The organism is Shimia sp. NS0008-38b (assembly GCF_040370365.1).
Classification (GTDB): domain Bacteria; phylum Pseudomonadota; class Alphaproteobacteria; order Rhodobacterales; family Rhodobacteraceae; genus Shimia.
Window position 1 is genome coordinate 1 of sequence record NZ_BAABWQ010000001.1, and the last position, 56,525, is coordinate 56,525.

Annotated in this window: 53 protein-coding genes and 1 tRNA gene (1 of these 54 running past the window's edge); 29 read left to right on the forward strand and 25 right to left on the reverse strand. The window is 55.2% G+C overall.

Going from position 1 to position 56,525, the window contains the following annotated elements:
• Positions 1–153: 153 nt before the first annotated feature.
• The 5 genes from ABWV47_RS00005 to ABWV47_RS00025 form a co-directional block, all read right to left on the reverse strand.
• The gene (locus ABWV47_RS00005) at positions 154–909 is read right to left on the reverse strand and encodes an ABC transporter ATP-binding protein (protein WP_353307770.1); all 756 of its coding nucleotides are present in this window, start codon (positions 907–909) and stop codon (positions 154–156) included.
• Between the two features lie 12 nt (positions 910–921).
• On the reverse strand, positions 922–1,683 hold the full coding sequence (locus ABWV47_RS00010; RefSeq protein WP_353307771.1) for an ABC transporter ATP-binding protein: 762 nt from the start codon (positions 1,681–1,683) through the stop codon (positions 922–924).
• 12 nt (positions 1,684–1,695) lie between these two features.
• Positions 1,696–2,898 (reverse strand): branched-chain amino acid ABC transporter permease, encoded by a 1,203-nt coding sequence (locus tag ABWV47_RS00015; RefSeq protein WP_353307772.1) that lies wholly within the window; start codon positions 2,896–2,898, stop codon positions 1,696–1,698.
• Between the two features lie 3 nt (positions 2,899–2,901).
• On the reverse strand, positions 2,902–3,933 hold the full coding sequence (locus ABWV47_RS00020) for a branched-chain amino acid ABC transporter permease (protein WP_353307773.1): 1,032 nt from the start codon (positions 3,931–3,933) through the stop codon (positions 2,902–2,904).
• A gap of 91 nt (positions 3,934–4,024) precedes the next feature.
• A complete protein-coding gene (locus tag ABWV47_RS00025) occupies positions 4,025–5,377 on the reverse strand; it encodes a substrate-binding protein (protein ID WP_353307774.1) in 1,353 nt (450 codons plus the stop codon).
• A gap of 213 nt (positions 5,378–5,590) precedes the next feature.
• Here ABWV47_RS00025 and ABWV47_RS00030 point away from each other — a divergent pair, with 213 nt between their 5' ends.
• From ABWV47_RS00030 to ABWV47_RS00050, 5 genes are all read left to right on the forward strand, one after another.
• Positions 5,591–6,892, forward strand: coding sequence for a short-chain fatty acyl-CoA regulator family protein (locus ABWV47_RS00030; protein WP_353307775.1), 1,302 nt, complete (start codon positions 5,591–5,593; stop codon positions 6,890–6,892).
• 80 nt (positions 6,893–6,972) lie between these two features.
• Positions 6,973–7,341 (forward strand): response regulator transcription factor, encoded by a 369-nt coding sequence (locus ABWV47_RS00035; RefSeq protein WP_353307776.1) that lies wholly within the window; start codon positions 6,973–6,975, stop codon positions 7,339–7,341.
• Positions 7,342–7,412: 71 nt separating this feature from the next.
• Entirely contained in the window at positions 7,413–7,622 is a 210-nt protein-coding gene (locus tag ABWV47_RS00040) for a hypothetical protein (RefSeq protein ID WP_353307777.1), read from the forward strand.
• Positions 7,622–10,312: an ATP-binding protein gene (locus ABWV47_RS00045; protein WP_353307779.1), complete on the forward strand. Its 2,691-nt coding sequence runs from the start codon at positions 7,622–7,624 to the stop codon at positions 10,310–10,312. The genes ABWV47_RS00040 and ABWV47_RS00045 overlap by 1 nt, the downstream gene beginning before the upstream one ends.
• Before the next feature lie 99 nt (positions 10,313–10,411).
• Positions 10,412–11,728, forward strand: coding sequence for a FliM/FliN family flagellar motor switch protein (locus ABWV47_RS00050; protein WP_353307780.1), 1,317 nt, complete (start codon positions 10,412–10,414; stop codon positions 11,726–11,728).
• A gap of 68 nt (positions 11,729–11,796) precedes the next feature.
• Here ABWV47_RS00050 and ABWV47_RS00055 read toward each other — a convergent pair whose 3' ends face one another.
• From ABWV47_RS00055 to ABWV47_RS00070, 4 genes are read right to left on the reverse strand one after another with little or no spacing between them, the layout of a single operon-like run.
• Positions 11,797–12,225 (reverse strand): protein tyrosine phosphatase family protein, encoded by a 429-nt coding sequence (locus ABWV47_RS00055; RefSeq protein WP_353307781.1) that lies wholly within the window; start codon positions 12,223–12,225, stop codon positions 11,797–11,799.
• A gap of 9 nt (positions 12,226–12,234) precedes the next feature.
• On the reverse strand, positions 12,235–12,669 hold the full coding sequence (locus tag ABWV47_RS00060; RefSeq protein WP_353307782.1) for a DUF6691 family protein: 435 nt from the start codon (positions 12,667–12,669) through the stop codon (positions 12,235–12,237).
• A complete protein-coding gene (locus ABWV47_RS00065; protein WP_502959669.1) occupies positions 12,669–13,106 on the reverse strand; it encodes a YeeE/YedE family protein in 438 nt (145 codons plus the stop codon). Before ABWV47_RS00065 ends, ABWV47_RS00060 begins: the two co-directional genes overlap by 1 nt.
• 28 nt (positions 13,107–13,134) lie before the next feature.
• Positions 13,135–13,998 (reverse strand): MBL fold metallo-hydrolase, encoded by an 864-nt coding sequence (locus ABWV47_RS00070; RefSeq protein ID WP_353307783.1) that lies wholly within the window; start codon positions 13,996–13,998, stop codon positions 13,135–13,137.
• Between the two features lie 208 nt (positions 13,999–14,206).
• Between ABWV47_RS00070 and ABWV47_RS00075 the strand changes: the two genes are divergently transcribed.
• From ABWV47_RS00075 to ABWV47_RS00085, 3 genes are all read left to right on the forward strand, one after another.
• Positions 14,207–14,536, forward strand: a complete 330-nt coding sequence (locus ABWV47_RS00075; RefSeq protein ID WP_353307784.1) for a TraR/DksA family transcriptional regulator — start codon at positions 14,207–14,209, stop codon at positions 14,534–14,536.
• A gap of 39 nt (positions 14,537–14,575) precedes the next feature.
• Positions 14,576–14,791, forward strand: coding sequence for a hypothetical protein (locus ABWV47_RS00080; RefSeq protein WP_353307785.1), 216 nt, complete (start codon positions 14,576–14,578; stop codon positions 14,789–14,791).
• 124 nt (positions 14,792–14,915) lie between these two features.
• Positions 14,916–16,985, forward strand: a complete 2,070-nt coding sequence (locus ABWV47_RS00085) for an enoyl-CoA hydratase-related protein (protein ID WP_353307786.1) — start codon at positions 14,916–14,918, stop codon at positions 16,983–16,985.
• Positions 16,986–17,009: 24 nt separating this feature from the next.
• Here ABWV47_RS00085 and ABWV47_RS00090 read toward each other — a convergent pair whose 3' ends face one another.
• Complete coding sequence (locus ABWV47_RS00090) at positions 17,010–17,225, reverse strand: hypothetical protein (protein WP_353307787.1); 216 nt, start codon at positions 17,223–17,225, stop codon at positions 17,010–17,012.
• Between the two features lie 208 nt (positions 17,226–17,433).
• On the opposite strand from ABWV47_RS00090, the gene ABWV47_RS00095 reads away from it, so the two are divergent.
• Positions 17,434–17,697: a DUF2312 domain-containing protein gene (locus ABWV47_RS00095; protein ID WP_353307788.1), complete on the forward strand. Its 264-nt coding sequence runs from the start codon at positions 17,434–17,436 to the stop codon at positions 17,695–17,697.
• A 105-nt stretch (positions 17,698–17,802) separates the two neighbouring features.
• Here ABWV47_RS00095 and ABWV47_RS00100 read toward each other — a convergent pair whose 3' ends face one another.
• Complete coding sequence (locus tag ABWV47_RS00100) at positions 17,803–18,678, reverse strand: hypothetical protein (RefSeq protein WP_353307789.1); 876 nt, start codon at positions 18,676–18,678, stop codon at positions 17,803–17,805.
• An 84-nt stretch (positions 18,679–18,762) separates the two neighbouring features.
• Between ABWV47_RS00100 and ABWV47_RS00105 the strand changes: the two genes are divergently transcribed.
• The 3 genes from ABWV47_RS00105 to ABWV47_RS00115 all read left to right on the forward strand — a co-directional run bounded on the left by ABWV47_RS00105 (position 18,763) and on the right by ABWV47_RS00115 (position 21,266).
• On the forward strand, positions 18,763–20,445 hold the full coding sequence (locus ABWV47_RS00105; protein ID WP_353307790.1) for an ABC transporter permease: 1,683 nt from the start codon (positions 18,763–18,765) through the stop codon (positions 20,443–20,445).
• Between the two features lie 49 nt (positions 20,446–20,494).
• Positions 20,495–20,570, forward strand: a tRNA-Thr gene (locus ABWV47_RS00110).
• Between the two features lie 279 nt (positions 20,571–20,849).
• Positions 20,850–21,266 (forward strand): hypothetical protein, encoded by a 417-nt coding sequence (locus ABWV47_RS00115; protein WP_353307791.1) that lies wholly within the window; start codon positions 20,850–20,852, stop codon positions 21,264–21,266.
• 188 nt (positions 21,267–21,454) lie between these two features.
• Here ABWV47_RS00115 and ABWV47_RS00120 read toward each other — a convergent pair whose 3' ends face one another.
• The 8 genes from ABWV47_RS00120 to ABWV47_RS00155 all read right to left on the reverse strand — a co-directional run bounded on the left by ABWV47_RS00120 (position 21,455) and on the right by ABWV47_RS00155 (position 29,526).
• A complete protein-coding gene (locus tag ABWV47_RS00120; protein ID WP_353307792.1) occupies positions 21,455–23,230 on the reverse strand; it encodes an ATP-dependent nuclease in 1,776 nt (591 codons plus the stop codon).
• A gap of 313 nt (positions 23,231–23,543) precedes the next feature.
• Positions 23,544–24,446, reverse strand: coding sequence for a hypothetical protein (locus tag ABWV47_RS00125; protein WP_353307793.1), 903 nt, complete (start codon positions 24,444–24,446; stop codon positions 23,544–23,546).
• Between the two features lie 165 nt (positions 24,447–24,611).
• Positions 24,612–24,866, reverse strand: a complete 255-nt coding sequence (locus ABWV47_RS00130; protein ID WP_353307794.1) for a hypothetical protein — start codon at positions 24,864–24,866, stop codon at positions 24,612–24,614.
• Between the two features lie 356 nt (positions 24,867–25,222).
• Positions 25,223–26,371: a hypothetical protein gene (locus ABWV47_RS00135; protein ID WP_353307795.1), complete on the reverse strand. Its 1,149-nt coding sequence runs from the start codon at positions 26,369–26,371 to the stop codon at positions 25,223–25,225.
• 176 nt (positions 26,372–26,547) lie between these two features.
• On the reverse strand, positions 26,548–26,766 hold the full coding sequence (locus tag ABWV47_RS00140) for a hypothetical protein (protein ID WP_353307796.1): 219 nt from the start codon (positions 26,764–26,766) through the stop codon (positions 26,548–26,550).
• A gap of 135 nt (positions 26,767–26,901) precedes the next feature.
• On the reverse strand, positions 26,902–27,132 hold the full coding sequence (locus ABWV47_RS00145) for a helix-turn-helix transcriptional regulator (protein ID WP_353307797.1): 231 nt from the start codon (positions 27,130–27,132) through the stop codon (positions 26,902–26,904).
• 197 nt (positions 27,133–27,329) lie between these two features.
• Complete coding sequence (locus ABWV47_RS00150; RefSeq protein ID WP_353307798.1) at positions 27,330–28,142, reverse strand: hypothetical protein; 813 nt, start codon at positions 28,140–28,142, stop codon at positions 27,330–27,332.
• 190 nt (positions 28,143–28,332) lie between these two features.
• A complete protein-coding gene (locus ABWV47_RS00155) occupies positions 28,333–29,526 on the reverse strand; it encodes a tyrosine-type recombinase/integrase (RefSeq protein ID WP_353307799.1) in 1,194 nt (397 codons plus the stop codon).
• A gap of 417 nt (positions 29,527–29,943) precedes the next feature.
• Here ABWV47_RS00155 and ABWV47_RS00160 point away from each other — a divergent pair, with 417 nt between their 5' ends.
• The 5 genes from ABWV47_RS00160 to ABWV47_RS00180 all read left to right on the forward strand — a co-directional run bounded on the left by ABWV47_RS00160 (position 29,944) and on the right by ABWV47_RS00180 (position 34,313).
• Positions 29,944–30,099, forward strand: a complete 156-nt coding sequence (locus ABWV47_RS00160) for an Arm DNA-binding domain-containing protein (RefSeq protein ID WP_353307800.1) — start codon at positions 29,944–29,946, stop codon at positions 30,097–30,099.
• Between the two features lie 103 nt (positions 30,100–30,202).
• Entirely contained in the window at positions 30,203–31,219 is a 1,017-nt protein-coding gene (gene dusA / locus ABWV47_RS00165) for a tRNA dihydrouridine(20/20a) synthase DusA (RefSeq protein WP_353307801.1), read from the forward strand.
• Positions 31,220–31,307: 88 nt separating this feature from the next.
• Positions 31,308–32,135 (forward strand): sulfite exporter TauE/SafE family protein, encoded by an 828-nt coding sequence (locus tag ABWV47_RS00170; protein WP_353307802.1) that lies wholly within the window; start codon positions 31,308–31,310, stop codon positions 32,133–32,135.
• Entirely contained in the window at positions 32,129–32,917 is a 789-nt protein-coding gene (locus ABWV47_RS00175) for a phytanoyl-CoA dioxygenase family protein (RefSeq protein WP_353307803.1), read from the forward strand. Before ABWV47_RS00170 ends, ABWV47_RS00175 begins: the two co-directional genes overlap by 7 nt.
• A 154-nt stretch (positions 32,918–33,071) precedes the next feature.
• Entirely contained in the window at positions 33,072–34,313 is a 1,242-nt protein-coding gene (locus tag ABWV47_RS00180; RefSeq protein ID WP_353307805.1) for a calcium-binding protein, read from the forward strand.
• 22 nt (positions 34,314–34,335) lie between these two features.
• Here ABWV47_RS00180 and ABWV47_RS00185 read toward each other — a convergent pair whose 3' ends face one another.
• The 3 genes from ABWV47_RS00185 to ccmI are packed head-to-tail and all read right to left on the reverse strand — an operon-like array spanning position 34,336 to position 36,286.
• On the reverse strand, positions 34,336–34,569 hold the full coding sequence (locus tag ABWV47_RS00185; RefSeq protein ID WP_353307806.1) for a DUF1289 domain-containing protein: 234 nt from the start codon (positions 34,567–34,569) through the stop codon (positions 34,336–34,338).
• The gene (gene ruvX / locus ABWV47_RS00190; RefSeq protein WP_353307807.1) at positions 34,566–35,051 is read right to left on the reverse strand and encodes a Holliday junction resolvase RuvX; all 486 of its coding nucleotides are present in this window, start codon (positions 35,049–35,051) and stop codon (positions 34,566–34,568) included. The genes ABWV47_RS00185 and ruvX overlap by 4 nt, the downstream gene beginning before the upstream one ends.
• Positions 35,048–36,286, reverse strand: coding sequence for a c-type cytochrome biogenesis protein CcmI (gene ccmI, locus ABWV47_RS00195; RefSeq protein WP_353307808.1), 1,239 nt, complete (start codon positions 36,284–36,286; stop codon positions 35,048–35,050). Before ccmI ends, ruvX begins: the two co-directional genes overlap by 4 nt.
• A gap of 179 nt (positions 36,287–36,465) precedes the next feature.
• Between ccmI and ABWV47_RS00200 the strand changes: the two genes are divergently transcribed.
• The 8 genes from ABWV47_RS00200 to ABWV47_RS00235 all read left to right on the forward strand — a co-directional run bounded on the left by ABWV47_RS00200 (position 36,466) and on the right by ABWV47_RS00235 (position 44,797).
• Entirely contained in the window at positions 36,466–37,713 is a 1,248-nt protein-coding gene (locus tag ABWV47_RS00200) for a sarcosine oxidase subunit beta family protein (RefSeq protein ID WP_353307809.1), read from the forward strand.
• Complete coding sequence (locus tag ABWV47_RS00205) at positions 37,713–37,988, forward strand: hypothetical protein (RefSeq protein WP_353307810.1); 276 nt, start codon at positions 37,713–37,715, stop codon at positions 37,986–37,988. Before ABWV47_RS00200 ends, ABWV47_RS00205 begins: the two co-directional genes overlap by 1 nt.
• Before the next feature lie 134 nt (positions 37,989–38,122).
• On the forward strand, positions 38,123–38,452 hold the full coding sequence (locus ABWV47_RS00210) for a sarcosine oxidase subunit delta (RefSeq protein WP_353307811.1): 330 nt from the start codon (positions 38,123–38,125) through the stop codon (positions 38,450–38,452).
• Entirely contained in the window at positions 38,449–41,463 is a 3,015-nt protein-coding gene (locus ABWV47_RS00215) for a sarcosine oxidase subunit alpha family protein (RefSeq protein WP_353307812.1), read from the forward strand. The genes ABWV47_RS00210 and ABWV47_RS00215 overlap by 4 nt, the downstream gene beginning before the upstream one ends.
• On the forward strand, positions 41,456–42,031 hold the full coding sequence (locus tag ABWV47_RS00220; protein WP_353307813.1) for a sarcosine oxidase subunit gamma: 576 nt from the start codon (positions 41,456–41,458) through the stop codon (positions 42,029–42,031). Before ABWV47_RS00215 ends, ABWV47_RS00220 begins: the two co-directional genes overlap by 8 nt.
• Before the next feature lie 275 nt (positions 42,032–42,306).
• Entirely contained in the window at positions 42,307–42,906 is a 600-nt protein-coding gene (locus ABWV47_RS00225) for a superoxide dismutase (RefSeq protein WP_353307814.1), read from the forward strand.
• Between the two features lie 4 nt (positions 42,907–42,910).
• Positions 42,911–43,804, forward strand: coding sequence for a metallophosphoesterase (locus ABWV47_RS00230; RefSeq protein WP_353307815.1), 894 nt, complete (start codon positions 42,911–42,913; stop codon positions 43,802–43,804).
• 228 nt (positions 43,805–44,032) lie between these two features.
• Positions 44,033–44,797, forward strand: coding sequence for a siderophore-interacting protein (locus ABWV47_RS00235; protein ID WP_353307816.1), 765 nt, complete (start codon positions 44,033–44,035; stop codon positions 44,795–44,797).
• Positions 44,798–44,801: 4 nt separating this feature from the next.
• Here the strand turns inward: ABWV47_RS00235 and ABWV47_RS00240 are convergent, their stop codons facing one another.
• Positions 44,802–45,353 carry an LOG family protein gene (locus tag ABWV47_RS00240; protein ID WP_353307818.1) on the reverse strand — a complete coding sequence of 184 codons (552 nt, stop codon included), beginning with the start codon at positions 45,351–45,353 and terminating at the stop codon, positions 44,802–44,804.
• Positions 45,354–45,452: 99 nt separating this feature from the next.
• On the opposite strand from ABWV47_RS00240, the gene ABWV47_RS00245 reads away from it, so the two are divergent.
• Both ABWV47_RS00245 and ABWV47_RS00250 read left to right on the forward strand, forming a co-directional pair.
• On the forward strand, positions 45,453–47,315 hold the full coding sequence (locus ABWV47_RS00245; RefSeq protein WP_353307819.1) for a LysM peptidoglycan-binding domain-containing protein: 1,863 nt from the start codon (positions 45,453–45,455) through the stop codon (positions 47,313–47,315).
• A 74-nt stretch (positions 47,316–47,389) separates the two neighbouring features.
• On the forward strand, positions 47,390–49,210 hold the full coding sequence (locus tag ABWV47_RS00250) for an ABCB family ABC transporter ATP-binding protein/permease (protein WP_353307820.1): 1,821 nt from the start codon (positions 47,390–47,392) through the stop codon (positions 49,208–49,210).
• Positions 49,211–49,312: 102 nt separating this feature from the next.
• Here ABWV47_RS00250 and ABWV47_RS00255 read toward each other — a convergent pair whose 3' ends face one another.
• Entirely contained in the window at positions 49,313–53,200 is a 3,888-nt protein-coding gene (locus ABWV47_RS00255) for an efflux RND transporter permease subunit (protein WP_353307821.1), read from the reverse strand.
• A complete protein-coding gene (locus ABWV47_RS00260) occupies positions 53,197–54,471 on the reverse strand; it encodes an efflux RND transporter periplasmic adaptor subunit (RefSeq protein ID WP_353307822.1) in 1,275 nt (424 codons plus the stop codon). Before ABWV47_RS00260 ends, ABWV47_RS00255 begins: the two co-directional genes overlap by 4 nt.
• Positions 54,472–54,698: 227 nt before the next feature.
• Here ABWV47_RS00260 and ABWV47_RS00265 point away from each other — a divergent pair, with 227 nt between their 5' ends.
• Both ABWV47_RS00265 and ABWV47_RS00270 read left to right on the forward strand, forming a co-directional pair.
• Positions 54,699–55,379, forward strand: a complete 681-nt coding sequence (locus ABWV47_RS00265; protein ID WP_353307823.1) for a tetratricopeptide repeat protein — start codon at positions 54,699–54,701, stop codon at positions 55,377–55,379.
• Between the two features lie 26 nt (positions 55,380–55,405).
• Positions 55,406–56,525 carry the 5' portion of a PQQ-like beta-propeller repeat protein gene (locus tag ABWV47_RS00270; protein WP_353307824.1) on the forward strand. The gene runs 179 nt beyond the window's last position, so 1,120 of the gene's 1,299 nt are visible here — the first part of the coding sequence; its start codon is at positions 55,406–55,408; its stop codon lies beyond the right edge, outside the window.

Consider the following 56,525-nt stretch of genomic DNA (forward strand, 5'->3'; position numbering starts at 1 on the left):
ATGCTGTGATGTGAGCGTTCTCCGCCAATTCCGCAGACGGAGCATAAGTTTTGTCAGACATGTTGGACCTCGGATGGTTCTGATTGTTGGCGAGGTTAGGGGGCTGCGCCGTAAGGTCAACTCGACTTTTGGTGCAGCCCGCAGGAAACGGCGTCAGATTGCCAGATACTCAGCGCGGAGCTCTTCGTTCTCCAGCACTTCGTTGGCGGAACCGTCAAAGACCACGGAGCCGGTATCCAGGATCACCGCACGGTCCGCGAGTTCCAAAGCGCGCACAGCGTTTTGTTCCACGATGATCGTTGTGATGCCCTGTTCTTTGATGATGCGCAGCGTTTTCTCAATCTCATCCACGATCACCGGCGCCAGACCTTCGTAAGGCTCATCTAGCAACAGCACTTTCAGATCACGCGACAAGGCGCGGGCGATGGCGAGCATCTGTTGCTCCCCACCGGACAGCGTGACGCCTTCTTGTTTGCGGCGTTCACCAAGGCGTGGGAAAAGCTCATACAGGCGTTCAATCGACCAACCGATGGGCGGTGCGATTTGGGCGAGCTGAATGTTCTCTTCCACCGTCAGGCCGGGAATGATTGAGCGGTCTTCGGGCACAAGGCCAATGCCTGCGCCCGCCGCCTCATAGCTTTTCATCAGATGTAGAGGTTGGTGATCCAGCCAGATCTCCCCATGGGTGACCTGTGGATTGTTCATCCGCGCGATGGAGCGCAACGTCGAGGTTTTGCCCGCGCCGTTTCGGCCCAGAAGGGCGAGAATTTCGCCTTCGTGCACATTGAAGCTGATGTTTTGAACGATGTAGCTTTCGCCGTAGTAGCTTTCCATATTCCAGATGGACAGGTAGGCGGGGGCGGTTTCGGCCATGTTATGGCCTTTGGAGAAGTCGGGTTTGACGTTCATGTGTCCAGTCCCTTATGCGGCAGTGGTCTCGCCGAGGTACGCTTCGCGCACTTTCGGGTGACCTTTGATGTTTTCAGGATTGTCTTCGACCAGCGGCGTGCCCTGTGCCAGCACGGTGATGCGCTCAGCCAATGAGAAAACCACATGCATGTCGTGCTCGATGATGGCGATGGTGATGTCGCGCTCATCAGAGATTTGCTTAAGCAGGTCGATCGTGTTGTTGGTATCCGCGCGGGCCATACCGGCCGTAGGTTCATCCAACAGCAACAGGCGCGGCTCTTGTGCCAGACACATGCCGATTTCCAGACGCCGTTTGTCCCCACGTGACATGGAGGCCGCGTGCATGTGGCGTTTGTCCGCCATGTTCATGTCCACCAGCATGGCTTCGGCTTTTTCCACCACATCGTTTTCGCTAAACATGTTGGCGATGGCGTGCATTCGGAAAGCACCGTCGCGTTTGGCGAAACAGGGGATCATCATGTTTTCCATAACGGTCAGGTCACCGAAGATCTCCGGTGTTTGGAACACGCGGGAAATACCCATCTGGTTGATCTCATGTGGCGAGCGGCCCAGCACAGATTGACCGTCAAACATGACAGATCCCGTGTCTGGAATGAGCTTGCCCACGAGGCAATTGAGAAGGGTGGATTTCCCGGCCCCATTGGGGCCGATGATTGCGTGTACACTGTTTTCTTTGACGGAGAGGTTCACATCACCGAGGGCCTGAAGGCCACCGAACCGCTTGCCTACGTCTTTGACTTCGAGAATTCCCATCTTTCAGTCTCCTTATTCTGCGGGTTCGGTTGAGGCTTTGGGTGTGTCGTCATCTGCGGCTTTTTTCTTGCCACCAATCAGGCGCCACAAACGTTGGCCACCTTCGACCAGACCACCGGGCAGGAAGATCACAACAAGCATGAAGAGAATGCCGAGTGTCAGGTGCCAGCCCTTGCCGATGAAGGGGTAGATCAGCGTGATCACAAACTCTTCGAGCCCATCCGGAAGGAAAGCGAACCACTCATGCAAAACATCTTTGTTGATCTTGGAGAGGATGTTTTCCATGTATTTGATTGCGCCTGCGCCCAGAACCGGACCGATCAATGTGCCAACACCGCCAAGGATGGTCATCAAAACCACCTCGCCCGAAGCTGTCCAGAACATCCGCTCTGGCCCCACTTGGGTGTCCATTGCCACCAGCAGACCGCCAGCGAGGCCAGCATACATGCCAGAGATCACAAAGGCTGCAAGTGTGTGTGGACGTGGATTCAGACCAGTGTAGGACATGCGGGTCTGGTTGGATTTGATGGCGCGCAGCATCATGCCAAAAGGCGAGCGGAAGATGCGGATCGCGAGATAGAAGCTCAGGATCATGGCAATCGCGGCGATGTAGTAACCCGCGTTAAACGTGAAGAGCCAATCCCCAACGCTTAACTCTAAGCTGGCGCGCATATCCATACCAAACAGATTGGCGCGGCCAATTTCACCTTCTGCCACAGTTGAGAAGAGTGGATTGTCGGTGGATTTGATCTGCAGCCCTGTTTCACCACCCGTAATTGGTGTCAAAACTGAGTAGGCCAGCGAATAAGACATCATCGCAAAGGCCAGTGTCAGGATCGAGAAATAGATGCCTGAGCGCCGCAGTGAGATGAAACCCACCGCCACTGCGAAGATACCAGAGACGATCACACCCATGATGATAGCGGGGATCACGTTAAGCGAGACCAGTTTCATCATCCAGATGGCGCCGTATGAACCCACACCCAGAAAGGCGGCGTGCCCAAAGCTGAGGTAGCCGGTGAGGCCAAACAGGATGTTAAAGCCGATGGCAAAGATGCCAAAGATCACAAACCGCTGCATGAGATCTGGGTAGCCCGCATTGAACTGGGCCATCCCGGAGCTTTCGGGGAATGGGTTGAGGATGAAGGGGGCCAGAAGGGTTAATCCGGCTACGACCAGCAGGAGCTGGAAATCTTTCTTTTCGAGACCGAGCATAACTTAGTCCTCCATGACGCCCTTGCGGCCCATAAGGCCCCGAGGACGAGTCAGTAGAATGATGATTGCGACAAGGTAGATGATGATCTGGTTCAGACCCGGAAGGATCTCCAGTACCTGACGCATGGATGCGACGCTCTCAAGAATGCCGAGCATGAAGCCTGCGAGGACAGCGCCGGGCAAGGAGCCCATACCGCCCACAACAACCACCACAAAGCTCAGCACAAGGAAGTCCATGCCCATATGGTAGTTCGGCGAATTGATTGGCGTATACATGACACCGGCAAGGCCTGCGACGGCTGCGGCGAGGCCAAACATGATGGTAAAGCGGCGGTCGATGTTGATGCCCAAGAGACCCACGGTTTCGCGGTCTGCCATACCGGCACGTACAACCATGCCAAAGGTGGTGAATTGCAAGAAGGCGAAAACCGCACCGATGATCACAGCGGCAAACATGAAGTAGATGATGCGCCAGTAAGGGTAGATGATCAGGTTTGGATCAAAACCAAGTGCTGCGCCAAAGTCAAAGGAGCCTGTGAAGGCCTCTGGAGCAGGGGTTGGGATCGGGTTGGCACCATAGAAGTACTTGATGACTTCCTGAAGCACGATGGCCAAGCCAAAGGTCACAAGGATTTGGTCCGCATGTGGCCGCGCGTAGAAGTGTTTGATCAGGCCACGTTCCATGATGAAGCCAACGGCCATCATAATCGGAATAGCGAACAGAATCGACAGCGGGACGGCCCAGTCGATGATAACGTCACCTGTTGTTTGTCCAAATATATCATAGATATACGGCACATCGACCTTCAGCGGGTTGCCGAGAAAGTCTGTTTTTGTGTCATCAATAACAGTGTGTGACAGTGTGAGAATGCGGCTGAGTGTGACAGCGCAGAAGGCCCCGATCATGAACAGCGCCCCATGCGCGAAATTCACGACACCCAAGGTGCCAAAGATCAAGGTCAGACCCAGAGCGATCAACGCATAGGCGGATCCCTTGTCTAGGCCATTCAGAATTTGAAGGATAATTGCTTCCATCGGTCCGTCCCTATGGTTGTCCGAAGACGCCGGTTCGGCGTAAGGGGGCGGGCATCACTGCCCGCCCGAATAAGCGTTTAAGCGTCGTAGCTTATGCGCCGTTGTTGCAGGTACCCAGAGTGGCAGCAGCGCCGCCCATCTGTGGGTGATCAGGTGCGTAAGTCACCTGCTCAGCCGGGGTCACTTCAACGATTTCCAGAAGGTCGAACTCAGAAGCTGGGTTCTCTTTACCCTTCACAACCAGAACGTCTTTGAAGCACTGGTGATCGGCGCCACGGTACAGTGTTTTACCGTTGCCAAGACCATCAAACGAATAGTCCTCAAGCGCTTCAGCAACCGCGCAAGGCGCAAAGGAGCCCGCACGCTGACATGCGTCCGCATACAGCAGGGTTTGCACGTATGTGGTGTGCGCCGCCTGGGATGGTGGGAAGCCGTATTTGGTGCCGAAGGATTTAACGAAAGCTTTGGAGCCTTCATCCTGCAGGGACCAGTGCCAGTTGGTGGAACCAAAGATGCCCTTCACGTTGGCGCCTGCACCTTTCGCCATCAGGCGAGAGTAGAGCGGAACAATGATTTGGAAGTCTTTGCCGTTTACTTGCTTGTCACGCAGGCCAAACTGAACAGCGTTGGTCAACGAGTTCACCATGTTGCCGCCGTAGTGGTTCAGAACCAGTGTGTCGGCGCCGGACTGCAGAACAGGCGCGATGTAGGAGGAGAAGTCAGTCTGTGTCAGCGGTGTTTTCACAGCTGCAACAGTTTCCCAACCCATGGCTTCGGTAGAGGCTTTCACTGCTTCTTCTGTGGTGTAACCCCAGTTGTAGTCAGCGGTCAGGTGGTACGCCTTACGGTCGGTGCCGTAGTTCGCTGCCAGAACCGGCGCCAGTGCGGCACCAGACATGTAGGAGTTGAAGAAGTGACGGAAACCATTGGCTTTGCGATCTTTACCAGTGGTGTCGTTGGAGTGTGTCAGGCCAGCCATGAAGATCACGCCTGCTTCTTGACACAGAGCCTGAACAGCCACAGCCACACCAGAGGACGAGCCGCCGGTGATCATGATGGCGCCGTCTTTTTCGATCATCGACTTCGCAGAGGCGCGAGCCGCGTCAGATTTGGTCTGCGTGTCGCCAGTAACGAACTCAACCTTTTTGCCAAGGATGCCGTTGCCTTGCAGCTCTTTGGAGCTGAAAGTGTTCATCATGCCGCCGTCGCCGCCACCGTTCAGGTGCTCGACTGCCAGAGTGTAGGCGCGCAGTTCGTCGGCGCCCTCATCTGCGTAAGGACCGGTTTGTGGTACGTTGAAACCCAACGTTACCGAGCTGCCGGTTGGCTCGTTTGTGTATGCGTGTGCGGACTGAGCCGTAAAGATGGTCGGCAAAGCCAGACCAGCACCCGTGACGGCACTGGTCTTGAGTAAGCCACGACGTGTGAAGTTGCTTTTGGACATGTAATCCTCCCGTTATGTCATTTGTGGCTCGGGCTCCTCTTCCCGCCCCACAGGCACATTTGTGCAAGGTCATTATCGCGGGTTGTACGAAAATTTCGCAACAACTGCTTTCAAAGACACAATTTTTTTGTAAAGTAATTCGCACCGCTCTGCAGCATCTTGTAAAGAAATTATTCTGCGATGCAGAAAGTGGTTGAATTGGAGGGAAAGATCATGCCGCAGCAGACCTTGGTGGGCACGCGAATTCGAGAGCGACGGATCATGTCTGAAATGCGTCAGGCTGAACTCGCACGGCAGGTAGGCATTTCTGGAAGTTACCTCAACCTGATTGAACACAACCGCCGCAGAATCGGCGGTAAGCTTTTGGTGGACATCGCGCAGGCCCTTGATGTGGAGCCATCTTTGCTTAGCGAAGGCGCAGAGGCGGCCCTCTTGTCCACTTTGCGGGAAGCGTCGGCTGAAGCCAATAAGGCTGAGCCGGAAATGAAGCGCGCGGATGAGTTCGCCGGACGTTTTCCGGGCTGGGCCAGTTTGATTGCGGAGCAACATCAACGCCTCAGAAGCTTGGAACATACCGCGGCAACATTGACAGACCGATTGACCCATGACCCGCATCTGGCGACGTCAGTCCATGAGATGCTCACCACGGTGACGGCCATTCGCTCGACCGCAGGCATTCTGGTCGACACCAAGGAGATAGAACCGGAATGGCGCAACCGTTTTCATCGCAACCTAAACGAAGACAGCCAGCGGTTGGCTGAGGGGGCGGAGCAGCTGGTGTCTTATTTGGACGACGCCGGAGATGCAGGTGCAGGGATGACGCTGCCCTTGGAAGAAGTGGAGGCCATGCTGAATGCACATGGGTTCCGATTTGATGCATTGGGTCAGGCGGATGCCGCAGAACTGCGTGCCTTTGTGGATTGCCAAGAGTTTCTGACAACCTCCGATGCGCGGGACATGGCGCTCACCGTATTGCGGCAGCTGCGTGCTGATGCGCGTATGTTGCCCATTGAACAGATACGTCCGCATTTAGAAGATAGAACGGTCGACCCCGCCGCGATTGGGACGGCCTGTGGCGTGCCATTGAGCGTGGTGCTGAGGCGGTTGGCTGCGGTTTCAGATGAGCTGTTGCCGATGCCGCTGGGATTGGTGATGTGCGATGGCGCCGGGACGCTTATGTTGCGCAAGCCAGTGGAAGGATTCGCGATTCCGAGATTTTCTGGGGCCTGTCCGAAGTGGCCTCTGTTCCAAGCATTGTCGCGGCCCATGCAGCCTCTGCGACAGACAGTCACGGTCACCGGACGAGACGCGCGTCGATTTGATTGCTATGCCATCACGGAACCTGTGGGTGCCATACAAGTCAACGTAGCTCCGCTGTATCATAGTTATATGTTAATTGTTCCTCGGGATGAGAGCGGAGTGTCTGAAGCGGAAGTCGGGTCGACATGTCGTGTCTGCTCTATGGAAGTTTGTGACGGTCGTAGAGAACCTTCTTTGCTTGCCGTAGGGGTATAAGGCTGGAAAATGTCTTGGCTTTTGAATGGCGCCCGCTAAGAATGTAACACCGCTTATGGACTTTCGGGGAGGGAAGCCACATGGGCAAGACTGTTCTTGTGATCGAAGACGAGCCGAACATCATCGAAGCCATCAGTTTTATTCTATCGAGAGATGGGTGGTCTGTTGCCACTCATTCCAACGGTCATGATGCGGTTGGAGTGGTGCTTGCGGCCATGCCAGACCTTGTGATCTTGGACGTGATGCTGCCGGGCAAAACGGGATATGACATCCTGCGCGAGCTGCGCGGCGTTGACTCTACCGCCCGCTTGCCAGTGCTGATGCTGACCGCCAAAGGTCAAGTCAAGGATCGGGAAATGGCAGAACGGGCGGGGGCAAGTCGGTTTATGACCAAGCCATTTTCAAATGCAGAGGTGCTTGACGCGGTGCGCGAGCTGGTCACTGGGTGAGCGCCCGGCACACAATGCCATTTCTGCAGCGGCAAAGTTACCGCCGCAGGCGTCTTATTGATACGGTTCGCATGTTGCCGGTGGTCGGTGCGATTTTGTGGGCGGTGCCCTTATTGTGGCCCACCAAAGAAGACGTTGCCGGCAGCGCAGACAAGGCGATCTCCACGTCGGATGCCATAATCTACATATTCTTGGTTTGGCTGGCGCTCGTCGTTCTGGGGGCCTGGCTTGCACGATTGGTGAAGCACAGCGATGCACTTGAGGAAGAAGGGGATCGCTGATGGGCACGCTGAACATTCTTGTTGGCGTGTGCCTTATGTACGTCGTGTTTTTGTTCTTTGTGGCCTTTGTCGCTGAACGTGCGGCGATCCGAGGGCAAAGCGGTTGGTTGCGTAGCCCGTTGATTTACACGCTGTCGCTGTCGATTTATTGCACGGCTTGGACATTTTATGGCGCGGTTGGCTATGCCGCGCGGTCCGGGCTTGAGTACTTGACGATCTATATCGGTCCCACGTTGGTGGTTGTGGGCTGGTGGTGGGTTTTGCGCAAACTGGTGCGTATTGGGCGAACACAGCGTATCACTTCGATCGCCGACTTGATCTCGTCTCGCTATGGTAAATCCAATCTTTTGGCCGTTGGCGTCACCATACTGGCTGTGATTGGCACAACGCCCTACATTGCCCTTCAGCTGCAATCTGTAACGATAAGTTTTGACGTATTTTCAAATGCCTACGGGGAGAGTCTCACCCAGACAAGCCAAGACAGCAACGCGCTTTGGGTGGCGTCTGGGCTGGCGTTGTTCACCATTGTATTTGGCACACGCAACCTCGATGTGAACGAGCGCCATCACGGCGTTGTCATGGCCATCGCGGTTGAGGCTATTGTCAAACTCTTCGCACTGCTCGCTGTTGGTGTGTTTGTGGTTTGGGGTGTCGCGGGGGGAGTCGGCGATATTTTTGCGCGCATCGATTCCAGTGCATTGGGGCAATGGCAAATGCGCGGAGATAGGTGGGCCGCGTTGATTTTTCTGTCAGCGGCCGCGTTCTTGTGTCTGCCGCGCATGTTTCAGGTGATGGTCATTGAGAACGAAGAAGAGGACCATCTTCGTACGGCCAGTTGGGCGTTTCCATTGTACCTGATGGTGATGAGCCTTTTTGTGGTGCCAATTGCGGTGGTTGGACTCGATCTGATGCCAGCAGGGAGCAACCCCGACTTCTTTGTGCTGACAGTGCCGCTTGCGACCGGCAATGACGGATTGGCGATGTTGTCCTTTCTCGGGGGATTTTCGAGCGCTACATCCATGGTGATTGTTGCAGCATTGGCCCTGTCCACAATGGTGTCAAACCACATCGTCATGCCCATTTGGCTGAGCACACAGAGTAGTGGCGCTTCGGTGTCCGGGGACGTGCGTCATGTGGTATTGTTGTCGCGCCGGATCTCCATCGCCGCCGTGGTTTTTCTTGGCTACCTATACTTCCGCCTGTCCGGTGGCGGCGCAGCCCTCGCGTCCATTGGTTTGATCTCCTTTGCTGGCGTGGCGCAGTTCTTACCGGTGTTGCTCGGAGGTATTTTCTGGCGGGGCGCGACCCGCACTGGGGCTCTGGTGGGTTTGACCGTTGGGTTTGTCATCTGGGCCTATGCGCTTTTGCTGCCGAGTTTTGGCACTGGGACGCTTATCAGCGAAACAGTCTTGGCCGAAGGGCCATATGGGATCGGTTGGTTGCGGCCACAGGCGTTCTTTGGCATCACCGGAATGGACCCTCTGATACATGCAATACTGTGGTCTATATTGTTGAATACAGTTAGTTTTTTTGTCGCGTCTTTGGTTGGATTTCCCTCGCCTCTCGAGCGGTTGCAGGGGGCCCAATTTGTCAACGTGTTTGAGCACAGCTCCACACCGCAAGGTTGGAGCGGCAGTCTGGCACAAAGCGAAGATTTGATGGTGATGGCGCAGCGTATCATTGGCGCACGTGAGGCACAGAGCCTGTTTGAAAAGGAGGCCAAACGTCAAGGAGTGAGTGGTCTGCTGCCAGAACCGTCACCGGATTTCCTGCAATCTCTGGAGCGAGAGTTGGCGGGTTCAGTGGGGGCGGCGACGGCGCATGCAATGATTGGTCAAATCGTTGGTGGGGCCTCGGTTTCGGTCGAGGATTTGATGGCTGTTGCGGATGAGACCGCTCAGATGATGGAGTATTCCTCACGTTTGGAAGCGAAGTCCGAAGAGCAGGCGCGTACGGCGCGGCAACTGCGTCAAGCCAATGACAAATTGACCCAACTTTCAGAGCAGAAAGACAACTTTCTTAGTCAGGTCAGCCATGAGTTGCGCACGCCCATGACGTCGATCCGGGCATTTTCGGAAATTTTGCGGGACAGTGAGCGCCTGACAGATGACGAGAAAATCAAATACAGCTCCATTATTCATGATGAGGCGATCCGGTTAACACGGCTGTTGGATGATCTTTTGGATCTCAGTGTCTTGGAGAACGGTCAGGTCAATTTGAACCAACAAACCGGTGTGTTGTCTGATGTGCTGGACCACGCTTTGTCGAGCGCCTTGACGGGCAACGCGTTCGCAGAGCTCAAAATCATTCGGCAGCTTTCACGTGAAAAGCTTTCATTGACCACAGATTTGGACCGGCTCAGCCAGGTTTTCATCAACTTGATTGCGAATGCGCAAAAATACTGTGATGCCGAGAAACCCGTTTTGAGGGTTGAGGTTGGCCGAGGGGATGCGCAGCTTGTGGTGGATTTCATTGACAACGGAAGCGGAATTTCCAAAGAAGATCAGACCGTAATTTTTGAGAAATTTGCCCGAACAGGTGAGCAAAGAGTGAGCGGCGCAGGGCTGGGATTGGCCATCTGTCGCGAGATTATGACGCGTTTGGGGGGCACCGTAGACTATCTGCCGGGACAAGGCGGGGCGGCGTTTCGTGTGACCTTGCCTGAACAAGTGGCATTGGCCGCCCAATAGTCAGAAATTATGCGTCTTTTAGAGGTTCTGTAGAGAGCCTGTTAACCTTCTTCGGGCACATCTGTCTCTAAACGACTTCCAAATCGAGCTGTGACGGATATGGGTGAGACAAAAGGCAATTCCATTCTACGACGCAAGGCCGTGGACGGCAGCACCGAGCATCAGGCTCGCGCAATGTCGCCCAACAAGGCCATGCGGCTTGGGTTTGCGCTTGCGGCTGAAAAGGGCATGGATCTGGCGCTGGACGTGACCAAAGTGTCTCACGCACGATTGCCGCACAGGGCACTACAAGCGACTTTGGACGAGCAGTCTTTGTTGGCCATTTTGGAGGGCCAAAACGGTGAACCTGGGGCTCTTGCCGTGGACATGCAGGTTTTGGCTGGGCTCGTTGAGCATCAAACACTTGGACAAGTGATCCCGAAGCCGGTTTCAGATCGCGCGCCAACGCGTGTGGACGCGGCGCTGATTACACCGTTTATGGAAGATGCCCTGATGCGATTTGTCCGCATGTTGGCGGAGGAGGGCGAGGCACCCTATTGGTTGCAGCACTACAAATTCGGCGCGATGGCAATGGACACACGCACCCTGTCCTTGGCGATGACGGCGCAGGACTACCATATGTTTGTGTTGGATATCTCGCTGGCGCGCGGCAAGAAGACCGGCACGATGGCGTTGATTTTTCCTGATATTCAAGTGCTTGTTGAAGAGACGCCAGAAGACGACATTTCGGATGCGGAAAAATTCCAGAGCACCATAAAACAGGCTTCTACCACCTTGAATGCGGTGATTGGCAAACTGTCGATGCCCATTTCCAGTGTTCAGGCGTTCCAGGTGGGCGAGGTTTTGACATTGCCAGAGGATCCTATGCGTACAGCAAAGTTGGTCTCTCTCACTGGCGAAGAGGTTGCAGACGTGCGCATTGGCCAACTTGATGGCATGCGCGCGGTCTGTGTGCCGGGATTGGTGGCGTCCTCAGCGTTTGCGAGCGGCGACACCGCTGGTGAGGCTCTTCCCACGATGGGTGGGCTGGACGATGAGATGCCCTCAATCGGTGGCATGCCAGACATGGGTGGAATGCCCGATATTGGCGGAATGCCTGACTTGGATGCTGGTGGGTTGCCTGATCTAGATGGCGGTGGGCTCCCGGATATGGGCGGGGATTTGCCCGACATGGGAGGCGAATTGCCTGACTTTGGTGGAGACCTGCCAGAGCTTGGTGGTGACTTGCCTGATTTGGGTGGCGGCGGTTTGCCGGACTTGGAACCCATGGGTGATTTGGGCATCGGGTTGGACACAGAGGGCGGCGATGACTTCTCCGGTCTTGATGACCTCGATGATCTGATACAGTTGGGCGATGATGATATTGGCGAGCCAGCGGCCCTGATAGACTTGGATTTGGACCTTACGGGCACCTGATATCACATGCGTCAGCCCCAAAAACAAAAGCCCCAGGCATTGCCGGGGCTTTTGTGTTGTTTGAAGCGTTAGCTGTTTGACTTCATGCTGTCCAAATGCGGCGTTAGACCTGAGATGTCATAGCCGCCCTGAGCGGCGGCTGCGATGATATCGGCCGTGTCCATCTCTGTGGCATGGGCAAGCGCCCAGCATATGGTTGAGCGTGTGCCTGAGCGGCAATATGCCAAGACTTTTCCATCGCAGGCCCCTAGGCTGTCGCGCTGAAGGGCTTGGCGTTCTGGTGTCATAGACTCCATGGTGAGTGGATTGACCACATATTTCAGCCCTGCGGCCTCAGCGGCCGCTTGCATGGCCGCGCTGTGCTGGTCGGGGCCAACCTCGCCGTCGGGGCGGTTGTTGATGACAAGCCCAAAGCCAGCTTCGGCAAGGGTTGCGAAATCCGCAGCATCAATCTGAGGCGCGGCATAAAAACGGTCTGTGATCTGACGAATATCCATAGCGATTTCTTACTCGGCGGGAACTGCTCTGTCTAGTTGTGCGCGGGCCTTAGGTGCAATGGCCATGCCAGCGATCATAGCGGCGAAGAATACCCAGTGGGGCCAGCCGCCGTAGCTCAGTGATGCGATTGCCGGTCCGGGGCACAATCCGGCCAATCCCCAGCCAACCCCAAAGAGGACAGAGCCTAGGACCAGGTTGCGGCCAAGTTTTGGGGAAGAGGGGGCAGGGAAGCTGCCGCCGACAACCGGGGTGCGCCCTTGCGTCATCCGCCATGCTAAGGCCATCGGGACAATCGCGCCGCCCATAACAAACGCCAGTGTAGGATCCCAGTTTCCAAACACATCCAGCCAGCCCTGAACTTTGGCGGTATCGGTCATGCCCGACACATAGAGTCCCGTGCCAAACAGGCCTCCGGCGACAAATGCCAATATCAAACGTTGCATCAGACCACCCCCAGAACGTGGCGGAACAGACCCACCGTCAGCCCGCCTGCCAAAATGTAAAATGCCGTCGCCACAATACCGCGCAGTGAAAACCGGGATATGCCGCACACGCCATGACCAGACGTGCATCCGTTGGCCAGTCGTGTCCCGACGCCGACACAGAGGCCCGCGGCAATCAAGATGGCCAGATTAGAGCTCACATGCGTATCGACGCCGCCGGACATTGGCTGTAGCAAGATCGGCAGCAGAAAGACGCCCGCGAGGAATACCAATCGCTCTGTGATGTTGGCTTTGCCGGATCCGTCGATCACGCCGCCAAGGATTCCGCTTGCCCCCATGATGCGACCGTTTCCAAGAAGGAAAACAGCGCCCGCCAAACCGATCAACAAACCTCCCGCCAACCCAAAGAGCCAGTCAGCTGGTATGGAATTCAACATGTCATTTCCTTCTGTTTTTGCGCAAAGCTCAAAGTTTATTGATAGGTAACTTCAGAACAATATCGCCTTCGTCGTCCGGCTCTGGCATGTGGCCAGCGCGCATGTTGACTTGCAGGGACGGTATGATCAGTTTTGGCATCGAAAGCTGTGCGTCACGGGTGTCCCGCATTTGGACAAAGCTGTCTTTGTCTGCTCCGTCGCCAATGTGGACGTTCTTGGCTTTCTGTTCGCCCACTGTGGTTTCCCAAGCGTAGGCGTCTCGGCCGGGAGCTTTGTAGTCATGACCGACAAAAATCCGCGTTTCGTCTGGCAACGACAAGATCTTTTGAATGGAGTTGTACAATTCCTCGGAAGAGCCTCCTGGGAAGTCGCATCTTGCGGTGCCGAAATCGGGCATGAAGAGCGTGTCACCCACAAAAGCCGCATCTCCAATCACATAAGTCATGCACGCTGGCGTATGACCCGGCGTGTGCAACACGTCCCCGCGTAGCTGGCCGATCATGAAGCTATCACCTTCTTCAAACAGTTGATCAAACTGCGATCCGTCGCGCTGGAACTCGGTGCCTTCGTTGAACACCTTGCCAAACGTGTCCTGCACAACGGTGATGTTTTTGCCAATGCCTATTTTGCCGCCCAACTGCTCCTGAAGGTAAGGCGCTGCGGACAAGTGGTCAGCATGCACATGGCTTTCCAAAATCCATTCAACATTAAGAGCATTCTCTCGCACATGTGCGATGATGTTGTCGGCGGATTTGGTGTCGGTGCGCGCGGCACTGAAATCAAAGTCCAAGACGCTGTCAATGATTGCACAGGACGACCCCATTGGATCTTTGACAACGAAAGAAATGGTGTTTGTCGCATCATCAAAAAAGGCTGTGACGTCTGGCTTCATGGCGATTCCTCCGTTGAGAATACATATGCGCATAAAAGAATATGTTTCAAGTCTAGGTGCGCATCTTGCCCTAAATCTTGTCCAATCAGCCCGAAGTGCGTGGGCTGTTGATGTGAATCAAGGCACTTGTGAGCGTGTTCTGTCAAGCTTACCGCACTTCATGACACAGGCGCATCGCCTCGTTCAAAAGCCATCTCAGGAGTCAACCATGACAGACCTTGTTCGTAGAAAGTCCGCATTATTGAAGCGCCTGTCAGAACTGGATCACCGTATACACGCGATTGAGGCAGAACTGGATGCGCCGCATTCCAAAGATTGGGAAGACGCCGCTGTTGAGCACGAGGGAGACGAAGTTCTCGAGGGGCTTGGTCAGACAAGTCAGGATGAAATTCACCGGATTCAGGCCGCGCTGAAGCGTGTGCGGGATGGGGAATATGGATTTTGTGTTTCCTGCGGAGAAAACATCACTGACGCGCGATTGGATGTGGTGCCGGAGACGCCATTCTGCAGCGCTTGTGCTGCCAAAATGACGAGCTGAACCAACTAAGGGGGCAGGCCGTTTCAGAAGGAGGAAAAGATGACGGTTGATAAGCTAATAAAACGTGCGCAGGTGCTGGAGGAGCGGATTCAAAACGCAGCGGAAGTTGAGCGCTATGAATTGCATCAACAACTGCACCGCACCCTTGTGAACATCCAGCAGAATGGTGGGCAAGTGCCCGCGCGTTTGAAACGTTTGGATCTTGAGATGTTGGAAGACGAAATTGAAGACGGCTTTGACAATATGCCCGTCTGAAGCGTGTTGGGTGCCACAGACACAGAAAACGGTCGTTTTCATCTGAGGCTTGCACGATGCAGGATCGCCGCTAAACTCTGATTTCACAAAGGCTTGCGCCAAATTGGAATACTGGGGTTGAGGCATGTCGCAGTTGTTAAAATACGGGGTCGAAGGTGGGGTGGCCATCTTGTCGTTGGATCATCCACCTTCAAACGCTCTGACCGCTCCGCTGCGAAAGGACATCCTGACAGCCCTGACCCGCGCACTTGCAGACAAAACGGTGGGTGCAGTTGTCATTCAGGGGGCAGGTGAGACGTTTTCTGGTGGGCGAGATTACTCCGAACTGGGCAAACCTATAGCGAGTCCCAATCTTGCTGAGTTGTGCTATGCGATTGAGTCTGCACACAAACCTGTGGTCGCTGCTTTGTCTGGGATTGTGCTGGGGGGCGGGTTGGAGTTGGCTTTGTCTTGCCATTACCGGGTTGCGGCGACCACTGCCAAAGTGGCTATGCCTGAGGTGGCGCTTGGGGTTATTCCCGGCGCGGGTGGGACGCAACGTGCGCCGCGCTTGATTGGTGCGGACACCACCTTGAAGCTGTTTTTAACCGGGGCGTTGATGTCTATCTCTGCGCCGGAGTTGAGCCCATTGGTTGATGAGATTGCGGAGGATGATGTGAATGAGGCAGCCATCCTTTTTGCGCTGACCTGTATTACAAAGTATCGACCACCTCGTCCAAGTCGAGATGCCACCATCGGAGTGTCTGACTTTGAGGCGTACAACATGGCGCTGCAAATTTGGGAAGAGCGCATCCTCAAACAAGGTCAAGACGCAGCGCACGCGATTTTGGAGTGCGTCCGTGCAGCGCCGCTTTTGCCATTTGATGTGGGGCTGGAATTTGAGCGTGAGCGCTTTGACGATTTGGTGGCAGGCGCAGAATTCCGCGCGCTGCAGCATGTGGCCTTGGCTGAACGGCGGGCCAGCCGTGTGCCTGAGATGCGACATGCCACGCCCAAACAGGTCAGACGTTTGGGCCTTGTGGTTGGTAAAGATCGGCTTGGCGCAGATTTGGCATTGGCCGCACTTAAGACTGGCTTGAGCGTGGTGATGTCTGCTCAGACCTCTGCGGCGCTGGAGTTGACCAAACAACGGGTGAAAAGCTTGCTGGACCGTCACGTCACAGGCGGTCTGGTGCCGCAGGAGCAAGCCCAGCGTTTTGGGGAAGCGTTTTTACCGGCAACGGATTTGGTCGCCATGAGCGATGCCGACATGGTGATTGAGGTTGGAGGGCTTGGCAAAGATGTTTCGCGCCAAGTGCTGGCGCAGTTGGATGCCATTGTGGAGGACGGAACCCCGCTCGTGGTGCATGACCCCGCCGCGCCATTGACGGCGCTTGCAGAGGCCACAGGCAGGCCACAAGACGTGATTGGGCTCTACCTGCCAAATTTGCAGCTGCGCACATCGGGTTGCGAAATTGCTGCTGGAAAATCGACAAGTGCTGAAGCTGTTGCCACCTGTTTTGCGACACTGAGTGCTTTGGGGTATATGCCGGTGCGGGCCAATGCTTTTGACGGTGGCATTGGTCAGACCGTTGTCGGTGCCTGTGTGCGCGCTGCTGAGGATCTGTTGCGGTTGGGCGCTGACCCTTATGAGGTTGATCGGGTGATGGTCCGATGGGGGATGGTGCGTGGGCCGTTTCAATTGGCAGATGCCATTGGGCTAAATGCACCGGGTCTGCGCGCGGCTCAGGCGGGCTTTAGCAATGTGCTTCATAAATTGGACCGGGAAGGGCGCGATGTGCGCCGTGGTTGGTATCGATATTCGTCCGATCATCCCTTTGGCGCAGAAGATCCGGAAGTGCTGCATGTCGTCAGGGCCGTCACAGAAGACTATCCACAGCAGGTGGCACAAACCGGTGTACGCGATGGTGACATCGAAAAGACCTGCCTTGCAGCCATGGTCAATGCAGGGGCACGTTTGGTGCGGCTTGGCGTGGCAGCAAAGCCTTCTGATGTGGATGTGGCGCTGATCCATGAATTTGGGTTTCCCCGATGGCGCGGGGGACCCATGCAGGCGGGGGATGCCTTTGGCCTTGTGATGCTGCGTTCCCATTTGCGTCTCATGGCATCAAGCGGCAACGCCCTTTGGCAGCCGGAGCCATTGTTTGAAACTTTGATCAAGAACGGCCGTGGATTTGGCGCGCTTAATGGATGATCACGCCTTGTGAGGCCTTGGTTGTTATGAGAACGATATCCCGACAATGACGACCATCAATCCAATCACCGAAAGAAACAGCGCGCCCATATTCAGGGGAACAACCTTTTGAACTGCAGCGCGAAGGTCTTCGTCAGATAGATCAGATTTGCGGGCTTTTGCGACTTTCACGATAGAGACCAGCAATCCGATCAAACCAATCACCGAGATCAGCGCACCAACCCAAATCATCCATTGCATGTCGTTTATCCTTCTCGTGGTGGCCTTGGCCCGCTACTTGACGTTTGCCAGCTAACGGATTGGGGCTCACCGCGCAAGGTGGTGCGCGCGGCATTTGGCTCAATCGCACTACGAGCCCTTGCAAGGCGCGGCGCTTTGCGGTCTATACCTGCCCTAACTTTCGCGTCATTTGCGGCGCATATATTGCAGAAAATCTAAGAGGTCACACATGAGCGAAGGCACATCTTCGGACTCCCAATACAGCGTCACCGGTCAAGAACTCAGACAGTTCATCGAACGCGTTGAGCGTTTGGAACTCGAAAAGAGTGAAGTGGCTGAGCAAATCAAGGAAGTCTTTGCGGAGATGAAAGGGCGTGGTTTTGATGTGAAAGCGATCCGCACAATTTTGCGCGAGCGCAAGCAGGACCCCAATGACATTGCCGAGCAGGAAGCCGTGATTGATATGTATAAGTCAGCTCTTGGCATGGCATAATGCCCGTGCTGTGAAGGCATTTACGCGGCCCTTTTCAGGGCCGCTTTTTTTTGCCAGAATTTATGCGGTCGCTAGAGCTCTTGCGGGGATAAACCACGCGATTTCTCAGGGAGCGATAACTGTGACACCGGGAATGCGTTCTATTCTGAATACGTCTTCGTCGTAGGCGTCGGTCATGGCGTCCACCATCGGTGTGGTCCAGCCGGGAAGATCAAGCTCTTCTTCAACGGCGTCTTCCAAGGCAAATTTATCCAAGAACGCGGCAACCACACGGCGTTTCTGAATTTCCGTCACCCCCTGATGCTCGGAAAGGAATGTTTCCAATCGTGCCAGACCTTCTGTGCTCATGATGTCACGCAGAAGATCGGTGCCACCTTGGACGGGTATGTTTGGGTCTAAGCCGGCCATCTCGCGCATGACTTCTTCCCAAATCAACGGCGTGTCTTCGTTGCACCACACCGTCACAGGCACCTGCGGCACAGCCTCGCGAATGCGCAAAATTAGTTCGGACCAGCGGAGCATCATTGGATCACAGTTATCGGTGACTTCTTCGATGGAGTGATTGGGGGATGCCCCAACCAATGCTGGTACAAATGTGGCTGGATTTCGGATGCCAATGAAGACCTCGACATCCTCTCCGTAAAACAGAGATGTCACACCGCGCAGACGCTCGTTGGCAGAGGGAAACAGACAGTTGTTCTTGATCGCGCGCCGCGGCACACCAAAGAAGTTGTCATTGGACAATATCATGCGATCAGGCTGCGCTTCGCCGATCATGCCGGACATGATGTGCCCTTTAAAATCCGTTGGCATTGGCGCGCTGGCCATTTGGCCAAGCGTGTCCCGAATTTGACGGCGATAGGTGCTGGGAGGCGGCAAGGCAATACCTTGCTGCGCCATCAATACTTCGTTTTGTGCCAGACTGCCCAGCAATTTGCCTTCGTCCGTAAAATGCGCACCTGCGTGTAGTACAATCTGCATGTTCTTTTCGTTTTGGATTGTGCCCGAGTGAGTATAGCTTCGTTTCTGGACAGTGAAACCAGATTCAGGCAACACGGGGGCGCTATGAAGGAATCCGCCGTGCAATCTGCCCCAACACACGATCAAAATGCGCCACAAACCCTGAAAAAGGTTGCAAGGATAGATCCATGGTCGTTGGGATCATTGGCTGTTGCGCTGATCGTTCTGGCCCCGATTGTGGCTGTGATCTGGATCGCGTTCCATCCTGTCGAGAACATATGGCCTCATTTGCTGTCGACCACCTTGCCACGGTACATGCGCAACACGCTTGTGTTGATGGTCTCTGTTGGTCTGTTGGCTGCGACAATGGGGGCCACCACGGCGTGGTTGGTGACACGGTATCAATTTGTCGGCGCGCGTTGGATAGAATGGGCGCTGCTCTTGCCTTTGGCGATCCCGGCTTATGTGGGCGCCTATGCCTTGGTGGATTTCCTAGAGTATGCGGGGCCCGTTCAGACCGGCTTAAGAAGCCTATTTGGCTGGCAGACAAGCCGCGACTACTGGTTCCCGGAAATACGATCGATGGGCGCCGCGATTGTGGTGCTTTCCGCAGCGCTATTTCCCTATGTCTACATTCTGGCCCGCGCGGCATTCAGAGAGCAATCCAGCGCTGGCGAAGAAGTCGCGCAATCCTTAGGGGCAGGGGCTTGGGGCCGTTTTTGGCGCATCGGCTTGCCTCTGGCGCGCCCTGCAATTGCGGCCGGCACCGCGATTGTGATGATGGAAACGGTCAATGATTTTGGCACGGTGGATTACTTTGCCGTACAAACGCTCACCACCGGCATCTTTAGTGTCTGGCTTGAAAGCAACAACGCTGGGGGGGCGGCACAGATTTCCAGCGTGGTGCTGATGTTGGTTATTGTGTTGGTGACAATGGAAAAAGTGAGCCGTCGCAAAGTTCAGTTCTTCAGTCTCAGCACCCGAAACCGCCCCCCCGTGCGCGTGCATTTGCGTGGATGTGTCGGCGTGTTGGCGTTTGCAGTGTGTTTGTTGCCATTTTTGATCGGCTTTGTGCTGCCATTTTCAGTGATTCTCAGCCATGCGTTTGGAAACCTTGAGCGCTGGCACGACGCAGCGTTGTTGACCGCGCTTGCGAACACCGTTCGCGTCGGCGGCATTGCGGCGGTTGTGACGGTGATTGCTGGGGTGTTTATGGTCTATGGTGTGCGGCTCTCTGGGCGCAGCTTGCCTCGGCTCCTGTTGCCTATCACCACAATTGGATATGCCGCGCCGGGCGCGGTTCTGGGCGTCGGGATTTTGATTCCTTTGGCCGAACTGGATCATGGGCTGGCCGATTTGATCGAACAGGTCACCGGATCCCCCACCGGGTTGCTTTTGACCGGAACGTCGTTTGCTCTGATTTTGGCCTATTGCGTGCGATTCTTTGCAATTGCACAAGGCGCGGCGGATGGCGCGATGGGGCGGGTGCCACCAAGTCTGCCCATGGCTGCCAGATCGCTTGGCCGATCGCGTCTACACGTTTTGTGGGAGGTCTATCTGCCGCTTGTGCGCGCTTCAATCGGCTCCGCTCTGCTTTTGGTGTTTGTTGATTGCGTGAAAGAACTCCCTGCCACGATGTTATTGCGTCCTTTTAACTTTGATACATTGGCAACGCAGGTGCACGAACAAGCCAGTTTGGAAAATCTTGGTGACGCAAGTCCAGGCGCCGTTCTTATCGTTTTCGTTGGCCTGATTGCGGTCGGTTTGTTGGCACGTGCAAATCGATGAAAAAACCCTCTTGCAGGTTTTTCTCTGAACCCTTAAACGATCCCCCAGTGCCCCTATAGCTCAGCTGGTAGAGCAACTGATTTGTAATCAGTAGGTCCGCGGTTCGAGTCCGTGTGGGGGCACCACTTTTCTTAATTAAATCAAGTGATTGCGCGCCGCTTTGCATCGCGCATTTTTTATTCTGCGTTTGCCGGAAGCATACCGGAAGCAATAGGATGAGCATTAGCACTGTTGCATCGCTGCACTACGCTGTTCGGCCAAATCGACATTTTCAAACGTCCGCAACTGTTGACCGCGATTCTCGGCTGACTCATGTCTTGCCATGGATGAACCGTTGTCCAACCGTTCAAAGGTTCACTTTCAACGGTTGGACAACGGTCAGGGCAACAGTGAAGGAATTCGACATGACCATTCAAAAAACAGGCGCTGCGGCGGCACTTCCGTTTCTAATTAATCCGGCAACGGTTGGGCTGGTGGCAATCGGCGCAGTTGGCTGGGGGCTATTCAAGCTACTTGGAGATGATGAAGAGACCAACGGTGATGAAGGGCTTACCCTCGATGAACAGCAGAGGTCTAAGAAGCATTTAGAAGCAGATGAGGCCGTTGCCGTTTATGAAGAGGCTTGCGTCGAAGAAAGTGGTGAGCCGCCCATAGACCTAAGCTCCGACGATAGTGGCGCAAGGCCAACCGACGACAGTGCGAACGAAGCAAGGCAGGCGGAGATCGTTCGTCAGGCGATGTCTGAGCTTGGCAAACGCAGTGCAGCAGCGCGTGCTCGGCGCAAGGCAGCTTTGTCAGAGATGGCTAAAGCTGAGCGATAGGAAGCTGGGAGTTTCGAACAATTAACTCTCCTTCGTCGGATACTCTTGCCTAACGAGAGGGAAGAAGTGTGAGGAAACGTAGTTGGTCCGTATGATGTAAAGCAATAGCAGGTATGCGCAGACAGCGGGCTTTGCAAAGATATCGGTTCAGGCCGTCGTACAAAGAGATAGGAAGTAAGGCCTTTAGTTTACTCCCTCAACCAATTCAGCATCAATTGGACATTCGCGTAATTGGGAAGATCATTTCGGAAATTCTCGCTTGAGAACGACGACAAAAAGTTGCTGTGCACCGATGCCGTTTTACCCTGCAAGCCCAGATGAGTTTCAATCGTACCATCTTTCCAGACCCAGATACCTTGCTCCTTAAAGTGCTCATGAATGGCATCTATGAATACGTCAACGTCTGGCTCTTTTGCCATGATCTCATACGCGTTAGCGGCAGTGACCGCGCCGAATTTCCTAGGGAAGCCATCCTCGGCCAATCCGATTTTTCCTTCGTGTTGGAGGCGTCCAAGTATAGCCTTGCAACCAAGAACGGCTTCGTTGTCTCCGGCTATCAATTCGTGGTGGATTGCAGGTCGGAATGCGAAATCAAGATCGACTATCGCTTTCGTTGGGATACCCATTGCCGCAAGTACCGGCAGCGCTTTTGGAACGTCGCTGGAACTGCCCAGTGAAACGAGCCCTAGCTTGTCCTCCTCCATCGAGCACTCTACTTCGTGTTGAAATAGATCGGGCAAAAGAGTCTGTTCAGTCTTGCCTTCGGCTAACACAACTTTTTCCGAGAACAGAATACGGGTTGAATTTGAAAGAGCGAACAGTGTTGCCGCTTGATGGTCGGCTTCCTCTAAAACATCTCTCACTGCATCGACGATCCTTGGGTAGCTTGTCGTTCCTTCTTCCGGTGTGCGGCGGATTAACAATGCATTCGGAGCGTCGGACCTTGTGATCATGTTGGCGGAATGCGTTGAAAAGGCCACTTGATAGCCCTCTGTGGAAAGGCGGCTCAGCGATGCGCGCACCACTTCAATCGCTTGGGGATGTAGGTATAATTCGGGCTCATCAATAAGCAGCAAAGTTGTCCGCGCAGCGTTGCCCACTGCGTTCCTGCGAATTTCGGAAAGGCATTTTATCAGAGCTATTTGGACAGACCTTTGCGCTCCGTGCCCAAAAGAGGAGGCGTCCCTACCGGTATCCTGTTCGAACTGCTGGTCAAAAATTTTGATAGTCGCGCTCTTTAAAAAGTCAGAAAAATCAGGCGTTTGAATATGTGTCTTTGCAACGACCCCTGGGAAGAAGCGAGAAAGTTCCGTTTCGATTTGGGCGTCGAGTTCAACCAGCGCTTCGTCCTTCTCCTCACCGTCGGCGGATAGGCGGTTGGCAACCTGCTCGAGTGCTTCCGTGACTGGCCCAGCGTTGCGTTCGGCTACAGGTTCAATGATTTCCTTGATTAGTTTTCCTATTGTTGTTCCCGAAGCAAATTTACCTACATCCTCGGTTGCGTTTTCCATGGCGCCAATGAAGATCGGTTCAGGAAACATTCGGGCAATGGCTTGGTCAATTCCGGCGGGGTTCACGACCCACTGTTCTTCTCCGTCCTGTTCTTGATGGATTTCCAGACGAATCTGACTCGCTGGTATTCCCGGCGACACTTGCGTCCGCCGCAAAGAAATTTTTCCGTTCACGACAAGTGGCTCAATGCGGTTCCGATGATTGTCTTCTAGCGCGTCTAAAACGCCTGCATCGATTCCTGAAATCTCTGCAGTTACAACAACGGGAGCTTCTGAATTGAAGAAGTCGGATACCTGTAAAGACGACCTTTTTATCACCCAAGACAAGGCCTTGAGTATGTTCGTTTTCCCAGCGTTGTTATAGCCAACCAGAGGTGTAAATGGCTCAAGTGAAAAATTTGCGCTCCGGATAGACTTGAAGTTTTCAATGGTAACTTTTGAAACACGATGCATGCTGCCCTCGCTGGAAGCTGTCGAGGAAACAATCGCTAACTGATTGCCAAATTGCAACTATTGGTTGCGGCGACAGCGCGGAAAGTTGGCTGTAGCTACCTCTAGCCTCGTAAGAACAAATGGCCGCTCAGGGCTGGTGGCCGACGTTAGACGAGTTTTGCAACAACGACATCTATGCGGAGGAAGGAGACTTTGCAAAGTCTGAGTAACGGTCAAACGTCGAGATTGGATTGGGGCGGGGTGCCGTATCAGTGCGACTTAACCAATCACGAAATCGATTGTTTGCGATGCCTTTCGTGGCCCCTTGCTTTGGCTAGAACTCAATTAGGTAACCATGAACCTGTTCTTCCGTATGCTCCACAAATCGCTTCACGACTTCAATTGTTTCCGAAACATAGTCTTTAGTTAGAACGGTCAGCTTTTTGCCCTCTTTGTCTACACCATTTCTATGGACACAGTCGTGCCGATAACCAATGTCGGTCTTGAGACGTTCCAAATCTGCCTTACTTGGTTTGATGGAAACCTCGAGGGCGTTGTCGTAGAGACGCGCCACTTCATCGATCTTGTGATAAAGTCGGTTACGAAGACTCTTTTGAATTTCCTCTCTAACAATTTCTGGGTTTGCTAGTACATCAGTCAGCAAAAACTTAGCTTGCGATAGCGCCCCATCTTTTTTGAGCAGTAACTGCATAGCTTTCTTCGACGCTGTAACGTTTTTTATTAGGGTGTCACAAAAGTATGCTTCGAAGGCTGTAATTGCCTGTGAAAAGACCATCCGAATAAGAAGCCCTTTAGCATGATCGTTCACATGGTCTTCCAAAATGCTCCCGAGTGGCCCAATCGTGGACCTAAAGATCTCATAGGGATTTTCCGGAATGACATAACTTTCCCAGTCATCCATATCAGATGGCGGTGAATATGATGGCATGTCTGCGTGGACAGCAGTTTCGGGATAACTAGGAATTTCAATGTCGCAATGGCTCGGGCCAGCATATGCGTAACCGTCAAAAACCGTGTTACATGCTTCACAGGGCAACTCCACTTCCCCGTCTGAAACCATATCCGATGCTTTATCGCCGGAATAGTCCGGTTCCGGAACACTGACCGTGATATGCACGTCCGCTTCGCACTTTGGGCACTGAAACCAAACTTGTGATTCAAACGATTGCGTTACGAAAAAACCGTCATCTATTGCCTGATCCTTCATTTTGCTCAATGCATTGCTCCTGTTGTTTGCTGCCCACGCTACATGACCCGTCAGCTCGGCAAAAGTCCGCTTTGCCTCCGCAGAACCGCCAAACGCTCTACAATTCAATTGTCGGCTGCGGGCTGGTAGCGGCCCTTGCCGAATGCCAAATCGGACGAACCCTACTCAGAAGCTTCAAACATGCCCGGAAAGTTCAAGAACTTCGATTGCGTACCCAAGAGCTTCTGCTGTCGTCGCATTTGCCTCAACAAATCCTTCCCATGCACTGCTTGGAATGAGAAACTGGGTTTCCGAGCTTTGCTCTGCCAAGTTTTCGAGATAGTGCGTCAACCCGTCCAAACTAATTAGAGCGTTCACGACAATATCGACTTCGTGCAAATCGAGAAGTCCGAGGTCAGCCAACATCGGCTCAGACAAAAGACGTGGCATCCGCCCAACGGAAAATGTTTCCCAGTCTGGAGAGCCCACCGTAGCGTTTTTCTTCAATGCGTCAGCGTAGTTTCTGAACTCGGCCGCGAGAATGCGCCTTAGAGATTCTTTCCTAGCAGTTAGCTGTCTCTTATGCTCATTTCTTGAGTGCCGCGCGTTGGCGTGGAGTGTCCATATCACGCCAACAAAACCTACAATGCCAACCAAAGTTGTTTGGAAGCGTTCCGCAAAGTCTATGATTTCGGGGTATGGCAAGTTGTTGTCTCAAATGGCCAAATGTCTATGTTCTTCGATGTCTTATACTATAAGTTGAGTTTGGAGCTAGCTTGTTTATGGATCGAAACCGCGAAGCTAGCCTATGCGGTAAATCGATATCGGCTCTTTGCTTCATCCAGCTTTTTTGCCGCCCGCTCAGGATCATCTTCCACTACGGTTGCCAGACGCGCGCCGACTTGTTCCATGTAGTCGACCAACTCAATCTCGCTGACGCCTTCCAGCGCGGCGAGAGTGGTGGCGTTGCCGACCACCTGCGCGAGTATCAGGCGGATGTGTTCGTTGCGGTGAACCTCTTTAATGCCTGTCGGATCAACAAAGCTGCGCATCTCCATGAGATCGTCGTCTGTTGTGACGGCTACCAAGTCCCAAATTTCGTGATTGGGCCAGCGGGCGCGGTTACAATCGGCTGAAGGTTCGCAGTAACGGACCTTTTCAAAGGCTTCCGCTGCGATGTCGCCAAACATGGCGTCAAGTTGCGCCCATGTGCGGACCTGCCAGCGGTCTTTTAGGACGTTTTTGCCCACACGTACCTCGATGCGCCAGACACGGCTTGTCGTGGCGTCTGAGGCGTCCAGAGAGGGCAGGTTGTCACGCTTAAGGTTGGCGTTCCAAATGTCCCACCAGATCGGCTTTTTCTTGTCGATGACCTCCCGCCGCTTGTCATAGATGATTACCTGTCGGCCCGGCATTTTGCCAACTGTTACAGACGTGAAGCGGCCAGACTTGCCGTTGCTGCGGCGGTCGTCTTCTTGGGTGAGGTAATCCCCACGATTGCTGTGGCTGTGGATCACGAAGTTTTCTGGGTTCAGTTCGAAATCAGGGGCTAGCACATCCACGCAGAAATCGACACGGGCAATGCTAACTTGATGATTGCCATAGCGAACTCCCAGCCGCTCAAGCGTCTTGTCGATGTAGGCGCGGGCATAGCCTAGGCCTTGGGTTGCCAGCAGGGTTGAGCCTACCGATATGCGAATGCCCCACGGGTCGCGGGCATTGGGCTTTTTAAAGAACCACGTGACGTCCAGCGGTCCTCCTTTGAGAATGAAGCGATACCCGTTGCCGCCGTGAGGCAGGAGGTCAAATTCTGCGCCGCCATAGCTAAACGGGGTAGGGGCACGGTTTTCTTCGGCGGTCTCACGCTCCGCGTCCAGCGCGTCAAACAGGTCTTGTGAAATATTGGCTTGTACAGAAAGGGCGATTGTGTCGAAGCCTTGATGAACGATGTGCATTTTAGGTTGTCCTTTGTGTTTTCTGTATTTCCAGAGGGGGGTGCTACAATCACCCCCCTTTTTCGGCGGGTGCCGCGTTGTAGTGTTGATGTTGAAAAGCTGCGGGGCCTTGCCCCTTGCTGCCTCCGGCGGGGCAGCATGTGTTTTGGGGCCGGAGCGGGCGCTCCGGCTGCTGGTCATCTTGCTGTCAATTGGCGACCGATCCAGATTTCGGCGCGTTCCGCACATTTTGAGAGATTAAGCAGGTCGGAATGATGGAAGCTGTTGGTGTTCTTCCAGTCGCCTGTGTCCGTCTTGTAGGCGCGGGATAGGTCGATTGAGTAGAACCCGTCGTTGTCCCAGATGGTGGCCGTCACGAGGCCAATTTTGAATTTTTGTGCTGGCGTGTTTGCCATGGTGGTCTCCTTTAGATTTACAAATTGGCAAATAGAGAGGGGCGGGGGACCGTTTTGCCCACGCCCCTCAAGGACCGTCCGGCCCCAAAATCCCGCGCGGCGCTGCCAACCCCAGCGCGGGCAAAACTGTTTAGACTAGCTCGGTGTTTGCGAAGTGTTGGCCACGCGGCGTTGGTCGATCCACTCCATCACGTCACCGTAGGTGTAGCGAATGGATCGGGCCGAAACGCGAATGAACTTTGGGCCGCCACCACGGTGCCGCCAATTCTGCAAAGCCCGAACAGAGTAGCAGATCAGGCTTGCGGCCTCGCGTTCGTCCATCAGGCGGTTAGGGTCTGCGCTGAATGCGCTTTGTGTCGTGGTCATGGTATCGTCCTCTAAGCATTGTCAGTGTGCAGTGTAACTGCGTGTGACAATAGGTTAGTGGAGCGTGGCAACCCGAAATAGACGTCACGATTTTCTTTAATCGGAACACCTGCAAAATTATTTTTTATGATTTTAAATCAATTGTTTGATGGATGTTTTGAATGTGTAATTTCTAATTGGAACGGGTGGTGTGCCGATTAATTTTGGCGTTCGCGTTTGCGTCCAGATGACTTGCGACTGTCGGGGGCCTCGTTGCCCCAAACGCGATCAAACAGGCGTACACCAGTGATCCCCAGTTCACGTGAAGCCATCGTTCTGAAATTATCTTTTCCAAGCCGGTGCTGCCCATCCTTGGCGAATTGATCTTTGAGCCAATGTGCCAGTCGGGCCTCGTCAGTCAAACGTTCTGGGTCTGACAAAGTGTCCTTATACCGTCCGCGCAACCACGCTTTAAAAGCGGTGCGGTCTACGAATGCGGGTTGTACTGGCGTATTTGTGTACTGTTCGGGCACGGTTACTTGCGAAAGGTCAAAGCGGATTTCGAATTGTCCGGTTTCGCAATAGGTGTTCCATTGCGCGATGGCGTTGTAGCCGTGGTAGAGCAACAAGTCGCTTCGGGCGAACGCCTCGCGCAATTCCTGTTCTACTGTTGAGCGACGGTCGAATTCCTCAGCGTCTTCAATCTGGCTGTCGGTTATGTCAGGCAATTCTTGAATGCGTTTGTTGAGGTCCGACCGTTCGCTGTAGAGGTCGGACAATTGAGCGCTATAGCCGTCTCTTTCCTCTTGCGTTTCCGCTTCGTCGAACAGATCGCAGCGCGTTGCTATCTTGCGGATAACCTTTTGCAGTTCCGTTTTCAGCGCTTCGTTGGTTGCCCTTGTCTCTACCGCTGAACTTGGAGCTGGCCGCGCCCACGCCTCGGTGCCTTTCCAAACGTCCAGATACCGCGCCCGTCCAATTTGATCGAAAGCTGCCAACAGGTGCAACCGCTGCTCTAGATCAAACTGCATTCCTGATTACCCCATTTCATTGCTGCGACTGCTCTACTTTCCCGAGGGGAATACCACTTTGTGCCTGTCTAGGTAAGCGGGTAAAGGTTGTGAAGCCACATCGGAGTTCACCTAATGGTACATTGACTAACCGTTGTCCTACCGGTCCGGTCCGCGGTATCTCTTGGAAGGAGTGAGCTGTTGCCAGCCGCTACGAGACGACGCGCAAATACTGGGTTTCTGTGTCTGGTCTCCGGCGGTTGATTGCACCTGCTAACCGTGACGCCACCGAACCCGCAGCGCGTTGCACGGCATCATCAGCCAAATGCGAGTAGCGCAAGGTCGTGCTCAGGTTTTTATGCCCCATGATCTCCTTGAGCATGAACGGGTCGATACCACTCATAACCGCGACTGAGGCGTAGGTATGCCGCAGGTCATGCAATCGGACATCTTCGAGGCCAGCGCGCTTGCGGATGCGTCGCCACGGCTTTTCGAGGTCGGTCAGGTGTCCATCTTCGGTGTTTCCCAAAATCACGTAGGGGTTTCCTTGAATGCGCGGCAGCCCCATTAAGATGTCGTAGGCTTCGCGCGGCAGGGGGATGCGCCGCCGTCCGGTTTTGCTGTCTGGCAGTTCGAGGTGGGTGTACGTGACATAGTCCCATTTGAGCGTTGTGATTTCGCTCATACGACAGCCAGTCAACATCAGGAGCATGATTGCAGACACGATGTGAACCGTTTCGGAACCGTCCTCTAGTGACCGCATAAGAACACCACCTAACCGTGACTGCTCTTCCTCTCTCAGATAGCGTTTCTTTTCTTCTTCACGGTTCTTTTTGACCCGTCTTGCGGGGTTGGTGCCTTCGGTCCGCAAGCCCCAATCTTCTGCCGTGTTGAACATCTTAGAAATCAAACCCAGAACTCGATTGGCTTGGTAGGGTGTTTTCTCGCTGATCTTGAGATGCAAGGCCGCGACGTCGGCGCGGGTGACATCATTGATAAGCATCGGACCGAATGCCGGTACCACGAAGCGCCGTGCGTTGCTGGCGTAGTCTCGAACGGTTGAAGGCTTGCAATGACGCTCTGCGTAATCCGTTAGGAACCGTTCACAGAGCATAGCAACGGTAGGGGCCTGCCTGCGGGCTTGGCGATTGCCTGAGGGGTCTTCGCCTTTGGCAACGTCCCCAAGAAGCCGCTTGGCCTCTTGGCGGGCTTCGTCAGCTGTTAGCACACCGTGGGAACCAATGGTGTAGCGTCGTGTCCTTTTTCCGTTCCGATATTGGATCAGGTAGTTCTTTTTGCCTGAAGGGTAGACACGCAATCCAAATCCACCGACGTCACTGTCCCAGACTAAATAATCCTTGTCTTTGAGTTCCAGCGCTTCAACGGCTCGTTTGGTCAGTTTCATTTTGCGCCCCTTGTCGATGCAAAGTTTGGTTTCCGGTGTCTCTGCCGGAAGCAATACGGAAGCAACAGACAGCAAAACTTGGCGTCATTGATGAAACTGAGGCGTAGATGAAATCAATCTAAATCATTGATTGCATGTTGTTTTTGTTTGATGAGCGTAATTCGGAGAAATATAGAGAAATGGCCCAAACGCGGTTTGTAATCAGTAGGTCCGCGGTTCGAGTCCGTGTGGGGGCACCACTTTCCAATTCACTGAAGTCCAGAGACATCCATAAGTCCCTGTGATGTATGGGTTTTGGTTATGTTCGTTGTCCAATGCGGTCCTATGGCGTTTGGTGGGATTCCCCCAGATTGGGGGGGCTTTTTGGGGGCTTCGCGACTCTGATGAACAGGCGAGGCCCCCAGATGCCGTTGAGCGATGTTCAGATTCGAAATCTCAAATACCAGAGACGAGCCATATAAGGTTTCGGACTTTGAGGGGCTTTATCTTCTCGTAACGCCTGCCGGTTCTAAGCTTTGGAATGTTAAATATCGGCTGCATGGAAAAGAGAAGAAGCTGTCTTTGGGTGCCTGAAGCGTCACGTTTGTGAACCATTGTTTGCCCAGTTGGTTTTTGCTATCAGCATGGCCTCCTTTGCGCGGTTTGACGAGCTGCGCAGCGATTGAAAGTTTTAACAATGCAAAGCTCTCCGTGCCCTGCCAAGGTTGACCAAGTGGCTCATGCCGCACGACTAAGTGTGGCGCCCATGATGGATTGGACGGATCGGCATTGTCGCTACCTGCACCGTTTGTTGTCCGCACAGTCGCTGCTGTACACGGAGATGGTGACAGCGCCGGCGTTGGTGCGTGGGGGAGCGGTGCATCTGCTGGATTTCAGCGCTCAAGAGCATCCCGTTGCCCTGCAATTGGGCGGATCTGACCCTGCGGAGTTGTCACAGGCCGCCAAGCTGGCGGAAGAGCGCGGTTATGACGAGATCAACCTCAACTGCGGTTGCCCAAGTGATCGTGTGCAGTCCGGCACATTTGGGGCCGTATTGATGCGCACGCCGGGTGTGGTCGCGGAGTGCGTAAAGTCCATGCAGGATAAAGTGTCTGTCCCCGTCACTGTCAAATGTCGCATTGGCGTGGATGATCAGGAGCCGAAAGAGGTCTTGCCCCATTTCTTGGAAACGATGGCGCAGGCGGGCGTGACAAGAATTTCGATACATGCCCGTAAGGCGTGGCTCAAAGGGCTTAGTCCAAAAGAAAACAGGCACATCCCTCCGTTGGACTATGCTTTGGTCTATCAAATGAAACGCCGCTTTCCGGAGCTGCATTTGTCCCTCAACGGCGGAGTGGAAACGCTTGATCAAGCAGAGAAACATTTGGCTGAAGGACTGGATGGGGTGATGATTGGTCGTGCGGCTTATCACAACCCAAGTGATGTGCTTTGCGCTGCGGATCGGCGGATTTTTGGAACCGGTCAGGACAGTGATCCGGTGGCCGTTGTACACGCCATGTTGCCTTACATCGAATCGCACCTCTCCGGGGGCGGCAAACTGCATCAAATCAGCCGTCACATGTTGGGCCTGTTTGCAGGTCGGCCTGGTGCACGGGCATGGCGGCGGTATTTGTCAGAAAACGCCTCAAGCAGCGCTGCGAACACAGACACGGTTCTGTCCGCTTTGGCCCATGTTTCTCAAACCGCCGCCTGATCAGACAACGTGGCGGCGCACTGGCTTGCAGGCTTCCCCAAATTGGGTTCTACCTTGCGCACGACCAGTTTACCCTTGGAGCTAACCTATGACTCATGATCCCGCGCTGTTGCTGCAGATGCTTGTGCTTTTGTTGGGGATCGGCGCTTTGGCCGGAGTGCTGGCAGGCCTCTTGGGGGTTGGCGGTGGCATCGTTCTTGTGCCTGCGTTCTTCTATGCATTTCAAAGTCTTGGATATGATGGTCCGCAGTTGATGCAGATCTGTTTGGCCACATCTTTGGCCACGATCATCGTCACGTCTTTGCGCTCTGTGGCCAGCCACCACAAAAAGGGTGCCGTTGACTGGAACATTTTACGCGGTTGGGCACCGGGCATTGTGGTCGGTGCAATTGTTGGGGTGATGGTGGCTGCAAACATGCGCTCTGTGACTTTGCAGATCGTCTTTGGCGGCCTCGCCCTAGTGATCGGCGCTTATATGGGGCTGGGCAAGGCGCATTGGCGGTTGGGACAAAACATGCCGACTGGAGCCGGCCGGTTGTGCCTCAGTCCGGCTATGGGGTTTTTGTCCGTTTTGATGGGCATTGGTGGCGGGAGTTTTGGCGTGCCGCTGATGACTTTGTTCAATACGCCCATTCACCGAGCAGTGGCGACTGCGGCTGGATTTGGAGTGACCATTGCGATCCCAGCAGTTGCGGGATTTCTGATTATGGACATCGATCCAGCACACCGACCGCCTTACACGGTTGGCGCCGTCAATTTGGTTGCGTTCTTTATCACGATTGCCATGACGCTTTTGACCACACCTCTTGGGGTGAAGCTGGCCCATGCTATGGACCCCAAGCCGCTCAAACGCGTGTTTGCAGTGTTTTTGACACTTGTCGCTCTGAACATGCTGCGCAAAGCCTTTGGATGGTAGGGACGCTTGGCGACCTTGGATGGACCAAACTCTCCTTTGATGAGGAGGTCAGACGCTGGGCACTTCATGCGTGGCAGTTGGGGCAAAAGGCGATGCAGGCACCAGATTTGGCGCATTGGTGGGCCTGTGAGAACACTTGGTTTGTGGGTGTGGATGCGCTGCCCAATGACGCGTCAGGGTCCTTTGCGCAGGGGCCCAGATTTCCAATCAGTCTACAGGACTCTGTCACTCGAAACTTTGGGCCAATGCCGGATTTGCACCCTGCGCAGTTGTCTGTTGTTTGTCCAGGATACCCCAAGCCCCGGGACGGGGAAACTCCCGCGGCATTTCGGTTTCGCCAAACCCGAGATGCGGCCCATGTGGATGGTCTGCATAGGGGCGACGACGGTGGCCGGCGCGTTGAGGAACCACACGCGTGGATCATGGGGATTCCGTTGACCCACAACACCAAGGAGCAGGCTCCTTTGGTTGTTTGGGAGGGAAGCCACATGATCTTGGGTCGCGTGTTCCGGGCCGCACTTCAGAAACACCCAGAGAAATGCTGGAATTCTGTCGATCTGAAAGATGTCTACCTGACGGCGCGCAAGCAGATCTTTGAAACCTGTCAAAGAGTCCCGGTGTTGGCGCAACCGGGCGAAGCGGTATTGCTGCATCGCCAAACTCTTCACGGTGTGGCCACCTGGGAGCCAGGGGTGGGCGAGTCACCCAGTGAGCACCGCGCCATTGCTTATCTGCGTCCTTGTCTGGCCGAAGGCGTGTCTGCTTGGGCGATGCCAAATTGACCAAATTAGCTTGAATTGATCAACAATCCCGTGCCCACGAAGCAGTTTGTTTCGCAGCGCTACACATCTAGGTGTTTGTCTTTGTTTTATTTAAAATTGAGTCTACCTTCTGCGGATAAATGTCTAAGTGAAATTTCTGGGGTGTGATTCCGCTATGCAACTTTTTATTCTTCTGGGCCTTGTGGCGCTTGGCGGCGTCGCTCTTCTGATTGACGATGATAATGACAGCGACAGCGATACCGGTGGCGACACACCGGAAACGCGCGACGACGATCCCGTTGTTGACACGTCACTGTTGGGGGATGGCCTCAACAATTCCATAGAAGGCAGCGAAGCCGACGATCGTATTACCGGTGAAGGCGGCGAAGATACCCTGGTTGGCAATGCGGGTAACGACACCATTCTGGGTGGTGATCAGGACGACACATTGTCTGGTGGCGAAGGCGAAGATCGTTTGTCTGGAGGCAACGGAGACGATGAGCTTTCCGGGGGCATGGGCGACGACCAGATGTGGGGCGGCACAAGTGATGACACTCTCGCCGGCGACGAAGGCGATGACACACTGCTTGGGGGCTGGGGCGACGATATTTTGGACGGCGGTATTGGTGCGGACCTGCTTGAAGGCAACCTTGGCGCTGACACAATGTCAGGTGGCGAAGGCAGCGACACGTTGATGGGGGGCGATGGATTTGACTCTCTGGACGGTGGCGATGGCGATGACACACTCAGTGGTGATGACGGCAACGATACGCTGATCGGCGGCCTTGGCGCGGATTCGCTTTGGGGTGGCAACAGTGATGACACGTTGATGGGTGGCGAAGGGGATGACCATCTTTCTGGCGCGACCAGCGATGACAGCCTGACCGGTGACGAGGGTGACGACACGCTGCTGGGTGGTCGGGGTGCAGACACACTCATTGGCGGAACTGGCAGTGATAGTATTGATGGCGGTCGTGGCGATGACCTGCTCATGGGTGTTGAGGATGACAGCGACGACGGCTTGATTGGCCCGTCTGATCTTCTTGATGCCGACACCCTGATGGGGGGCGAAGGTGATGACACGATCCTTATGGGCTCAGGTGATCTCGCCAATGGCGGCGCAGGCGCAGATGTGTTCCAGACCGGTCAATGGGTCGATCCTGACAATGTACCGCAGGTCGAAGCCTTTGATACGGCTGAAGACGAGTTGGTGATCCTCGTTCCCGAAGGTGAAGCTGGTGGTACCGTTACTGTAGCGGCCTCTGCGGATCTCGGAGGTGACTGGGTCACAATCAGTATAGATGGTCAGGCGGTGGCAGAGGTCGAAGCGGCCGGGTTGGCTGTCGGCGATGTTGCAATCGTAGAAAGCGCCCAGGTGGCAGCATCCGTGACACCAACACCTGTGGTGACCACCTAAACAGCAAAAATGCGCGCGGTTGTCAGCGTTTCAACCGCGCGTTTCGTCCCCCACGACGCTTTTGCAGTTTTGGCGCGCGATTTGGCAACTCTTCCATGATCGCGCTGCGCTGTTCCGGCGTCATCTTACTCCACCCGGTGATCTCATCAATCGTGCGCAGACAGCCGGTGCAAATGCGCTCCTCAGGATGCACAACGCAGATTTGAATGCATGGGCTTTCCACCTCATTGCGTTTCCAAACAGTGTCTTTGCTCACTTTGACGCGCTCCCCATATGGTTCAGACGGTCCAGAACCCCCTGTAAGATATACGATGCAGCCACGTGGTCGATCACCTCTGAGCGACGTTTACGTGACGTATCCGCCTCCAAGAGCGCGCGTTCCGCCGCAACAGTGGACAAGCGCTCATCCCAAAACCCAATTGGGACATCTACCAAAGCAGACAGATTGCGTGCAAACGCGCGGGTGGACTGTGCACGGGGGCCTTCGCTGCCGTCCATGTTCATCGGCAAGCCAAGGATTATTCCGCAAATGCTGCGATTCTTGGCAATCTCGATCAGACGCTGCGCATCCAGACCAAATTTCTTGCGCTTCACGGTCTCAATTGGAGTTGCCACAGACCGGAGGCCATCGCTGACAGCCACCCCTATGGTCTTGGTCCCTAAATCCAGACCCATCATGGCCTGCATGGGGGGCAAGTTTGGGGCAAGCTCTTCAATACTTTGGTAGATTTCGCTCATTGCAGAACTCCCGCGCGCTCGGCTCCCGCGCGCACAATCTCAAGTGCGTCAGGAACCGCGGCAAATACATCTTTGGCCTCTTCCCAGATCGCGCTGGCACGGTCGGTGTCTCCCAACACGCCATACGCTGCAATCAGGCGCGCCCATTCCTGCGGTGTGCCTCCCTCGGTGGCCAACCGATCAGACAGTTGAGCCACCATACCTGCGATCATTTCCTGGCGGTCTTCAGCAGTCAGTTCCTGAGCGGCCTCAATATCCTCTGACGTTGGGCCTGACAGCCCTTCGGAATGATCGGGTGCGGCGGCTGGCATCTTGTAGTCAATGCCGGCGTACCAAGCGAGTTCGGTGATTGTGGCGCGGATCGAGGGCACCCAAGGAGCATCCGCCGGGCTTTGCCGCAGCACACGATCCCAGATACGATACGCCACATCAGGACGTCCACCTTGCCACATCATCAAACCGAAATAATACCGACCAAGATTGTTGAGCGGATCAATCTCCAGACCTGCACGTAAACTCACCTCTGCTTCGGGGGACACGTAATCCTGAGCCGCCGCAATCAGCAAGTTGGCATGAAGAATGTAGTCGCCAGCTGTGACCTCATCCCCTTTAAGCGCAATCACAGTCTCTTGCGCAGTATAGGCAGCGTTTAGATTGCCCAGATTGGCCTCGTTGCGTGCCAAAAGCATCTGTCCTCGAAGATCCTCAGGATTCTCCGACACCGCCGCACGCAACTTCTCCATCAGTTCCGCAAATTCGGCTTCGGGTGTGACCGGCGCCACCGCAGGCACACGGGCTTCCATCTCCGCCTGACTTGGGCGGTTTTGCATATCTTCGGTAACCTGCTCCAGCCGCAGCTCCAACGGCATGTCCCGATAGCCGGGCGATCCCAGCCAAAGGTAAAGCCCTGCGCTGCTTGCAAAAACCAGAGCACCCAAACCAAGTGCCATGGCGGTCGCCCCGGCTTTGCCCGTGTCTGCAAAGGCATCATGGGTTTGCATCTGTGCATCTGCTGTCAAAATACGACGCGAGATTTCCGTCCGCATCCGATCTGCGTCCGCTTCGCCGATGATGCCGCGTGCTGTGTCGCGATCCACCTCTTTGAGCTGGTCGCGATAGACGCGCAAGTCATAGGCGGCCGGGTGCTCGTCTTCCGCTGTGCGCCGGATCAATGCCAATGCAAACAGACCTGAGGTGACCAACGCCAAGGCGCCAGCGGTAATCCAGAAAATCATAAGACCTCCACAAAGTTGGATTACATGTAGTGATGCCACCCGCGCTCTGAAAGCGAAAATCGCGTGAACGGCACTTCATGTCGCAACCGGGACGCAAATAGGCGCTTTAATCGTGGTGGGCGTATCAACAAAAAGTTCATAAACTGACGGAAGTTGCCTCCCATTCGGAATCACGCCTCATGAGAAGATATTCAGCCTTTGCCATCGCCCGCGAAGCCGCCCGGTTCCACACCGGTTGGGAACGCGCGTGGCGCTCTCCGGAACCGAAGAAGAAATACGATGTGATCATCGTCGGAGCAGGGGGGCATGGTCTCGCCACTGCCTTCTATTTGGGTAAGAATTTCGGCATCACCAATGTCGCGATCATCGAGAAAGGCTGGCTTGGCGGCGGCAATACGGGGCGCAACACCACGATCATCCGTTCCAATTACCTACAAGACAGCTCTGCCGCACTTTATGAAAAGGCGCGCTCTCTTTATGAGACGATGAGCCAGGATCTGAACTACAACGTCATGTTCTCGCCGCGTGGCGTGATCATGTTGGCGCAGACCGAAAGCGAAATTCGCGGCTATCAGCGGACGGCTCATGCCAATGCTTTGCAAGGCGTGTCCACCGAGTTCATCGGGCCTGAACGTGTGAAAGAGCTGGTGCCAATCATCAACATCGACGGGCCGCGCTATCCGGTTCTGGGCGGTCTTTGGCAGGAGCGTGGCGGCACTGGTCGTCACGATGCCGTGGCATGGGGCTATGCACGGGCGTGCTCTGACATGGGAATGGATATTATCCAGAAGTGTGAAGTGGTTGGAGTGCACTCTGAAGGTGGAAACGTCACCGGTGTTGACACCACCAAAGGCCCGATTGAGTGCGACAAACTTGGTCTTGTTGTGGCTGGCAATTCCGGCGATCTGGCCAATATGGCGGGCTTCCGATTGCCGATGGAAAGCGTGGCGCTGCAGGCGCTTGTATCTGAGCCGATCAAACCCTGCATGGATGTGGTTGTGATGGCCAACACCGTGCACGGCTACATGTCACAGTCCGACAAGGGCGAGATGGTGATTGGTGGCGGCACCGACGGGTTTAACAACTACACCCAACGCGGCAGCTTCCACCACATCGAGGAAACCGTGCGCGCGCTGTGCGAAACCTTCCCGATGGTCAGCCGTCTCAAAATGTTGCGTCAATGGGGCGGCATCGTGGACGTGACCGGCGACCGCTCTCCCGTGATTGGCAAGACGCCACTCGGGAACTGTTTCATCAACGCAGGCTGGGGCACCGGCGGTTTCAAAGCCATCCCGGGCGGCGGCTGGGCCACCGCTGAGCTGATCGCCAAAGGTGAACCGGGCCCGCTGGCCGCTGAGTTTGGCATGGAACGCTTTATCGAAGGCCGCTTTATCGACGAAAGCGTTGCGGCTGGGGTGGCGCACTGATGGTGCGCCGCCAAGATACAACGCTCTCGGGGCTGCACTTGGAGCTCTTATCGAGTGAGCGCACGTCCTATGGTGCCGTGCTTTCTGCGCTCGAGAAGGGAAGAAAAGCGGGAAACAACGCCAGCTATGAAAGCAACGTGCTGGGTTTCGAGTATTCCGCAGACAGCGATACAGTGAGCGTATACGCGACCTTCAATGGCGGCGAAGACGAAGTAACCTTACCGTTTGCGATCTTTGAAACCGCAATACGACAAGCGCGACTTGGGGGAACATGAATGACTACTTCAAGCCCTCTCAACCATGTTAGCCCGGCAACGCCGGGCAGCGCCCGATCCGCCCCCACGGGCGGGCGCTTCGCACCCACCCTCGGATCGGGCGCTGCCCTCCGCACTTCTTGGGAGACCGCAAAATGCTAATCCTTCAATGCCCTTATTGCGGCGTCTGGGCCGAGGAAACCGAGCTTCACGCCGAAGGCGAAGCCCATCTTAAACGCTATGGCCCCGGCTCTGATGACGCGGACTTCGAGAGCTATCTCTTCATGCGCGAAAACCCCAAAGGCGTGCATTTTGAGCGCTGGCGGCATTCCAACGGCTGCGGCAAGTTTTTCCATGCCGCGCGGTCTACCACCACGCTGGAGGTCTTTGGCACTTATGCTGCGCAAACGCTGGAGCCGCCACAAGATATCAAAGACAAGATCTCGGCCAAAATTCCAAATTGGTCGTGGAGGGAATTCTCATGAGCACACGTCTGACCACCGGCGGGCGGCTTTTGAACAAAGCCAAACAGGTGACATTCTCCTTTAACGGCAAACAGTTCACCGGATTTGAAGGCGACACATTGGCCTCAGCACTGCTGGCCAATGACCAGATGATGATGGGCCGCTCGTTCAAATACCACCGCCCACGTGGCGTGGTGGCCTCAGGCGCAGAAGAACCCAATGCGCTCATGAATATGGGCAAAGATGGCGAGTTTGAGCCCAACCAACGCGCGACCACAACCGAATTGTTTGACGGGCTGACCTGCACCTCGCAGAACCACTGGCCGTCACTGGAATTCGATATTGGTGTGGCCAACAACTATGCGGCGCGTTTTCTGCCCGCAGGGTTTTACTACAAAACCTTCATGGCGCCTGCAGCCGCATGGAAACATGTGTTTGAACCCATCGTGCGCCAATCCGCAGGTTTGGGCAAAGCCCCCAAAGACCGGGACGCAGACCGTTACGAGCACTTCTACGCCTTCTTTGACGTGGTTGTTGTGGGCGGCGGTATTGCTGGTCTGCAAGCTGCCAAAGCAGCCGGGCAGGCGGGTGCCAAGGTCCTTCTGGTGGAACAGACCGCCCATTGGGGGGGCCGCGCTCCTGTGGATGGTGGCACGGTTGAGGGCGCGCCCGTTGCTGATTTCATTGAGGCCACCGTGGCCGAGCTCACGGCAATGGAGAATGTCACGCTCAGAAACCGCATGATGGGGGCTGGGGTCTATGACCACGGCTACGTGCTGGGCTATGAGCGCCTGACCGATCATGCGCCCTTTCTGGATGGCCCACGCCACCGTCTGTGGCGCATCCGTGCCAAGCAGATTGTGACCGCGACCGGCGCGATCGAACGCCCGCTATCTTTTGCTGGAAACGACATTCCCGGTGTCATGCTGGCGGCTGCGCTGCGCGACTACGTTGAGAATTTCGGCGTTTCGGCTGGTGATCGCACCGTTGTTGTCACCAACAATGATGACGCCTATCGCACTGCGATTGCCCTGAAAAAGGCGGGCCTTGATGTGCCTGTTATCCTGGATGCGCGCGCATCTGGCGGTGGTGCTTTGATGGAAGAAGCCAAGAGCCTTGGCATCCGTGTAGATGTTGGCAAGGCGATCGCGAAAGTCAAAGGCGGCAAACGTGTGACCGGCGTGGAGATCTGTTCTCAGGCAGGCGAAGGTGCCGCACTAGAAGAGATCAAATGTGACGCGGTGGCCATGTCCGGTGGTTGGTCCCCGGTGGTGCATCTGTGGTCGCATTGTGGTGGCAAGCTGATCTGGGATGATGCCCAAGCGCATTTCCGCCCTGATCCAGAGCGCGCGCCCACAAGCCACGATGGCCGTGCGTTTGTGGTCACAGCAGGCAGCGCCAGCGGGCCCTTGCACCTGAATGCGGTGTTGGCAGATGGCCAATCCGCGGGCGCAGCGGCGGCCAAGGCCGCAGGCTTTGACGCCCCTTCGCAAGACACCCCAAAAGCTGAGGCGACGGAGGAAGCGCCCATGCAGCCTGTGTGGCTTATGCCGCAGGGCGCGGGGCCAAAGCTGCGTATGAAAGCATGGCTGGATTATCAGAACGATGTGAAGGTCTCGGATGTGCGACTGGCTGCGCAAGAGGGCTACGAAAGCGTTGAACACACCAAACGCTACACCACATTGGGCATGGCCACAGATCAAGGTAAGTTAAGTAATATCAATGGTCTGGCGGTGCTTTCTGATGCACTTAATCAGCCAATTCCAGCCACTGGCACCACCACCTTCCGCCCTCCCTACACACCAATCTCCATGGGAGCGATTGCTGGCGAGGCGCGCGCCGACGTGTTTCAACCGGTGCGCCGCACGCCGATCCATGACTGGCACGAAGAGAACGGCGCGTTCTTTGAACCGGTCGGTCAGTGGCGCCGCCCTTATTGTTTCCCACGTGGCGAGGAAAGCCATGCGGATGCGGTGACACGCGAGATCAACCAGACTCGCAAATCCGTTGGTCTTCTGGATGCCTCGACCCTTGGCAAAATCATCGTGAAGGGCGCGGACGCGGGCAAATTCCTCGACATGCTTTACACCAACATGATGAGCACGCTGAAGGTTGGGAAATGTCGCTATGGCTTGATGTGCAACGAAAACGGTTTCCTCATGGATGACGGCGTGGTTGCGCGCATCGATGAGGACACGTTTCTGTGCCACACCACCACCGGCGGGGCCGAGCGCATCCACGGTTGGATGGAAGACTGGCTGCAATGCGAATGGTGGGACTGGAACGTCTACACCGCCAATGTGACTGAGCAATATGCGCAGATCGCTGTGGTGGGCCCAAATGCCCGTAAAGTCATCGAAAAGCTCGGCGGCGAGATGGATGTCTCCAAAGAAGCCTTGGCCTTTATGTCGTGGAAAGACGGCAAGATTGGTGACTTTGAAGCACGCGCCTATCGTATTTCGTTTTCTGGTGAATTGTCCTACGAGATTGCCGTACCCGCCAGCCAGGGCCGCGCGTTCTGGGATGCGCTTTTAGAAGCAGGCGAAGAGTTCGGCATCATGCCTTATGGCACCGAAGGGTTGCACGTGATGCGCGCCGAAAAAGGGTTCATCATGATTGGTGACGAAACTGACGGCACCGTGATCCCACAGGATCTGAACTTGCAGTGGGCAATTTCCAAGAAGAAGGAAGACTTCCTTGGCAAGCGTGCGCAGCTGCGCGACCACATGGCCAGCCCAGAACGCTGGAAATTGGCCGGGTTTGAAACACTGGATGGCTCGGTCATTCCGGACGGCTCCTACATCGTGGCCAACGGCACCAATGCCAATGGTCAGCGCAATGTGCAGGGCCGTGTGACTTCTACTTACTATTCGCCAACGCTGGATCGTGGCATTGCCATGGGCCTTTTGCATCACGGCCCAGACCGTATGGGTGAGGTGGTAGAATTTAACAAGGTGGACGGCAGCACGGTGAAGGCCAAAGTGGTTGATCCGGTGTTTTATGACAAAGACGGGGAGAAGCAGAATGTCTAAGGCTGTGAGCGCCCTTGATGGGGCAATTTTTGAAGGTTTTGCCAAAGTCGAAGACACTGGCCTGCGCGGCATGATCACGGTGCGCGGCGATTTGATGAGCAAAGAGATGGCGACGGCCGTGAAAACGGTAACGGGGGCGGATATGCCCGCTCAGCGCAAAGTGATGGATGGTGCCAAAGGGGCGGCGGCGTGGATGTCACCTGATGAACTGTTGATCATTGTTGACTACGATACGGTCACCAAAACTGTGGCCGCACTCACAGATGCTTTGTCCGGCTCCCATGCTCTGGTAGCCAATGTGTCGGACGCCCGTGCTGTGTTTCGGGTGTCCGGTGACAGCAGCCGCGATGTGCTGGCCAAACTGGCACCGGTTGATTTCAGCCCAGACGTTTTTGCTGCCGGGGACATCCGCCGCTCCCGTATGGCGCAGGTGCCCGCGGCCATTTGGGGCAATGCAGACGGCAGCTTTGAAGTGATCTGTTTCCGATCCGTTGGTCAGTACGTGTTCGATCTTTTGTCTGTCTCCGCGACATCCGGCGGCGAGGTTGGGTTTCACGCAACGTCTTGAAACGGGGCGGGGGTTTCTCAGTCAGCGTCCCGCCAAAGAAACGGGGGCCTTGTCGGCACAATGAACGCAAACACCCGCACCTGAATGCCTCGGTTTTGGACCGCAACAGCGTCCTTACCACCTGCGATGTGCCAGATTGGTCTGCAAAGACGCGCCTGAAACTCTCGTTGTACGTGCCTTCGATCTAAGAAGATGCGCCTTTGCCCTTGACCTTACCTATCATTCGCCCCCATCTGTCAGCAAAGATAACTCGCGCAACAGAAGAGGATGCTGCAATGGCTTTTGAACTCCCTGATCTTCCATATGCCCACGACGCTCTGGCCGACAAAGGCATGTCCGCAGAGACGCTGGAATTCCACCACGATCTGCACCACAATGCATATGTGACCAATGGCAACGCTGCCATCGCCGGCACCGAGTGGGACGGCAAAACGCTCGAAGAGATCATTGTTGGCACCTACGACGCCAATGCAGTTGCCCAAAACGGCATCTTCAACAACATCTCTCAGCTGTGGAACCACAATCAGTTCTGGGAAATGATGGGCCCAGGCACATCCGCTATGCCCGGTGAGCTGGAAAAAGCGCTGGTTGAGGCATTTGGTTCCGTTGACGAATTCAAGTCTCAGTTCTCCGCAGCAGGTGCTGGTCAGTTCGGCTCCGGTTGGGCTTGGCTTGTGAAAAACGCCGACGGTTCCCTGGCAGTGACAAAAACCGAAAACGGCGTGAACCCGCTGTGCTTCGGTCAGACGGCGCTTCTGGGTTGTGATGTATGGGAGCACTCCTACTACATCGACTTCCGCAACAAGCGTCCTGTTTACCTGACCAACTTCTTGGACAACCTTGTGAACTGGGAGAACGTCGCATCCCGGATGTGATCGTTTGACCCGTAGAGGTTTCTTAAAAGGCCTGCTGGGAGTGATCCTGGCAGGCCTTTTTGCGGCCACCTATGGCTTTTTTGTAGAGCCCGCGCTTCGACTGCGCGTAAAGCGTTGGCGCATCAGACGGGACGACTGGACCGCACCACCGCTGAAAATTGCGGTATTGGCGGACTTGCATGTTGGCGAGCCCTACATCGGGACACATCGGATAGAGCGTCTGGTCAAACGCGCCAACGCGTTAGGTGCGGATATGATCCTATTGCTTGGCGACTACGCCGCCGGGCATCGCTTTGTGACCCGTCATGTACCCATTGCGGAGGTCGCGCCGATACTCAGCAAACTACAAGCGCCGCACGGCGTTTTTGCAGTGCTTGGAAATCACGACTGGTGGGATGATCCGGATGCACAAAAAAGGGGGGCTGGTCCCAACCTCTATGCCGACGCGCTAAATGCTGTTGGCATTTCAGTGCTCTCCAATGAGGCACGCAAGATACCAACCGCTGGCATCTGGATTGCGGGCCTCGAAGACCAATTGGCTATTGTGCGCGGAGCAGGGCGGTATGACGGGTTGGATGATCTGCCTGCAACACTCCACCAGATTGCAGATGACGGCGCGCCGGTGGTGATGATGGCGCATGAACCCGACATTTTTGCAAAAATGCCCAAACGTGTATCCTTGACGCTGTCCGGTCATACACATGGCGGACAAGTGCGCTTGTTTGGCTGGTCGCCGATTGTACCGTCTCGCTATGGCAATCGTTACGCCTACGGGCATGTGCGCGAGGATGGGCGCGATTTGGTTGTGTCAGGGGGGATTGGCTGTTCGATCATGCCCGTCAGATTTGGAGTGGTTCCCGAGATCACGGTGATCGAGATTTCTTCCAAAGAGCTCTAAACATCTCCGTGCAAAGCGGCTTGGTGAGATGCGTCAATGCGAGTTGTGGCAAGCAAAGCTCCGGCTGTCCGGGCGCGCAACCACGCATTTCAACATGAAATAGGCAGAGCCAAGACCAAAATTGGTCTCGGCTAGGCTTTTGGGTTCAAAATGCACCCAAGTACTTGATTATTTTTGTCGGATAGCGATATCTACGCTGAAACCCCTAACGTTCGTAAGGAAACTGTCATGGCAAAACCACAACCGCGCATGCTCGAGGTGCTGGGCACCGAGCACATCACTCCGAATATGTTGCGTGTTAACTTGGGCGGTGACGGGCTGAACGGCTTCCCTGAAGGGCGGGAAGGTGGATACGTTAAGTTTGTCTTTCCAGATGCGCCCCGGACCAACCCTGAGCGCCCGGTGATGCGTACCTATTCGGTGCGCGCTTATGATCCGGCGGCAGGCGTTTTGACAGTTGATTTTGCTTTGCATGGCGACAGCGGTGGCATAGCGACAGATTGGGCGCTTAATGCACAGGTCGGTGACCAGATATTGGTGGGCGGCCCGGGGACCGTAAAAATGGCCAGTCCCGAAGCAGATTGGGTTTTGCTGGCGGGTGACATGACCGCATTTCCCGCACTGATGTGTAACTTTTTACAGCTACCATCAACCGCCAAAGGTTACGCGGTGATCGAAATCACATCAGAGGCGGACAAGCAGGATTTGGGGCTCCCCGCGGGTGTCGAAGTGCATTGGGTTGTCACGCCGTCCCCTGAAAAAGCTGAGGGCAGATTGGTCGAACGCATCAAATCGCTGCCGTGGCTCGCAGGGGATGTCTTTGTGTGGACCGCGTGTGAGTTTGACGCCATGCGGGCGCTGCGCAGCTATTATCGCAACGACCGCGGCGTGGGCCGCGATCAGATTTATCTGTCCAGCTACTGGCGTGCCGGTCGTACCGAAGACCAGCACAAAATCGACAAGCAAAAAGAAGCAACAGCCGCCGCTGCCTGATGTATCAGGCCAGATTCCTGTCGAGCACTGTAACAAGTTCAGGAACATCTGTGGCAACAGTGATGAAGTCTTTTAATGTGGGGTCTGCGAAACCCTGCGCAATGACGTGATCCACCAATCCAATCAATGGATCCCAAAATCCATTGATGTTGAGCAGGACAATGGGCTTGGCGTGCAGCTCCAGCTGCCGCCAAGTCAGCACCTCAAAGAACTCATCCAGCGAACCTGCACCGCCCGGCAACACCACAATTGCGTCGCTGTTCATAAACATGACCTTTTTGCGCTCATGCATGTTTTCAGTCACGATGAACTTGGTGAGGTCCGTTTTACCGACCTCCCATTCCAAAAGGTGGGTGGGGATCACGCCGAAGGTTTCAGCGCCCGCTTTTTGGGCTGCATTGGCCACCGCGCCCATCAAACCCACGTCACCTGCGCCATAGACCAGCCGCCAATCTTTGGCGGCAAACAGCGCGCCAAAGCTTTCTGCCGCCGTCTGATACACAGCATCATTACCAGAACGTGAGCCGCAAAAGACACAAATCGAGCGCGTGGTCATGAAATTCTCCAATATGTTCAATGCTCTTTTGACCACCCATAGCTTGGTTGATAAGGTCTCTCAACCAAGATGGCAGCCGATTTCGGGGGATAAGCGGCGATGAGTGAAAAAGCGTCAATACTCAGTGGAAATGCGGTTTGGGTCGCCGGGATCGTGGTGGCGATGGGAGCTTCAGTCTTTGCATTGGTTTCGACGGGCGCGTTGGACGGCAGCGACCCGGCACCATCTGAGCGCTCTGTAGAGGCCCCGCAACAAGAAACGGAGGCGCCATCAGCGCCTGTTGAAACTGTTGTTCAAGACGAAACGCAGCCAGTGGAAGCGGTTTCCAGCGTGACCGCAACAGAAGAGCCCGTAGAAACAGAAGAGCCCTTAGAAACTGAAGCGACCCCCAACGTGGATGCCGCGACAACTGCTGAGACGTCTGAGGACATTGAAACGGCTGTCGTTGCGGAGCAGGTCGCAGAAGACGTTGCAGTACCGGTGGTGTCACCGACGTTTGATCTGGTGCGCGTCGACGCAGAGGGCAACACGGTGATCGCGGGGGCAGCCACACCGAATGCGATGTTGGGCATTTTGCTGGATGGGGCAGAGATTGCTCTGGCGCCGACAGATGCCTCTGGGAAGTTCGCTGCTATTTTGACCATCGAGCCAAGTGAGGCGCCGCGAGTCCTGAGCCTCGTCGAGCGTCGTGACGATGGTGATATACCTTCGGATGCCACTGTCATTGTTGCGCCGATATTGGCTGTAACTGCCTCGGTTGTTCCGTCTGAGGAAAGCGCTGTTGCACAGAGTTCAGATGAGATTGAAGCGCGGGTTGATGACGGTGACTCAGTTGTTGAGACGGCAGTAAATGACATTAAAGAAGTCGTAGAACCTGTTGTAAAAGAAAATATTAGTGCGGTTCAAGGTGGTGTCGATGCGGCAACGTCAGAACTCGAAACAGCTGTCGCCGTCCCCAATAGCAATGAGACAGCTACCGACGTAGAATCCGTTGCGCAGGAACAAGCGAAGGTTGCCACCGCACCCAAGGCGCCTGCTGTCATCGTGTCGGATTCCGACGGTGTACGTGTGGTGCAACCCGCAGCGCCAGTTGAGGCCACGCCGGAGCTTCTCGCAGCCGTCAGCATCGACTCGATCAGTTACACTGATACGGGGGCTGTTATGGTCTCCGGTCGCGGCAATGCAGGCCTTTTTGTGCGTCTCTATCTGGACAATACTCTTGCTGCAGAAAGCGCGATAGCGGATGCGGGCCTATGGTCCAGCGAGCTTACGGATGTGGCGGGAGGTCTTTATGAGTTGCGCGCAGATGAGGTGGACAAAACCGGCAAAGTGATCTCGCGGGTGGTGACACCGTTTAAGCGTGAGACCCCCGAAACGGTCGCTCTGGCACGTGCTCAGGCGGATGAAGCCGCAACAACTCAGGCCGAAGAAGAGCCCGCTGTTGAAAGTGTGCAAACGCCTCCTGCGCAAGAGACACAGCTTCAAACGGCCACTCAAACAGAAACGCCAGCATCAGATGAAAAGGACACTGTTGTCGCGGCGGAAGTGGCACCCACAGACCCTGCGCCTGTCGAAATCACAGCAGAACCTGTGGCAGAGGCAACCGAAGAAACCTCCTCTGACAGTGTAGCGCAAACGGCTGATGCACCAAAGGCCGCAGAAGGCGATGTCGCGGTGTCGGCTCCCAAAGCGCCAGCTGTCGAAGCGGCACGCACAGCTGGAGATGGAGCGGCAACGGCACCAGTGATCGCCGCGGTGACGCAGCCAGATACCACACCGGCGGAGGCCCCGGCCGCGGTTAGAATTGTGACAGTACAACCTGGCTCTTCTCTCTGGGCAATTGCACGAGATCGCTACGGCGAGGGCCAGTTTTACCTTCGAGTGTTTGAAGCCAACCAAGACAAGATACGTGATCCGGATCTGATCTACCCAGGCCAAGTCTTTACGGTTCCCGAAGAATAGTCATACACGGGGCTGGCATGTCCCTGTTGCAGTGACTAAGTTTGCCCCGCTCACCAAAACGCAAGGCAGGCAGAATGGCTCAATGGCACACGGCTTCGGCTGAGGAACTGGTACGCAACGAACAGCGCTCTGGGTGGCGTACCATCCGCAAGGTTTCCCCGTATCTTTGGCCCGCAGATAAGCCATGGGTAAAGTATCGGGTTATCGTGGCGTTGCTGATGCTTCTGGCGTCCAAGACCATCGCTGTCTATGCGCCCATGCTATACAAAGGCGCTGTGGACGCTTTGGCTGGAGAGGGTGTGCCGCCGCTTGCTTTGGGCGCTGTTGGGCTGACGGTGGCCTACGGCATGACCCGGCTTCTGACCAACGGATTTCAACAGCTGCGTGACGCGGTGTTTGCCAAGGTCGCACAGCGCGCCTTGCGGCAACTTGCGCTGGAGACCTTTGAACATATCCATCGCTTGTCAATGCGCTACCATATCACCCGCAAGACCGGTGGCCTTAGCCGCATCATCGAACGCGGCGTGAAGGGTGTCGAGTTTTTGCTGCGGTTCTTGTTGTTCTCAATCGGGCCTTTGGTGCTCGAGTTGCTGATGATTTCAGCGATATTTTACTGGCTTTTTGATGCGCGCTACCTCGCAGTGGTCGGAGTGACCATTGCGATTTACATTTGGTTTACGTTCAAAGTCACTGAATGGCGCGTGAAATTGCGCCGCAAGATGAATGATCAAGACACGGACGCCAACCAAAAGGCAATCGACAGCCTTCTGAACTTTGAAACAGTCAAATATTTCGGTGCGGAGAAGCGCGAAGCCGCACGCTATGATGCAGCCATGGCGGGCTATGAAGAGGCGGCGCTAAAGACCTCTTATTCTTTGGCTTTCCTGAACTTCGGGCAGTCATTTTTGATCACCTCAGGATTGGTGATGGTCATGGTTTTGGCCGCTGTAGGCGTGCAGAACGGCGACCTGACGGTGGGCGACTTTGTGATGGTCAATGCCTATATGATCCAGATCACCATGCCGCTGAATTTCCTTGGCACAGTGTACCGTGAAATCCGACAGGCGCTTGTGGACATGGGGGAAATGTTTGACCTGCTTGAGCAACCCTCCGAGGTGGCTGACAAGCCAAACGCAAAGGCGATTGCCATCACCGAAGGCCGCATTCAACTTGACGATTTGCACTTCGGTTACGAACCGGAACGCACAATCCTAAACGGTGTCAGTCTTGAAGTGCCCGGCGGTCAAACTGTTGCAATTGTGGGCGCGTCGGGATCTGGAAAGTCCACGATTGGACGTCTGTTGTTCCGATTTTATGATGTGCAGGGTGGCGCTCTGCGCATTGACGGACAAGATGTGCGTGACGTCAGCCAAGAGAGCCTGCATGACGTCATTGGCGTTGTGCCGCAAGACACAGTGCTGTTCAACGACACCATCCGCTACAACATCGCTTACGGGCGCGATGGCGCCACGCACGAAGAGATTGTCGCGGCCGCCAAGGCTGCTCAGATTCATGATTTCATCGCAGCGCTGCCAGATGGGTATGAAACAGCGGTGGGCGAACGGGGCCTGAAACTTTCCGGTGGCGAAAAACAGCGGGTTGGGATTGCGCGGACGCTGTTGAAGAACCCGCCGATCCTGTTGTTGGATGAAGCCACCTCGGCGCTGGACACAGAAACCGAACAGGGCATCAAAGAAGCACTGGCACATGCAGGCGAGGGCCGCACGGTCATCACCATCGCACACCGTCTGTCAACAATTGCGGAAGCTGATCAGATTGTGGTGCTGGAAAAAGGCGAAGTGGTAGAGCAGGGCACCCACAGCACTTTGCTGGAGAAACATGGTCGCTATGCCCAGCTCTGGACCCGCCAGCAAGCAGATGAGGACGCCGCGTAACTGCGGCGGAACGATCGAACGAACACAGCGCCTGCAATTGTATCTTCAAATTAAAAAGCCCGCGCTGGTCTGCGCGGGCTTTTTAGTTCTCAGTGGTTGCGGTTACTCGGCCGCCTTGACGTCGCCGGTGTCTGGCTCGTCATTGGCAGGCTTTTTGTCCCCCATGCGGGGCGCTTCCACTTCTGGCGCAAGATCATCAGAGTTGACCTGCTGAATCTCCTGCTTGGCTCTCAACGATGTGTCCGCCACGGAAGGTGGCAAACCATCACGTGTGTCGTCTTCGTCCCACATCAGTACAGGATGGTGCACTTTGCGGGCAGCACGGCGCAGAGCCCAATCTTCGCCCGCACGCGACGCCCGGCCCATGGACATGCGTGCCAATAGGCGCATCATCCAAGAAAAGTATGTGCTGGCCCACACCCGAAGCGCCAACATTGACGGCGTGAACACGAGCGTGAGCACGGTCGCGATGCCCAAACCGAACACCACTGCCGTCGCCAGTTGTTTCCACCACAGTGACGTCGGGCTGTCGATCGAATACCCGCCGTTGATGAAATCAAGGCTCAGGCCAAACATCATCGGGGCCAAACCGGCCATTGTGGTGATTGTTGTCAGCAAAACAGGGCGGATACGGCTTTGCGCGGTGCGCACAATCGCATCAATGCGCGGCATGTATTGACTGTATTCCTGATAGGTGTCGATCAGAACAATGTTGTTGTTCACCACAATCCCCGCCAAAGCCACAATACCGGTACCGGTCATGATGATCGAGAAGGTCTGATCCATCACCAGCATGCCCACAAGCACACCAGCCGTGGACAAGATCACTGCCAAGAGCACCAGCACAGAGTTGTAGAAGCTGTTGAACTGCGCCAGAAGGATCACAAACATCAACCCCAACGCTGCTGAAAACGCACTGGTCAAGAAGGCTGCAGACTCGGCCTGTTCTTCCTGATCGCCGGTCCATTCCCAACTCACAGATCGATCAAAAGGTGATGTGTTGAGCCATTCAGTCAAAAATTCGGTGCGTTCTGAAGGGGTGATCGGTACCTTGCGTGCACCCTCATCAAGCGCGGTCTGAACCTGTTGCGTGCTTGTTGCATCAATCAACGTATGGATCTCAAACGTCTCTCCAGTATCGGTGCTGACCACGGGGCCTGCGGCAACCGAACCTTCTGGGACCGATTTGAGCAATGCCGCCACGCTGCTTGTGTCATCTTGCCCGGACACCAGCTTAACCAGCCCCGGTTCAATGTCAGCTTTCACATCGTAGAAGCGTTCCTGATCGATGCGGCTGATCGATGCGCGTTTGGGCACCGGCACGCGCGTGATGAAGTTTGACAAAGGCACGAGACCTTCGTTGGTGCGCACTTTGATCGTGTCCAATGTGGACAGAACGCGGTCTTCATCGGGCAATCGCAGGCGGATTTCGATTTCTTCATCTGAGCTGTTTACCCGCATCGTATCCAGCAAGATCCCGCGCGTCACAAGCTGCACCATCGCGCCAACTGTGGCGACATCTGCGCCATAACGTCCGGCTTTGGCCACATCCACATCGATCTGCCAATCGATACCGGGCAGAGGCAAGGTGTCTTCGACAAGGATCAAACCTGGCGTCGCCTCAAAGGTGTCGCGCGCCGCCAATGCCGCTGCATTCAAACTGTCCCAGCCGTCACCGCGCAATCGAAGATGGATTGGTTTGCCTGATCCTGGGCCTTGTTCAATGGGTTTGGTTTCCACAAAGAAACCGGACAGTTTCGCCAGCTCAGCATTAAGCTCGTCAAGCACCCTGTTGCCGTCAAAGGCAGGGGCAGTGACTTCGCGTTCCAGCAAATCAAAAAACCACTTCTCTCGCACCGTGGGACGTTCATCCCATGGAATGATCTCAAACTGTACTTGGCCGATTGTATCTTGGGGAGAGTCTCCGCCACCCGGACCACCGGTGTCCAAACCACCTTCGCCGGCAAAGGAGAACACGTTGACCACAGCAGGATGCGCCATGATGATCTCTTCGGCAGCGCGTACCATGTCGTCTTTTTCTGTCAATGACAGGTTGCCGCGCGCGCGCACCAAAGCAGTGGCCTGTTCTGGCTCTGTGTCGACGAAAAATTCGACGCCGTTGCTGTTCTCTCCGAAGTAGGTCAGCACCGACATCACCAGAAAGATAACACTGGCGATTGTTACGATGGGCATCACCGGATTGCCAACTATGAACCGGATCATGTGTCCAAACGCATTGTGACGGAACCCTGCCGTGACTTTCTTACGTTTGAACGAAATTTCCGCCGCACTTAGGGTGATTGAGGCCGCAAAGGCAGAGGCAACAAACATAATAGAGCCAATAACAACGGGCGCTGCACCGCCGCTGTCTACTGGCAACAGATACGCTGGATTGAGCATCTGCATGACACTGACAAACATGCCATACAGCGCAACGGGTACCAGACCTGCGCGCACCACCCACGGCAGTCGCGCCTTCAGAACACGCGACGCTCGATCAAACATCCGGCTCAAACGGCCGGAAATACCGCCAACCACCGGCAGGTAAATCAGCGCCACCAGCAGGGACGCTGACAAAACAAAGATCATTGTGACCGGCAACATGCCCATAAATTCGCCCGGCACACCCGGCCAGAACAGCATTGGCAAAAAGGCGCAAAGTGTTGTCGCAGTCGAACTGACAATCGGCCAGAACATGCGTTGCGCCGCCTCAACATAAGCGTGCATCGGGCCCGTGCCCTCTTTGATGCGTTTGTCGGCGTATTCCACAACCACAATGGCGCCATCCACCAGCATGCCCACAGCCAGAATAAGGCCGAACATCACCATGTTGGAGATTGTCACGCCCATCAGCGCAAGGAATGCAAAACACAGCAGGAAGGAGGCTGGAATAGCAAAGCCCACCAACATGGCCGCGCGGCTGCCCAAAGCGGCCAAAACCACAATCATAACCAGCGCGACTGCGGTCAGCACGGAGCCTTCCAGCTGACTCACCATAGAGCCGACAGTTCGGCTTTGGTCATTGGATGTGCCCACCTCAACTGCGGCTTTCAATTCCTCAGGCCAGCTTTCTTGGGCTTTCTCAAGCGTCTCTTTAATCTGATCGACCGTGTCGATGATGTTGTAGCCCTTGCCTTTGACAATCTGCAGCGCAACGGTTTTTTCTCCGTCAAACCGCGCGGTTCCGGTGCGGTCCTCAAAGGTGAAATTGATCTCTGCAAGGTCTCCGAGGGTGATGATCCGGTCCCCATTGGTTTTCACCGGTAGGGCATAGATATCGCTTACATCATCAAACGAAGACGGAATCTTGACTGAAAATGTACCTTGATTGGTTTCAATTTCGCCAGCTGCGATCAGCTGGTTGTTGTTGCGAACAACATTGATCACCTCGGCTGCAGTGATGTTGTAGGATTCCAATCGCAGCGGGTCGATCACAACTTCGACCATTTCATCCCTGTTGCCGGCAATGGCCGCTTCAAGCACAGCATCAATCGCCTCAAAATCGTCCTGCAAATCCTTTGCGAGACGGGCCATAGTACGTTCAGGCACGTCGCCAGAAAGGCTGACGATGACAATCGGAAACTCGGAAAAGTTGATTTCGGTGATGGTGTATTGCTCAGCGCCCTCAGGGAACTTTGACTGCGCCGAATTCATCGCATCGCGCACATCTGCAATCGTTGCGCTTTTGTCCCATCCGAAATCGAACTCCAACAACAAGGAAGCATGGTTCTCTGCTGCGATGCCTGTCATTTGATCAAGACCGTCCAAATCGACGGTCTCGGTTTCCATGGGCTTCACCAGCAGGCTTTCTGCGTCCTCAGCAGAAATACCCGGGTAGCTGACCGAGACATATAAGATCGGGATGTCGATGTCCGGCTCGCCCTCTTTGGGCAAGCTGGCGTAAGAAAATGCGCCCACCACAAGAGAAATTGCGATGAACGCGAGGATCATTCGGGCCCGTTCAGAGGCCCAGGTAATGGCGCCGGTCATTGTTCGTACTCCCGGAACGTTGGATCGACACGTACGCCTTCCGTGACAAACTCTTGACCCACAACAATCACATCGGCCTCCTCGGGCAAGCCACCAACCCAGATTCCGTCAGTCCCATCTTGCAACACCTCGGTGGCCGCGAAGAAGACTGTGTTGGTCTTATCAACCAATCGGACACCCAGCGTGCCGTCATCATTCAGCGTCAACGCAGACTGAGGCACCAAATGTGCCTTCACCCCATCAGCAGAAATGGCGATTTCAGCCGTCTGACCGTCGCGGATTTTTAGGTCTGGGTTTGGAACTGTAATCTCAACCCGGAACGTACGCGTCAGGGGGTCAGATGAACGTGACACAAACGTCACTTGGCCCGAGACCTCTTGACCGGTTGTCAACCGCGCACCAGCCAAGGAGCCTTCGTAGACGCGGTTCACTTCGGTTTCCGGGACATATGCCACGACACGTATCGGATCCAGACGCATGACTGTGCCACAAAGGCTGCCGGGCTGCATCAGACTGCCAAGCTCGGCGGTCTTGCTTTCTAAGATGCCATCAAACGGGGCCACGATAGAAACACGCTCCATTTCACGTTCTGCAGCGGCCACCAAAGCTTCGGCTGATTCGATTCCAGCTTGAGTGCTTTCGAGCCCGGACGTGGCCGACTGGATCGATGCCTCCGCAGCTCGCACGCTTGCGGCAGTGCTTGCAACACGTGTCGAGGACGCAAAGCCTCCTTCAGACAATTTGCGAGCGGCATTGTCGTTGATCTTGGCTTCTTCCAGTCGCGCCTCTGCTTCCAGCACCGATGCTTGAGCAGAAGGAATCCGTGCTTTCGCCTCCAACAGGCGCGCTTTGGCTTCTGCCAAAACAGCTTCTCTGGTGCCGACATCTAGGCGACACATCTCTTGGCCGGCTGTCACATGGGTGCCGCGTCTCAAGGGTTCGGTCACCACCAATCCGCTTGTCTCCGCGCGCAGCTCGACTTCGCGATCCGCCTCTGTTTCGCCACGTAAAACAACCGCGCTGTCGATTTGACGCGCTTGGCTGTGCGCCACGACCACGCGCACCAATGCGGCGGCTGAGACCTTTTCGAGTGTCTCAGCGCCGGTCGCGGCAGTGTTTGCACTGTCTGTGCTTGGTGAAGTCGTGACCTCTTCGGCCTCGGTTTCGGTTGGCGTGCCTGTTGCAAACGCCAATAGGCGATCTCGTTCAACCACGATCATAAAAAGAAATGCCGTCACAATTAGTGCGGTGAGAAACGGAATAAGCCGCATCTGCTAGCCCCTGTCTTGAAAAGCGCACCCCTCCGCGCGCAAAATATTGAAGGTCATATTGGCGTTAAGGACGCCAGAAACAACCTAAACTACGCAAATTTGAACTGATGAGTCCAAAAAAGATCTGGGGTGGGGGCATTTTGCCCCGAATTTTGCCCCCATAGTCACGGTACTTGGCACTTTCAAAACAAACGGATAAGACAGAGCAAACCAATGGGAGAGCAGGCGTGAGCAATACCGACAGTTTCATCGAGGAAGTCACAGAAGAGGTCCGTCGGGACCGTGTGTTTGGTTTGATGCGTCGCTATGGCTGGATCGCTGTTTTGGGGGTCGTGGCCATTGTTGGTGCGGCTGCAGCAAACGAAGTTCGCAAAAACAATGCGCGTGCTGCTGCTCAGGATACAGGTGACGCTTTGATCGCCGCTGTGTCTTCCAGCGAAGCGTCTGAACGGGTCGATGCGCTCGCCGGTTTGACAACTGATTCTGCCAATGCGCAGGTCATTGCTGATCTGCTGCTGGCCACGCACCAGCTGGAAGTCGATGCCGGTGAAGATGCGACTGCGACGCTAGAAGGCCTCGTGACCAGTGCGCAAGACATGCCAGATATCTACCGCCAAATTGCTGCGTTCAAAGCGGTGTTGGCGCAAGGGGCTGACACGCCGGCGGCAGACCGCCGACTGGCGCTTGAAGCTTTGGCGGCACCGGGACTGCCGCTATCACTTCTGGCACGTGAACAACTCGCGCTTCTGACCCTCGAAGAAGGGGACGCAGAGGGCGCGATTTCGCAATTGCAAGAGCTGCTGCAGGACGCAGCTGTTACGGCAGGCTTGCGTCGCCGGGCGTCTCAGTTGATTGTGGCTTTGGGCGGAACGCCTGAAAATGCCTTCGGCGCAGTGGCAGACCAATAAGAATACAATGGGTGAGGGCCTGTGCAGTGACACGTAAGATTTGGATGCTCGCAGCGGGAGCCGCCGTTTTCTTGGCAGCGTGCCAAGAAAAAGAAGTTGTCTTGGTTGGCGAGCGGGAAGACCTAATTCCTTTGGGCGAAGTGACCTCAAATGAAAGCCCCGCTATTCGGCTCCCGGCGCAAAGCCAAAATGCCAGCTGGACCCACCGGATTGGAACGCAGAAGTACCGCACCGAGAATGCGGCGCTATCGACACGCCCAAACCTGATCTGGTCCTCTGGTGTTGGAAAAGGCGAGTCGCGTAAAAACCGCATAACCGCTGATCCAATTGTAGCAGATGGTCGCGTGTTTACGGTGGATGCAGAAGCCACCGTCACCGCAACGTCAACAGCTGGTCAGTTGTTGTGGAGCCGTGATTTGACGCCTGTTCACGATAAGGCTGGGCAAGCGTCCACCGGTGGTTTGGCATACGGTGATGGCAAAGTGTTTGTAACCACTGGTTTCGGCAGTTTGCGTGCCCTAGACCCTGCAACCGGCGCAGACCTTTGGGAGCAAAAATTTCAAGCGGTCGGCAGCGGCACACCTACAGTCTACGATGATCTGGTTTATGCGGTGTCAGGTGATGCCACAGGGTGGGCCATAGAAACCGCCACTGGCAAAGTTGCCTGGCAATTGGTGTCCATCCCAACGGTACAAAACGTACAAAGCCCCGCGGCACCGGCGGTCACGGATCGTCTGGTGATCTTCCCATATGGGTCGGGCGAAATTCAGGGCGCCTTTCGGCGAGGCGGCGTATCACGCTGGACTGTAGGTCTGTCGGATGCCCGCCAAGGGCGCGCGGTCAACACAGTGGGCGACATTTCTGGCGATCCAGTTGTGGTGGGGAATACTGCCTATGTGGCAAACCATTCCGGCCGCATGGCGTCGATAGATCTGGAAACCGGCACTCGGAACTGGACATCGGAACATGGCGCTCTGAGCCCGGTATTTCCGGCAGGCGGATCACTGTTTTTGGTTTCGGAAATCAATGAGTTGCTTCGATTGGATGCCAGCGATGGCACCCGCATCTGGAGCGTAACGCTGCCCCAGTTTGTAAAAGATAAGCCGCGCAAGCAGACAGAAGTCCACGCGCACTATGGGCCCATCT

What these genes read in the sequence shown, in the direction of transcription:
- ABWV47_RS00005 (WP_353307770.1), bottom strand. Translation starts at nt 909, where the DNA reads ATGAACGTCAAACCCGACTTCTCCAAAGGCCATAACATGGCCGAAACC.
- ABWV47_RS00010 (WP_353307771.1), bottom strand. Translation starts at nt 1,683, where the DNA reads ATGGGAATTCTCGAAGTCAAAGACGTAGGCAAGCGGTTCGGTGGCCTT.
- ABWV47_RS00015 (WP_353307772.1), bottom strand. Translation starts at nt 2,898, where the DNA reads ATGCTCGGTCTCGAAAAGAAAGATTTCCAGCTCCTGCTGGTCGTAGCC.
- ABWV47_RS00020 (WP_353307773.1), bottom strand. Translation starts at nt 3,933, where the DNA reads ATGGAAGCAATTATCCTTCAAATTCTGAATGGCCTAGACAAGGGATCC.
- ABWV47_RS00025 (WP_353307774.1), bottom strand. Translation starts at nt 5,377, where the DNA reads ATGTCCAAAAGCAACTTCACACGTCGTGGCTTACTCAAGACCAGTGCC.
- ABWV47_RS00030 (WP_353307775.1), top strand. Translation starts at nt 5,591, where the DNA reads ATGCCGCAGCAGACCTTGGTGGGCACGCGAATTCGAGAGCGACGGATC.
- ABWV47_RS00035 (WP_353307776.1), top strand. Translation starts at nt 6,973, where the DNA reads ATGGGCAAGACTGTTCTTGTGATCGAAGACGAGCCGAACATCATCGAA.
- ABWV47_RS00040 (WP_353307777.1), top strand. Translation starts at nt 7,413, where the DNA reads ATGTTGCCGGTGGTCGGTGCGATTTTGTGGGCGGTGCCCTTATTGTGG.
- ABWV47_RS00045 (WP_353307779.1), top strand. Translation starts at nt 7,622, where the DNA reads ATGGGCACGCTGAACATTCTTGTTGGCGTGTGCCTTATGTACGTCGTG.
- ABWV47_RS00050 (WP_353307780.1), top strand. Translation starts at nt 10,412, where the DNA reads ATGGGTGAGACAAAAGGCAATTCCATTCTACGACGCAAGGCCGTGGAC.
- ABWV47_RS00055 (WP_353307781.1), bottom strand. Translation starts at nt 12,225, where the DNA reads ATGGATATTCGTCAGATCACAGACCGTTTTTATGCCGCGCCTCAGATT.
- ABWV47_RS00060 (WP_353307782.1), bottom strand. Translation starts at nt 12,669, where the DNA reads ATGCAACGTTTGATATTGGCATTTGTCGCCGGAGGCCTGTTTGGCACG.
- ABWV47_RS00065 (WP_502959669.1), bottom strand. Translation starts at nt 13,106, where the DNA reads ATGTTGAATTCCATACCAGCTGACTGGCTCTTTGGGTTGGCGGGAGGT.
- ABWV47_RS00070 (WP_353307783.1), bottom strand. Translation starts at nt 13,998, where the DNA reads ATGAAGCCAGACGTCACAGCCTTTTTTGATGATGCGACAAACACCATT.
- ABWV47_RS00075 (WP_353307784.1), top strand. Translation starts at nt 14,207, where the DNA reads ATGACAGACCTTGTTCGTAGAAAGTCCGCATTATTGAAGCGCCTGTCA.
- ABWV47_RS00080 (WP_353307785.1), top strand. Translation starts at nt 14,576, where the DNA reads ATGACGGTTGATAAGCTAATAAAACGTGCGCAGGTGCTGGAGGAGCGG.
- ABWV47_RS00085 (WP_353307786.1), top strand. Translation starts at nt 14,916, where the DNA reads ATGTCGCAGTTGTTAAAATACGGGGTCGAAGGTGGGGTGGCCATCTTG.
- ABWV47_RS00090 (WP_353307787.1), bottom strand. Translation starts at nt 17,225, where the DNA reads ATGCAATGGATGATTTGGGTTGGTGCGCTGATCTCGGTGATTGGTTTG.
- ABWV47_RS00095 (WP_353307788.1), top strand. Translation starts at nt 17,434, where the DNA reads ATGAGCGAAGGCACATCTTCGGACTCCCAATACAGCGTCACCGGTCAA.
- ABWV47_RS00100 (WP_353307789.1), bottom strand. Translation starts at nt 18,678, where the DNA reads ATGCAGATTGTACTACACGCAGGTGCGCATTTTACGGACGAAGGCAAA.
- ABWV47_RS00105 (WP_353307790.1), top strand. Translation starts at nt 18,763, where the DNA reads ATGAAGGAATCCGCCGTGCAATCTGCCCCAACACACGATCAAAATGCG.
- ABWV47_RS00115 (WP_353307791.1), top strand. Translation starts at nt 20,850, where the DNA reads ATGACCATTCAAAAAACAGGCGCTGCGGCGGCACTTCCGTTTCTAATT.
- ABWV47_RS00120 (WP_353307792.1), bottom strand. Translation starts at nt 23,230, where the DNA reads ATGCATCGTGTTTCAAAAGTTACCATTGAAAACTTCAAGTCTATCCGG.
- ABWV47_RS00130 (WP_353307794.1), bottom strand. Translation starts at nt 24,866, where the DNA reads ATGCCACGTCTTTTGTCTGAGCCGATGTTGGCTGACCTCGGACTTCTC.
- ABWV47_RS00135 (WP_353307795.1), bottom strand. Translation starts at nt 26,371, where the DNA reads ATGCACATCGTTCATCAAGGCTTCGACACAATCGCCCTTTCTGTACAA.
- ABWV47_RS00140 (WP_353307796.1), bottom strand. Translation starts at nt 26,766, where the DNA reads ATGGCAAACACGCCAGCACAAAAATTCAAAATTGGCCTCGTGACGGCC.
- ABWV47_RS00145 (WP_353307797.1), bottom strand. Translation starts at nt 27,132, where the DNA reads ATGACCACGACACAAAGCGCATTCAGCGCAGACCCTAACCGCCTGATG.
- ABWV47_RS00150 (WP_353307798.1), bottom strand. Translation starts at nt 28,142, where the DNA reads ATGCAGTTTGATCTAGAGCAGCGGTTGCACCTGTTGGCAGCTTTCGAT.
- ABWV47_RS00155 (WP_353307799.1), bottom strand. Translation starts at nt 29,526, where the DNA reads ATGAAACTGACCAAACGAGCCGTTGAAGCGCTGGAACTCAAAGACAAG.
- ABWV47_RS00160 (WP_353307800.1), top strand. Translation starts at nt 29,944, where the DNA reads ATGTTCAGATTCGAAATCTCAAATACCAGAGACGAGCCATATAAGGTT.
- dusA (WP_353307801.1), top strand. Translation starts at nt 30,203, where the DNA reads ATGCAAAGCTCTCCGTGCCCTGCCAAGGTTGACCAAGTGGCTCATGCC.
- ABWV47_RS00170 (WP_353307802.1), top strand. Translation starts at nt 31,308, where the DNA reads ATGACTCATGATCCCGCGCTGTTGCTGCAGATGCTTGTGCTTTTGTTG.
- ABWV47_RS00175 (WP_353307803.1), top strand. Translation starts at nt 32,129, where the DNA reads ATGGTAGGGACGCTTGGCGACCTTGGATGGACCAAACTCTCCTTTGAT.
- ABWV47_RS00180 (WP_353307805.1), top strand. Translation starts at nt 33,072, where the DNA reads ATGCAACTTTTTATTCTTCTGGGCCTTGTGGCGCTTGGCGGCGTCGCT.
- ruvX (WP_353307807.1), bottom strand. Translation starts at nt 35,051, where the DNA reads ATGAGCGAAATCTACCAAAGTATTGAAGAGCTTGCCCCAAACTTGCCC.
- ccmI (WP_353307808.1), bottom strand. Translation starts at nt 36,286, where the DNA reads ATGATTTTCTGGATTACCGCTGGCGCCTTGGCGTTGGTCACCTCAGGT.
- ABWV47_RS00200 (WP_353307809.1), top strand. Translation starts at nt 36,466, where the DNA reads ATGAGAAGATATTCAGCCTTTGCCATCGCCCGCGAAGCCGCCCGGTTC.
- ABWV47_RS00205 (WP_353307810.1), top strand. Translation starts at nt 37,713, where the DNA reads ATGGTGCGCCGCCAAGATACAACGCTCTCGGGGCTGCACTTGGAGCTC.
- ABWV47_RS00210 (WP_353307811.1), top strand. Translation starts at nt 38,123, where the DNA reads ATGCTAATCCTTCAATGCCCTTATTGCGGCGTCTGGGCCGAGGAAACC.
- ABWV47_RS00215 (WP_353307812.1), top strand. Translation starts at nt 38,449, where the DNA reads ATGAGCACACGTCTGACCACCGGCGGGCGGCTTTTGAACAAAGCCAAA.
- ABWV47_RS00220 (WP_353307813.1), top strand. Translation starts at nt 41,456, where the DNA reads ATGTCTAAGGCTGTGAGCGCCCTTGATGGGGCAATTTTTGAAGGTTTT.
- ABWV47_RS00225 (WP_353307814.1), top strand. Translation starts at nt 42,307, where the DNA reads ATGGCTTTTGAACTCCCTGATCTTCCATATGCCCACGACGCTCTGGCC.
- ABWV47_RS00235 (WP_353307816.1), top strand. Translation starts at nt 44,033, where the DNA reads ATGGCAAAACCACAACCGCGCATGCTCGAGGTGCTGGGCACCGAGCAC.
- ABWV47_RS00240 (WP_353307818.1), bottom strand. Translation starts at nt 45,353, where the DNA reads ATGACCACGCGCTCGATTTGTGTCTTTTGCGGCTCACGTTCTGGTAAT.
- ABWV47_RS00245 (WP_353307819.1), top strand. Translation starts at nt 45,453, where the DNA reads ATGAGTGAAAAAGCGTCAATACTCAGTGGAAATGCGGTTTGGGTCGCC.
- ABWV47_RS00250 (WP_353307820.1), top strand. Translation starts at nt 47,390, where the DNA reads ATGGCTCAATGGCACACGGCTTCGGCTGAGGAACTGGTACGCAACGAA.
- ABWV47_RS00255 (WP_353307821.1), bottom strand. Translation starts at nt 53,200, where the DNA reads ATGACCGGCGCCATTACCTGGGCCTCTGAACGGGCCCGAATGATCCTC.
- ABWV47_RS00260 (WP_353307822.1), bottom strand. Translation starts at nt 54,471, where the DNA reads ATGCGGCTTATTCCGTTTCTCACCGCACTAATTGTGACGGCATTTCTT.